The sequence below is a fragment of the Streptomyces sp. AA4 genome (genome assembly GCF_000158875.1).
GTDB lineage: Bacteria > Actinomycetota > Actinomycetes > Mycobacteriales > Pseudonocardiaceae > Amycolatopsis.
This window is the reverse complement of record NZ_GG657746.1, coordinates 8,367,625-8,425,295: the sequence shown is the minus strand read 5'-3', so window position 1 is coordinate 8,425,295 and position 57,671 is coordinate 8,367,625. Positions and strand designations below refer to the sequence as shown.

Genomic DNA, 57,671 nt, shown 5'->3' with positions numbered 1-57,671 from the left:
GAAGGTCAGTCCTCGTCCAGCCCGTGCTCGATCGCGTACCGGGCCAGCTCGACCCGGTTGTGCAGCTGGAGTTTGCGCAACGTCGACTGCACGTGGTTCTCCACGGTCCGGTGCGACAGCACGAGCCGCTCCGCGATCTGCCGCGCGGTCAGGCCCTTCGCGACCAGCCGGAGCACGTCGGTCTCCCGGTCGGTGAGCCGCGGCGGTTCCGGCGCGCCGTCCGGGGCGTCGGCCATCCGCCGGTACTCGCCGAGCACCAGGCCCGCCAGCCCGGCGGTGAACACCGGATCGCCGTCGGCCGTCCGGCGCACCGCGTCCACCAGCTCCGCCGCGGACGCCGATTTCACCAGGTAGCCCGACGCGCCCGCCTTCACCGCTTCCAGCACGTCGCTGTGCTCGCCGCTGGCCGAGAGCACCAGCACGCGCGTGTCCGGCGCCGCCGTGGTGATCTCGCGGGTCGCCTCGACGCCGGACGTGCCGCCGAGGTTCAGGTCCATCAGCACGACGTCCGGCCGCACCGCGCGCGCGATCCGGACCGCCGCCGGGGCGTCCGGGGCGGTCGCGGCGACCTCGAACCCGTTCTCGGACAGGTCGCGGGCCACGCCGTCGCGCCACATCGGGTGGTCGTCGACCACCATCACGGAAATCGTCCGTTCCGTCATCGCCCGTCCCTCATCGTCGCCGGCACCCGCACTTCCCACTCCGTGCCCCGGCCGGGAGCGCTGTCCAGCACCGCGGTCCCGCCGAGGTCTTCCACCCGGCCGCGAATCGACTTCACTACTCCGAGACGGCCCTCGGCCGCCGCTCGTTCCAGCCTGCCGCTCTCGATCCCCGGCCCGTCGTCGCGGATGCTCACCACGACCTCGCCGCCGAGGTCCTCCAGCAGCACCCAGGCGTGCGCGTCCGGACCAGCGTGTTTCTCCACGTTAGCCAGTGCTTCGCGGGTGACCGCGACGAGTTCCTCGGTCACGTGCGCGGGCAGGGCCACCGTTCCGGCCGGCGTCGACACCTGCACGGACGTGGTCGCCAGCAGCTGCAACGCCGAACGGAGGTCCGCGGTGTCGCCGGACCGCGTCGGCTCGCTGCTCACCAACGCGCGCAACGCGATCTCCTGCTCCCCCGCGAGCCGTGCCAGCTCCGCTGCTTCCCCGCCTACTTCCAGACCGCGCCGCCGTACGCGTGCGAGAACCTGAAGCACGCTGTCGTGAATCGAGCGCGCGAGGCGTTCACGCTCGGCCGTCGCCGCTTCGGTGCGAAGGGCGCGCGCGAGCGCTTCGGCGGACGTACGCGCGAGCGTTGCCGCCATACCGACAAGGAGACCGCTCGCGCACAACAGCACTCCGTCACGGACCACGTCGAGGTCGATCTTCTCGCGCGCGATCCCCGTCCCCACTGCGACGACAAGGCCCGCCACTACGCCGCCGCGCGCGCCGAAGCGGGTCGCGGCGGCGAGCGGGGCGACCGCTGCCCACACTGTGGTGATCAACGGCGAAGCTGCTTCGTACTGCGCGTCCGAAAGAATCCACGGCGACGTGAGCATGAGCGCCGTGGTGAGCGCGACGTCGGAGATCACCAGCCAGCGGTGCCGTCCGCTCTCGCGCACGTACGCGACGCTCGATCCGGCAGACCACGCGCCCATCACCCCGACGACGAGCCACGCCAGCCACGGCCGTTGAAAGTTCGAGTGGTGCGCGATCACTACCGCCAGCGCGAACAGCCACGTGACGACGCGCAGCACGACGACGCCGCGCCACAGCGGCGTCGCCGGATCTCGGGTGGGACGAACGCTCACTTCTTGTCTTCTGTGCTCTCTTCGGAGTCGGCTGTCTTGTCGTCCGAGCCCTCTTCGGGATCGTCGTTGGGATTGGCGGCTTGGCTGTGCAGCGCGTCGACGGTCGCCGGATCCGGATCGTGTTCGTGCAGCAGCGACCGGACCCCGGCGTTGAGCACGGCCAGCAGCGGCACGGCGAGCAGCGCGCCCGCGATGCCCGCGGCGACCAGGCCGATGGCGATCGCCAGCACCACCGCGAGCGGGTGCAGCCGCACCGCGCGGCCGAGCAGCAACGGCTGCAGCACATGGCTTTCCAGCTGCATCACGCCGACCACGATGGCCAGCACGACCACCGCGCCGATGATGCCCTTCGACACGAGCGCGATCAGCACCGCGACGCCGCCGGTGATCAGCGCGCCGATGATCGGGATGAACGCGCCGAGGAACACCAGCGTCGCCAGCGGGATCACCAGCGGCACGCCGACGATCCACAGCCCGATGCCGATGCCGACCGCGTCGACCACGGCCACCGCCGCCGTCGCGCGGATGTAGCTGACCAGCGAGGCGAACCCGCGCCGTCCGGCCACGTTCACGCGGTTGCGCACCCGCTGCGGCACGCCGCGCACCAGGAACGTCCAGATGCCGTCGCCGCCGGCGAGGAAGAAGATCGTGACGAAGAGGGTCAGCACGAAGCCGGTGAGGATCTCGCCGACGGTGCCCGCGGTGGTCAGCGCGGTGGTGGTGAGCGACGCCTGGTTGTTCTGCAGGAAGCCGATCGCCTGGTTGATGAAGTCCTGGATCTGCTCCTGGCGCAGGTGCAGCGGACCGTTGATCAGCCAGTCCTTGATCTGGTTGAGGCTCGTGGTCAGCTGTTGCTGCAGTTCGGGAAGCCCGCTGGAGAACTGGGTGATCACGAACGTCAGCAGCCCGCCGAGCACCGCGAGCCCGGCCACGAGCACGATCGCCGTGGCGAGCCCGCGCGGGAAGCGGATCTGCACGAGCCGCGACACCGCGGGGGCGAGCAGCGCGGAAAGCAGCAGCGCGATCGACACCGGCACCACGACCGAGGCGAGATAGCCCAGCAGCCACACCACCGCGTACAGCGCGGCGATCACGACGATGAACCGCCACGACAGCGCGGCGGATACGCGCAGGCCGCGCGGGATGAAGCCGGTGACGTCGGCGACTGGTTCGGAAAGGGACCGTTGTTCGCGGTGTCCGCGCCCTGGCTGGCTCACGGGGACAACCGTATCGGCCCCGTCGACCGAAACCGGGCGGATCGCCCCACCGGCAGGCGTGAATCACCGCTTCGCCCGGATTCGCGAACCGACTCCGGAGTAACCGCCTGTCTTCACCGGGGATGACCCATCGTGAGACCCGGCCACACTCTGTGTTGTTCACACGATGGTGGCATCAAGTCGTGTCAAGGATGCGCGGCGGACCACAAATTTGGTTGTCTCGGTTTCGCACCACCACGGAACTGTGCCGTTCCGTCGAAAAACCGAAATCATTTTTACCCGAGGAGAAATCACCTGTGACGAACGACGCTGTGCACGAGAGGCGGGGCGCGACGCGCTTCGGCCGTCTCGCGTCGCGTGCGTTGTTCGTCGTCGGCGGCGCGCTCGCGGCCACCGCGGCCGCGTGGGCCGTCTCCTCCTCCGTCGCTTCGGCGGACACGGTCGACGCGAGCGTCACGCCGGTCACCGACGCGACGGCCGCCGGAATCGGCGACGTCACCGACGGCGTGGCCCGGTTCGCGGGCGACGTCACCGGTGCGGTGCAAGGGCTTTCGTCGTGCGGCCAGGGAGCCACCACGTGGTCTGAACCAGGCACGACGCGGCCCACCTGCTCGCTCGACCAGGTCGGCAGCGCGCACCGCGAGGACCTCGCCGGAAGCCAGGAGGCCGCCGGGAAGGTCAACGACGCGGTGAGCGACCTCGGCCGGAACGCGGTCGTCAAGCCGGTCGAGCGCACGCTCGGCTCGCTCGAGCACATCGCGCGCAAGCCGGAGGACGCCCGCCAGGTGATCGCCGACGCGACCACCCCGCCGCCCGCCGCACAGGACTTCGGCCGGAAACTGTGGGATCTGCTCGACCCGAGCGCTCCCTCCGACCTGGTCGACCTGCCCAAACTGCCCTCGGCCCCGGCTCCTGGAGCCGAGCAGCTTCCCGCGCCCGGCATTCCCGAGCAGCCCGCCGAGGCGGAGCAGAATCTCGGTGCCGCAGCGATGACCACGTCCGACGCATTGCAGTCGGTCTTCCCGGCGATGGACGCGCAGTCCGTCGTTCCGGTGCAGGGCACGGAACTGCCGCAGCGCCACCACGGCGACCGCGGTCTGCCCGGCGCCCCGTTCTCCCCGGCGCAGCTTCCCGCCGCGCCGCTCTCCATCCCGAACTCCCCGGCCGGTGGCAGCACCGCGCCCGGCGGACACCTCGACGGCTTGCACTTCGGCGTTCCCTCCTGGGTCGTCGCCGCCGTCGACAACGCCGTGGCGGGTTCGACCCGCACCGGCCTCGCGCACACGCCGCGCACCCCGGGCGAGCAGCCCGGCGTCACTCCTGACTGATCCACTTCACCCGCGGGGTCTTTGACGCACCCACGGCCGCCTTCGTGTGCCGTCGCCGTCATCGACAGATATCCCGCGGGTTTTTCGCGCGCTGCGCAATTTCCGCGCACGCATTCCCCCGGTGCATTCTCGGACATCCGGGCGCACCGCCACAAACCCGCAAGGGACCCCGATATGAAGGAGAAAAATCCCATGCAGACCTGGGCAAAGCGCGGACTCCAGACCGCGTTGGTCACGGGTGGGTTGCTGATGCTGGGCACCGGCATCGCCTCGGCCGACGAGAACGTGAACCCGGACACCCCGGCCTCCCCGCTTGATCTCAACGTCACCGTCCCGATCGACGAAGCCAACAACGCGATCGGCACCCCGCTCGGGCAGGTCGACCTCCCGGCGCACCACAACGAGATCAGCACCAAGCCCGTCACCTCCGCCGTCAAGGGAGCGCTCGCCTCGGCGAAGACGCCCGGCGGCTCCGCGGGCAGCCTGACCGACAGCCTCCCGAAGGCGGACGCGCCCCGGCAGCTCACGCCGACCCACGACGCGTTCAAGGGCAACAAGGTCAACGGCGACGTCGTCGTCCCGATCCAGATCGTGGACAACGCGGTCGGCGTCATCGGCGACGCCCACGTGCAGGGCGGCGACCACACGCAGACGTACAACCACAACCAGGACGTCGCGACCAACGGCCAGTACTCCGGCATCGCGGGCAACGTCGTGGCGCTCGAATGGGCGCTCCCGGTGCAGGTCGCGGGCAACGGCGTCGGCCTGGCCGGCGGCAGCGGCGCGGTGCACGGCGGCTCGGCGCACCAGAGCACCAGCGAGACCGGCAACGTCGACACCACCGGCGAGGGCTCCGGCCTGTCCGGCAACGTCGTCGGCGGCCAGTTCGCGACCCCGGTCCAGGTGACCGGCAACGCCGCGTCCTGGATCCTCGGCAACGCCTACAGCGGCGGCTACAACGCCGACACCACCGCCACCTCCGGCGGTTCGATGAAGTCCAACGGCAAGGGCGCCGCGGGCAGCGGCAACGTGGTCGGCGCTCCGATCGCGCTGCCGGTCAAGTTCAACGGCAACGCCGGCGGCGCGTGGGGCTCGGACGCGGACTCCACCTCGAGCTCCTCGGCCGACGCGAAGGCGGGCGACACCCGTCCGGGCAGCCTGCACGGCATCCCGACCTACATCGAGACCGATGGGGACAAGTCGTTCGCGTCCGGCAACGCCGCCGCCGCGCAGGCGAGCCCGGTCGCGAACGTCGCGTCCGTCGCCGGTTCGTGGATCGGCAACGCCACCACCGGCCAGGCGCTCGAGCGCCAGGCGTCCTCCGCCACCCACGAGACCACCGCTGCCTCCGGCGGCTTCGTGAAGACGAACGGCAACGACGCCGCCGGTTCGGCCAACGTGGTCGACCCGGCAGTGGCGCTCCCGGTCGAGGCCTGCGGCGTGGGCGGCACCTACATCGGCCGCGCGGTCGCCAACTGCGACAACACCACCACCGCCACCTCCGGCGACGGCAGCTACACCACCGGCAACGGCTCGACGCTGACCGGCAACATCGTCAACTCCCAGGTGGCGGGCGCCCCCGAGGTGCACGGCATCGGCGGCAGCCACATCGGCAACGCCTCGGGCACCTCGACCGAGACCAAGACCGTCACCGCCGGCAACTACGACGGCAGCCAGGGCAACGACTCGTCCGGTTCGGGCAACATCGTGCAGGTCCCGGTGGCCGCGCCGGCCGAGGTGTTCGGCACCGGCGGTTCGTTCGTCGGGCAGGGCTCGGGCGACGGCTCCGAGACCAAGACCGTGAAGGCAGGCGGCGGCGGGAACACCGCTGACGACAACGGCTTCCTCAGCTCGAACCTCGCCACCGCGCCGCTGTCGACTCCGGTTCAGGTGTTCGGCACCGGTGCCTCGCTCGTCGGCCAGGGCCACGGCAAGTCCAGCAACGACACCACCTCCACCGCGGGCGGCGACGTGCACGCGACCGGCGCGGAGGGCGCGGGTGCGGGCAACCTCATCGAGGCTCCGCTCTCGCTGCCGGCCCAGGGCCACGGCGTCGGCGGTTCGGTCGCCGGCATCGGCACCGGCACGTCGGACAACCTGACCGACTCGAAGGCGGGCGGCGACGCTACGGCCGACGGCAAGGACGGCGCGCTCGCCGGCAACATCGTCAAGGCCCCGACCGGCGGTGCGGGCACCATCTTCGGCGACGGGGTCGCCGGGGGCGCGATCGGTCACGGCACCGCCACCAACGACGTCACCTCGACCTCGGGCGGTACGGCCGCCACCAACGGTGACAACGGCGCGGGTGCGGGCAACATCGTCGGTGCGGACCTCGCTCCGGTGCCGCAGGCATACGGCGACGCGGTTTCCGCAGCGGGCAATTCCTCGAGCAACAGCACGAACAACACCGCCGTCACCGACGCTGGCAAGAACAACACCTCGGGTGTCGAGGGCTCGATGTCAGGCAACATCCTCGACCTGCCGGCCCCGGCTCCCGCACAGGCCGGCACCAACGGTGCCGCTGTGGGCGGCCAGGCGCACGCGGTCGGTGACAGCCTCACCACCGTGAAGGTCGGCGATGACGCCACCACGACCGACGGTGCGGGCGACGCGGTCTCCGGCTACGACTTCTACCACCCGGTCGGTGTGCAGGGGAACATCCACAATGTGCCGGTGGAGGTGCTCGGCGCTGCTACCGCGATCGGGGCCAACTCGACTGAGGTCGATCCCCAGCCGACCATTGTGGTGCCGATCAGCGGGGAGATGGGCGCTGACCAGCTCCCCGCGCTGCCCGCCGTGCCGGGTCTGCCGGGCGGTTCCTCGGCCGCTCCGTCGCTGCCGGCGGCTCCGGCCCTGCCGGGTCTCTCGAGCCTGCCCACCGCGACCACGCTGCCCGCTCCGGCGCTGCCGGGTGCACAGCGGGCCGACGTGCCGCAGGTCAGCGGCCTGTCCGCGCTGGGTCAGCTGAACCAGCTCAAGGGTGCTTCGGTGCTGCCGTCGGTGTCCGGGCTGCAGAACGGCATCCACCTGCCGTCGGCCCCGTCCGTTCCGGCTCTGCCGGGCGTTCCGGCCCTGCCGGGTGCGGGCGCCGAGCGGGCCGACGTGCCGGCCGTTCCGGCTCAGCTGCCGGTGAAGACGTCGCTGCCGACGCTGAACCAGCTGCCCGCCGTCACCGCGCTGCCCGCCGTGCCGGGTGTGCCGACGACCCTGCCGACCACGATGCCGACCGCTCCGGCCGTGCCGGCGATCGGTGACGCGACCGGCCCGCTGGGTGCGTTCCAGAAGCTGGCCGCGAAGGTGACCAGCCTCTTCAAGAAGTGAACCGCTTCGCCTGAAGCGAGCCGGGGATAACCCGGACGGGCCCGGAAGCCACTGGCTTCCGGGCCCGTTTTTTGTCCTGGGTCAGGAAAATTCGAGCGACCGCTTCGCCAGGCCGTGCCAGAAACCGTCGATCACCGTGCGGCCCTCGCCTTCGGCCGAGCTGGCGCCGAGCGACACGAACAGCGGCGCGAAGTGTTCGATCCGCGGGTGCGCCATCGCGGCGGCCGGGGCCTTGTGCTGGAAGTCGAGCAACGCGTCGAGGTCGCGGGCGCGCAGCGCTTCGTCGCCCCAGTGGTCGAATTCCGCGGACCAGCCCGGCGGGGTTCCGTTGGTGCCGTTCACTTCCCGCATCGCGCGGAGGTTGTGGGTGAAGAATCCGCTGCCGATGATCAGCACGCCCTCGTCGCGCAGCGGCGCGAGCTTGCGGCCGAGGTCGTAGAGCGCCCGCGGGTCGAGCGAGGGCATGGAAATCTGCAGTACCGGGACGTCGGCCTCGGGAAACATCTCGACGAGGGGGACGTAGGCGCCGTGGTCGAGGCCGCGTTCCGGGGCGTCGTGCACCTGGGTTTCGGTCGAATGCAGCAGTTTGCGCACCTTCGCGGCCAGTTCCGGAGCGCCCGGTGCGGCGTATTTGACCTCGTAGTAGCGCTCGGGGAAGCCCCAGAAGTCGTAGACGAGCGGGACCGTCGTGGTCGCCCCGAGCGTCAGCGGCGCCTCCTCCCAGTGCGCCGAAACGACCAGGATCGCACGAGGTTTCGCCAGGTCAGCGGACCAGTCCGCGAGCTGCCGGGTCCAGGTGGCGTCGTCGGCGAGCGGCGGCGCACCGTGGCTCAGATACAGGACCGGCGTGCGGGTCGCCATGGCTGCCTCCAAGTGTTTGAAACTTCAACTACTACGGTACGCCTGGTTCGCGGACTTGGCGAATTCGTCCTCGGCGGCGGTCTCCGTGCGGCAGACTCGCCTGGTGAAGTTCTTCTGCTACCACCGGGACCGCCCGGGTTCCGCCGTGCTGCGCGACGAGCTGCTCGAAGCGCACTGGTCCTATATGGACGGTTTCGCCGCCGAACTGATCGCCCGCGGACCGACCCTGGACGGCGACGTCCCGACCGGCAGCGTGCACGTCGTCGACCTCCCGGACGCCGCCGCGGCCCGCGAATTCGCTTTCGCGGAACCGAATTACCAGGCCGGCGTCTACCGGGACGTCCTGATCCGCCGCTGGGACAACGCCCTCGGCCGCACCATGTGGGAATTCCCCGGCGATCCGGAGGCGGACCACCTGTATTTGGTGCTGGGCTTGGGTTTCGGTCCCGCCGTGGACCTCGAACCGTCCGCGCCGGAGTCCTTGATCGCCTACGGTCCGCTGTGGTCCGACGACGGCACCGCCTGGCTCGGCACCGCAGCCTTGGTGCAAGCCGCCGATCCTGAGGCGGCTCGCGGGCTCCTCACCGCGGAGCACTACGCCGCGATCGAGGTGCACGACTGGGCGCCGGGCGGCCGTTCCTGAGCTGCCGCCATACGATTCCGGCGGCGGTCAGCGCGGCGACTGCGAGAACCACGGCGAAAACCGTTGCTCCAGTAGCGATTCCGAGGGCGTCACTGAGATATCCGCTGCCGACGGGCAGGAGCGCGGCCGGAAGGTAGCCGCCGAAGTTGAGCAGAGCGTTGGCCTCCGCGCGCCGCCGCTCGGGCACGTGGGTGCTGATCAGGGTGAGCCCGCCGAGTTGCCCGAGCCCCTGCGCCGCTCCCGCGAGCACCGCGGTCACGACGATCGCCGCGATCCACTGCGCGTGGACGGCGATCAGCAACGCCGCCATGCACGCGACCCCCGCTGCCGCCCCGGCGAGCAGGATGGCGCGGACCTCGAATCGCTTCGCCGCGAACTGGACCGCGGTCGCCGCACCGAACATGACGAACGCCGTCACCCCGGCGAGCAGGCGGTTGCCGGTACCGAGCACATTGGCGAGCAGGGCCGGTCCGAGGGAAAGCACGAACGAGGTCGACGTGATCCCCGGCGCGAAAACCGCGATCCCGAGCGCGACGTACCTGCGCTGCGCCCGCGGCACGGCGGGAATCCGCACCCAACCGCCCTGGCCAGGGTCGACCGGACGCCGAAGCGGCAGCCGAACAACCACGACCACCGCGTTGAGCAGCAGCACCGCCGAAACCACGAAGATCGTCACGGTCGGCCCCGGCAGGGTCTCCGACAACGCCCCGGCCAGCAACGGCCCAAGCCCGGCCCCGAACACCATCGCGGTAGACGCCGCGAGGGTCGAGGTCCTCGCCCGTGCCTCCCCGCCGACGTCAACCACGGCGGCCATCCCCGCCGACACCGTGATGCCGACCGCGATCCCGGCCAGCAGCCGAGCGACCGCCAACGCGAGCACCGACGTCGCGACCGCGAACAACCCGCAAGCGATCAACGCGAGCAAAACCCCAGGCAGCACAACGGGTTTACGCCCGAGCCGATCCGAGGCCCGCCCCGCGACGAGCAGCGCGGCCAGCAAGCCGGCGATGTAGGCCGCGAAGATCACGGTGAGCGTGCCGGCGGAGAACCCGAGCCGGTGCTGCCACAGCACGTACAGCGGCGTCGGCGCGTTCGAAAGCACGAACACCGCGGTGACGGGCCACGCGGCGAGCCAGGGACTACCGACCCGCGAGGGCGCGACGACGGCCATGGATCCTCCAGTACGAGATTGTTCGAACTAGTACGAGTGAACACGAACCTAGCAGTAGTTCGACTAATCTCGTACTGGAGTGGTTGAATGAGGGCATGCGCTCGTCCTCGGTGCCCGATCCGGATGCCCCGCCCGCCGAACTTCCGCCGCCCCTGCCCGAACCCGCGCGGGAAGACCTGCGGCTGGAAACCGTCCTGGCCGCCCTGAGCGACCCGCTGCGGCTGACGATCGTGCGAAAACTGCTGCTGGAACGCGAGGCCTACGACCATCCGTGCGGCTGGTTCGGCTTCGACCGTCCGAAGTCGTCGCTGACCCACCACTTCAAGGCCCTGCGGGAGGCGGGCGTGCTGCGGCAGCGGCAATACGGACTGGAACGCCGCAGCCGGGTCCGCACGGAGGACCTCGATATACGCTTTCCCGGGCTGCTGGATCTGGTCGCGGACTGGCAGCCCGCTTCTTAACTCAACCTGGGGGCTAGATGAGAACGCAACCGCACACCGAGGCACACCGCAGGCGCTGACCACCAGGTGACGACAGCCCGTCACGCCCGGACCGGCTATTTCTCCGGCCCGCTCCGCTGATCAGTCGTGGGCCAGGTCGGCGAACCGGCTGTAGTGCAGCTGGTGCGCGACCACGATCGTGCTCGTCGGACCGGCACGGTGCTTCGCCAGGATCAGGTCGGCCTCGCCGGCGCGCGGGTCGTCGCGTTCCCAGGCGTCCGGGCGGTTGATCAGGATGACGATGTCCGCGTCCTGCTCCAGCGAACCGGATTCACGCAGGTCCGACAGCATCGGCTTCTTGTCGGTGCGCTGTTCCGGACCACGGTTCAGCTGGGAGATCGCGATCACCGGCACCTCGATCTCCTTGGCCAGCAGCTTCAGCTGACGGGAGAACTCCGAGACTTCCTGCTGCCGCGATTCGACGCGCTTGCCGGACGTCATCAGCTGCAGATAGTCGACGACCACGAGCCGCAGGTCGTGCCGCTGCTTGAGCCGGCGGGCCTTCGCGCGGATCTCCATCATCGTCATGTTCGGCGAGTCGTCGACGAACAGGGGGGCCTCCGACACCTCGCTCATCCGCCGGGCCAGCCGCGTCCAGTCGTCGTCGGACATCTTGCCGCCGCGCATGTCGGCGAGGCGGATTTTCGCCTCGGCCGACAGCATGCGCATCACGATCTCGGTCCGGCTCATTTCCAGCGAGAAGATGACGCTGGTCAGGCCGTGCTTGATGGACGCCGACCGGACGAAGTCCAGGCCAAGAGTCGACTTGCCGACACCGGGACGGGCCGCGACGATGATCATCTGGCCGGGGTGCAGGCCGTTGGTCAGCTCGTCGAAGTCGGCGAATCCGGTCGGGATGCCCTGAGACTGGCCGCCGCGCGAGGCGATCGCGTCGATCTCGTCCATGGTCGGCTGGAGCAGGTCCTCCAGCGCGACGTAGTCCTCGCTCGTGCGGCGCTCGGTGACGTCGTAGATCGCGGCCTGCGCGCGGTCGACGACCTCGTCGATGTTCGCGCCGTCGGCCGCGGCCGCGCCGTAGCCGTACTGCACGATGCGGGTGCCCGCTTCCACGAGGCGGCGCAGCACCGCCTTCTCGGACACGATCTCCGCGTAGTAGCCCGCGTTGGCCGCGGTGGGCACGGTCGCGATGAGCGTGTGCAGGTACGGCGCGCCGCCGACGCGGCCGAGCTCGCCGCGCCGCTCCAGTTCGGCGGCCACGGTGATCGGGTCGGCCGGTTCGCCGCGGCCGTAGAGGTCGAGGATGCAGTCGTAGACGGCCTGGTGCGCGGGCCGGTAGAAGTCGCCGGGGCCGAGCGCCTCGATGACGTCGGCGACCGCGTCCTTCGACAGCAGCATGCCGCCGAGCACCGACTGCTCCGCCGCGATGTCCTGCGGCGGCTGGCGGTCGAACCCGCCAGGGCCGGGGTCGCTCGGACCCGGATCGGACTCCGCGTACGCCGGACCGCGGTCATCGGTCACCGCCACTGCCCGGACACCTCCCCTCGCCCCGCCGTCGCTCCGGCCGGCCCCGTCGTCTCGCGTGCGCCTGTCCTGTGCCGAACCGCGCCCGCCCGCCGCCTCGCGAAGAGGCCAGTCCAGGCGAACACCTGTTCGAGTATGCCGGAGTCGGCCCGGCTTTCCCACCCGCCCGTCCGGTCCTCTTCGATGATGGACCGGACGGTTCCCCGCGCCGGTGACCGCCACGCGGAGCCACCGGGAGTACTGGGCGCGAACGCACGCTAGATCCCCCGGAAGGACGAGCGCAATTCCGGGTGTTGACCGTGTTGTGGACAACCTGTGGATGACTGGGGGCAACGAATCACAGGTGTCCGCGAGCCTGTGGACAAAGTGGGGACAGTGCAGACCTGCTTCACTGAATCCGCAGGTCAAGGCCTGTGCAAAGACTGTGGAGAACTTCGCGAAAACTCGTCCGGCGTGTCGTGCCGAACTCGTTCTTCGGCGTGTCGCGCCCGCGTCCGTCCACCGCCCTGTGGATGGTTGCTACGCACGGTAGATCACCGACCCGATGGGCTGAACGAAGGAGAATTCCCCACGCGGCCCATCCGGTGGCTGCGCACAGTGAGCGATCAGGCAAAAGCGCAGGTTAACCGCGTGCAAACGAAAAACCGGGTGAGGTTCACCGCCGGACACCTCGCGGTGCCGTGCCGGGAACCCCACCCGGAGTAACGCTCGGGTGCTCAGCCCAAGGCGCTTTGCGCCTGGCGGAGCCGTTCGGAGATCGCCTGCGGAGTGCCCGGGGTGAAGACGATGAGCGACTCCTTCCCAGGCCGCTCCTCCATCAGCCACCGGCCTTCACTGGTGTCGATGAAGTTGACCGGCTTGGGTACCCGTCGGCGACGCCCCCCGTTCGGGCGAGTCGCGACGTACAGCGCGCCGCTTCCGGTACGCGGCAGTTTCAGGATCCGCTGGATCTCCTTGAGCGGTGCCACGTCGTCCGTCCGCTGACCGCCGCTCCGCATGATGGATCCCTGCGGGACTTCGTCCGAACCGGCGGCCCGGCCGCTCTCGTACTCGGCCCGGCTGGTGATGAGCGGCTGCCCGTTCGCTGCCTTGCCCGCCGGGATGAGATCGAGGAACGTCGGCAGCAGAAGGTCCGGTCGCTGGCGGGTGACCGTCACGACCTGCTCGCCTTGGACCCGGATCAGGCCGAAGCCACCGCCGTTACCGCTCCCGACCAGCGCGCCGTAGTTCGACGGACTGTCGTCCTCGAACGTCCCGTCGAACCAGCCGTAGTACTCGAGCTGCGGGTGCGAGATGGACTCGATCAGCGCGAGCAGGTCGCGGTCCATCCCCCTGGGGCCCATAAGCCCTGCCTCAGTCAGCACGGCGTTGACGTCTTGGTCGATGCGCCGTTCAGCTGTGGGGTCGTAGAACGTCGCCGCGTCGGCGATGACCTGGTGTGGTTCCCCGCCGCGGCGCTTGATCAGGTTGCACAAGGTGAGGAGGGTGAAGCGGGTCGGCGTGTCGAGAGTGATCACTGTGCCTGTCCTCATTCGCCGATGACCGGCGGAACAGTCAGCTGATCAGACCCGAAGAGCTCGTTGGCGTCCTCTTCCACCAGGTACTTAGTCTGGTGTTCCTCGTCCTCCTGGCCCTTTTGGCCGCCGCGGCCGCCGCCCATGCCGCCCATGCCCGAGGCGCCGGCTTTGCCCGCCGCGCCCGCGCCCGCACCGCGAAGGGCGCCCGCGCCACCGGCTCCGGCTCCCACGCCGCCTGCCGCCGCACCCGAACCGGCGCCGCCGGGACCGAAGCCCGCGCCGCCGAACGCGCCGGGCCCGAAAGCCGCGCCGCTGCCCGCGCCCCCGCCGCCGGGACCGAACTGGCCCGACCCACCACCCGTCGGCCCGAACGCACTGGGGTTGAACTTCGCCGGGTCCGTCGTGGGAGGCGTCCAGCCCGAGGTCGTCGTCCCGTCGCCCGGACCGGTGTAGCTGCCCGGCCCGCCCGGGGTGAACTTGCCCGGACCGTTCGGGTCGGTGAAGTGGCCCGGTCCGCCCGGTCCGCCTGGCACGTTCGAGTGCGATCCGGGCCCGTTCGGATCGAACCTGGGCGTGTCCATCTTGGGCGGCGAGAAGCTGCCGCCGCCAGCGCCGATGCCGCCGGTTCCGCCCGGCACGTGGCTGCCGGGGCCGCCGCCGAACTTGCCGGGGTCGCCGCCGTCGGAGAGGTTGTTGCCCTGCCATGCGTTGTACTGCGGCAACTGGCCCGCGTTCTGCCCGCTGGCGTTGAAGTAGTTCGTGTACGCCTGGACGTTGGCCTTGCTGTTGTCGTTGTACTGATTGATCTCGTCGTCTTTGTCGCTCAACGGGTTGATCCCGTCGAGGAACCCGGCCGACGGCGGATCCTTGGGCAGCTGCTGCACCTTGCCCTTGACCGTGTGGAAGCAGTCGGCCTGCGTGTTGAGATAGGTGTGGCTCTTGTTCAGGTTCGAGACGGAGTCCTCGAGCCAGGTCTTGAGCGGGTGCGCGCCCGCCTGCGCCGCAGTGGCACCGCCGCCCTGCCAGGCCTCGTCCATTTTCTTGTTCAGATTGTCGATCTCGGTCGCCCGCTTGCTGTGGGCTTCCCCGAGGCTTTTGGCCGACGCGACCCCCGTGTCGAGCGAGGTCGTGTCGCCCGCGTGGATCTTCTCGTAGATCGTGTACGCGTCGATCGAGCGACCGCCGAGGTCCGCCGACATTTGCTGGGCCTCGGGACCGCCGCTGAACAGACCGACCAGACCGCCGACGACGGCACCGACACCCGCGCCTACCGCGGTTCCGACGCCGGGTACGACTGACCCGATGAGGGCCCCGGCCCCGGCCCCGGCGGCCATGCCTTTCAGCTCTTTGCCTACGGTATTGGCATCATTCCCCATGATGAGCCATTCCTTCCGTGCTGGGCAGAGGTCGAGTGACGATCACGACGCCCCCTGGAGATGTCCGATCATCGCGGTGGCGAACTTCTTCGCGATGCTGCAGGGGTCCTTTTTGTTCGAACCCATGCTGATGTTCGGGAGGACCGAGACGGCGAGCTGGTCGGTGACGCCGACCCAGAGGGTGCAGATGCCGTTCGAGCGGCTGTCCTCGGTACCGGCGAAGACGGCCGGGTAGCCGTTGACCGTGGTGGGTTCGAAGTAGGCCTGCTTGGCCTTCTGGTCGTAGATGTCGCTGATCCCGCGCTTGTTCTGCTCGATCGGCGTGTTGTTGACGAAGTTCAGGTTGCTCCCGGAGGAAGTCCAGCGGCAACCGTTCAGCACGCCGGTGCTCTTCTCGCCGGGATACTTGAGACCGACCTGTTCTGCCTCCGAGGCGTTGAGCACGCTGCACGGATTGGCGAGCAAGTCCTTGGTAGGCAAAGGGGCCGGAACCTTTGGCCCTGAGCCGCCGCTGTCGGCCGGGCTGCTCGCAGGCGGCTGGGGAGTTCCTCCGGTCCCGCCGCTCTCACCGCTGCATGCGGAGGCGGCGAGCAAGCCGATCGTGGCGACGGCAGCGGTGGCGAGTCGGACGGTGCGGTGCGGCATCTGGTGCTCAGACTCCCTTTGCCTGCTGGTTCAACGTGTCGCGGTTATGTTGCTCCGAGACGGAGATCTTGTTCTTGGCGGCCCGCAGCGCGGTGATGAAGTTGGCGACGTAGTCGCGCATGCGTTCGTGCTGCTTGAGCAGAGTCTCGCCGGATGGGTTCGCGCCCTTGTTGACGAAGTCCTCGCTGGCGAACTCCTGAGCGGGCGGCCGCACGTTCTTGATGTTGTTCGCATCGGCGAGATCGTCGTTCAGGTGGGCGAGCAGGTCTTCCCACTGCTTGATCACCGAGTCGATCTCGTCCTCGCTGAACTTGTATCCGCCGGCCGTTCCGTAGCTGCCGACCATGATCGGAGCGGGTGGTGGCACATCGGACATCCGGTTGACCCCCTTTGGCAACTTCTCGCTCCCCAAACGGCGAGATCAGCACCTTGGATGGTAACGCACGGCACTTGGTTCCCGCGCCGTGTTCGCGAATCTGCGAAGGTGCCTCCGAGCTGCGGACTTAGGCCGTATCGCAGATCTCGAAAAGGTCGCGAACCGCCACCGGGAGCCGCCGAAACGAAACCGCCCCCGGGAGAATCTCCCAGGGGCGGTTCACGGAAAAGATCCGTCAGTTCGCGGCCACGGCCTTGACCTCGAGACGGAGGTCCACCTTCACGTTCGGGTGCAGGCGGGCGTTGACCGAGTGCTTGCCGACCGTCTTGATGTGGTCGCGCAGGTCCAGGACGCGCTTGTCGAGCAGCGGGCCGCCCTGTGCCTTGATCGCGTCGACAATCTCGCCGGCGGTGATCGAGCCGAAGAGCTTCTTCGAGCCAGCCGCGGCCTTGCCGGTCAGCTGGATCGCGCCGAGGCCCTCGAGGGTCGCCTTGATCTCCTTGGCGTGGTCGAGGTCGCGGATGCGGCGGGATTCCTGCGCGCGCTGGATCGTGCGCACGTTCTTCTCCGCGCCCTTGCTCGCCACGATCGCGTAGCCGCGCGGCAGCAGGTAGTTGCGGGCGTAGCCGTCCTTGACCTCGACGATGTCGCCGGGGCCGCCGAGGTTCGCCACGTCGGTGGTGAGAATGATCTTCGCCATGACTAGTGCTCCCCTCAGCGCGCGGTGGACGTGTAGGGCAGCAGAGCCATCTCGCGCGAGTTCTTCACCGCGATGGCGATGTCGCGCTGGTGCTGGCTGCAGTTGCCGGTGACGCGACGGGCACGGATCTTGCCGCGGTCGGAAATGTACTTCCGCAGCAGGTTCGTGTCCTTGTAGTCGATCGTTTCCGGGCGGCCCTTCTTCTCGGCCTTGCAGAACACGCAGACCTTCTTCTTGGGCTTGCGAATGGGTGGCTTGGCCACTGGTGTACTCCTGGAATTCTAGAAAGAGATGAGATCAGAACGGGGGTTCGTCGGAGAAGCCTCCGCCGCCACCGCCCGCGGGCGGGGCCGAGCCCCACGGGTCGTCGGCGGGCGCGCTGTTGCCGCCGCCGCCGCGATTGCCGCCGCCTCCGTTGAAGCCGCCTCCGCCGCCGAAGTCACCACCGCCGCCGCCACCGCGGCTGACCTTGTTGACCTTCGCCGTCGCATAGCGCAGCGAGGGGCCGATCTCGTCGACCTCAAGCTCGACGACGGTGCGCTTCTCGCCTTCCTTGGTCTCGAAAGACCGCTGCTTCAGCCGCCCCTGCACCACCACGCGGGCACCCCGCGTGAGCGATTCGGCGACGTTCTCCGCCGCCTGCCGCCAGATGTTGCAGCGAAGGAACAGCGCCTCGCCGTCCTTCCACTCGCCGCTCTGACGGTCGAGCGTGCGCGGGGTGGACGCGACGGTGAAGTTCGCGACCGCCGCACCGGACGGGGTGAAGCGCAGCTCCGGGTCGGACGTCAGGTTCCCGACCACGGTGATGACGGTGTCTCCAGCCACGGATGGCGTCCCTTCGGCTCGGGCTCGGATCAGGCCTTGGCGGGCGCGGGCTTGGCCGCGGCCTTGACCTCGCGGCGCATGACCTTGGTGCGCAGCACGGTTTCCTGCAGCGACAGCTGGCGGTCCAGTTCCTTGACGGCCTCGGCCGTCGAGTTCAGGTCCAGCAGCGCGTAGATGCCCTCGGCGTTCTTCTTGATCTCGTACGCCAAGCGACGGCGGCCCCAGACGTCGACCTTCTCGACGCTTCCGCCCGAAGTGCGGATCACGTTGAGGAAGTTGTCCAGCGTGGGCGCGACCGTACGCTCGTCGAGCGTCGGGTCCAGGATGACCATTACCTCGTAATGGCGTGACATAACCACTCACCTCCTATGGGCTCGCGGTCACGGCGGTTCCGTGACAGGAGGGTTTGTCCAGGTAAGCGTACCCGGCGGGTCCGACAGTCCGGTGCGGCGGGTCAGCTGACGCGGCGCAGCACCCAGGTGCGGACGAGCCCGGCGGTGACGCCGGCCAGCACGATCACCGCGAGCAGCATCGGCAGCTGGACGTCCGAGGCGCCGCCCTGGCTCGCCAGCGCCTCGGCGTTGCCCGCGTTGCGGATGTCCGGACCCTGCTGACCCTGCGGGTCCTGTCCGGCCGACGGCTGCTGCGGCAGAGCGCCGGAGCCGGGCAGCGTGCCGTACCGCGCGCCGGGCGCGATCGCGGTGCCCAGCACGCCCGGATTGCCCGGGGTCGCGGCCGGGATGTTGCCGTAGTCGCGCGGCGGGGCGATGCCGGTCGAGCCCGGCTGGTAGTTGCCGAGCGGGTTGCCGCCGCCGTTCTGCGCGGGCGCGTTCCCGTTCCCGTTCGACGGGGCCCCGCCGTTCGACGGGGAGCTCGGGGACGACGGCGCCTGGTAGTTGTTCGCCACCGTGGTGAGCCCGCACGCGGCCGCGACCCCGCTGCGGATCCCGTTCAGCACCTTGGTTTTGGTGTCCGGCAGAACGCCGAGCCCCCACTCGTCCTTCAGCGCGTTCGCCACGACCTGGCCGATCGCGTCGCCGCCGATCGTGCCGCCCGCGGCGTTCGGGATCGCGCCGACCTGCAGGTTGCCCTTGTTCGCGATGGCGTTCGCCAGCGAATCCGGCCACACGGTCAGCAGCCGCCAGAAGTTGACCTGGTCCTTGGCCGACTGGCGGACGATCTCCTTGACCGCCGAACCCGGCACGGCGACCGAATCGCCCATGCCGCCGGTGACCGAGCCCGTGCACTGGTTCGCGAGCGTGGTCGCCGCGGACGCGGGACCGGCGCCCAGGAACGTGCCGCCGGAGAACAGGGCGGCGAGAGCGGTGACGGTGAGTGCTCGACGGGTTCGCTTCCAGGTGGGGATTTTCCGCACGAGCACTATCCTCCGGGGTCCGCGGGCATGGTTCGTCGCATCAGGAACAACGAATGGACTCCGGCAAAGATACTGGTGAGTTGGCCTAACCTACAGCGGCCATTCGGCGGAGCACCCAGGTGCGGACCAGGCCCGCGCTGACTCCGGAGAGTGCCAAAACTGCCACCAGAACCGGCCAGTCCAACCCGTTCGTGTGGTTGCCGCCGGTGCCCGGCAGTGCTTCGGCGTTACCGGCGTTCTGGATCGTGCGGTCGCCGCCCGGCGAACCGTCCGGGTTCTCGACGCCGTACTGCGGCGCGTAACCCGGGATCTGGCTGCCGTACCGCAGCGAGGGCGACGGGCTGAACAGTCCGGCCATCGCCATCGGGATGCCGCTGTAATCGCGCATAGGCGCGTATCCGGTGTTGTAGCCGTACGACAGATCGCTGAAGTTCGGCAGGAAGGCCGAGAACGGCGCGCCCCCGCCGCCCGCCCCGCCGAAGTCGCCGAGCACCGGGCTGGTCGAGCCCGGCATCTGGGACTGCTGCTGGCCGCCGGGCGAGCCGCCCTGCTGCGGGCTGCCGCCGTTGCCACCGGACGGCGGTTGCTGCGGGTTCGGGCCCGGGTTCTGCTTGCCCGGCTGGCTGCCGGTGAAGCCCTGGCCGACGGCGGCGACGCCCTGCTGCGCCGCGCTGGTGCCGCCCGCGACCGCGCCGTTGACCGCGCTCGCGACGGGCGCGCCGACCACCGGGACCGGCGCGACGACCGTGTTGACCACGTTCACCGTGACCTTGCAGACCGTGCCGAGGACCGCGTTGATGGTCCCGGTGAGCACGCCGGACGCCTGACCGACGATGCCGAGGTCGATCGGGAGGCCGAGCAGCGGAGTGGTCGCCTGGACGTGGTCGCCCGGATGAGCAGTGATGGTGGAACCGCAGGTCGCGGTCAGCGTGTCCGCCGACGCGGTGCCCGGTGCGGCGAGCGCGGCCGAGCCGGCCAGGACGAATGCGGCGGCGCCCACCGCGGTGGCCCTCCGTGCCCGGTGCTGCTGCATGGCCGTCGACCCTTTCGTCGCGTCCCGTTGTACCTGCCTCGCTGTGGACAACGACGGTAACGAAGACGAGTAACGCCCGCCTCCCCTCCGAGGTCAGGCATTCGGGTGGAAGCGAGCGCTACTCAGGGTGAGAGTCAGGCGGGAGTGCGGCGCAGCCACGCGCGCACCAGCGCGGCGGCCACCAGGGCGAGCGCCAGCACGGCGATCAGCAGCGGCAGCCGCGCGGGCGGGTTGGCCGCGGGCAGCGCCTCGGCGGTGCCGGACCTCTTCGCGTCGACCGTCGGCACCTGGTCCTGCGGCAGCTGGCCGGGCACGACCTGGGTGACGAGCGGGGCCTGCACGAAACTCGCCGGGAGCATCGCCGCTCCGGAGAAGATGCCGGACACCGCGTCGAGGCCGGACAGGCCGCCGACCGAGATCACCGGGCCGAGGGTGTCGCCGCCGGGGACGGGCTGGTCCGGGCCGCCGGGGCCGGGAGCCGGGGACGGCGGGCGGGGCGTGGGGTTCGGCGGCCCGGGAGTCGGCTGCGGGCTGGGGGTCGGAGTTCCCGGCAGACCGCCGACCAGCTTCTGGGTCGCGTTGCCGACACCGTTCGCCGCGGCCTGCACCATCGGGCAGGTGTCCTTCGCGGCCGTGTCGCCCACCGCCGGGACCTCGCCGACGCCCAGCGTGCGGACGGTGTCGCCGACCGGGAGCGTGAACAGCGTGTCGTTGCCGTCGGTCTGCTTGGCCTTCGAATCGAGGCCGACGGTGAGCCGGTTCGGCGCGTTGAGCGGAGCGCCCGCGTCGAGCGCGAGGCCGGTGCCTTTCTTGCCGTTCTGCAGCGTGGATTCGCAGTCGCCGCTCACCGTGGGGCTGGGATCGGCGGAAGCGACGGCGGGAAAGGCGAGAGCCGCGGACAGCAGCGGCGCCGCGAGCGCGACTCCGAGCGAAATCGTCCGTCCAGCGCGTTTCCGCATGCCTTTCCTCCCCCGACTGGATCACGGAACGCGCTCACGGTACTCCACGAGCGTCACCAACTCGGGCCGAAGGGGGAGATTCGCCCGGTAGTAGCGTCAGGGCATGCAGATTGGCGCCCATGTCCGAGACGACGATCCGCTGGCCGCCGTCGCCGAGCGAGAAGCCGACGTCGTCCAGTTCTTCCTCTCCGACCCGCAGGGGTGGAAGGCACCGAAACCGCATCCGCACGGCGAGGAGATCAAGGCCTCCCCGGTCGAGGTGTTCATCCACGCGCCGTACCTGATCAACGTCGCGTCCAAGAACAACCGGATCCGCATCCCGTCCCGCAAGAACGTCACGCAGCACGCCGACGGGGCCGCCGCGATCGGCGCGAAGGGCCTGATCGTGCACGGCGGGCACGTCGGCGCGGGCGACGACGTCGAGGAGGGCTTGGTCAACTGGCGCAAGCTTTTCGAGCGCGAGGCGGAAAAGGGCGGCTTCGCGGTGCCGATCCTGATCGAGAACACCGCGGGCGGCGACAACGCGATGACCCGCGAACTCGACGTGATCGCCCGGCTGTGGGACAAGGTCGGCGAGTTCGGCGCGGGCTTCTGCCTCGACACCTGCCACGCCTACGCGGCGGGCTGGGATCTCGAGACCGCGGTGGAGAAGGTCAAGGCCATCACCGGCCGGATCGACCTCGTGCACTGCAACAACTCGCGCGACGAACACGGTTCCAACCGCGACCGGCACGCCTCGGTGGTCGACGGCGACGGCACGATCGAACCGGAATTGCTCGCCGAGGTCGTGCGCCAGGCGGGCGCGCCGGTGGTCGTCGAGACGCCGGGCAAGGGCCAGGCCGCCGACATCGCCTACCTGCGCAAGCAGCTCGCCTGAAGTCCGGGAAGGACTCCTTGAGGGAATCAAGGAGTCCTTCCCGGCTCACGAGACCGGTTGCTCGGTGCGGGAGCGGCGGAAGGCGGCGAAGGTGACTTTGTCGCGCGCCCGCTCCAGCACGCCGCCCGCCGGGTCGTCGTCGCCGGAGAGCCGGACCAGGTCGGTGCGCGGACGGTAGATCTCGCGGATGACCAGCACGCACAGCCCGACGACGGCGAGGTCGCGGATGACGACCCCGCCGAGGAACCAGCCCGCGGGCAGTCCTTTGTGGTCGACGCCGAGGTAATAGAACATCCGGGGGCGCCCACACCGCCGCGTCGATGACCATCCAGCCGAGCAGGAGTCGCCAGCGCGGGATCGCCAGCACCGCCAGCGGGACGAGCCACAGCGAGTACTGCGGGCTCCATACCTTGTTCGTCAGCAGGAACGCCGCCACGACCAGGAACGCCAGCTGCCCGAACCGCGGCCGCCGCGGCGCGGTGAGCGCGACGTAGGCGATTCCCGCGCAGCAGGCCAGGAACAGCACTGCCACGACGATGTTCAGCACGGTCGGCGTCTGTCCTTTTTGGAGCACGCCGTCGAAACCCGCCCAGCCGGTGGCGTAGGAGACCACGTTGTAGAGCGAATCCGGGTCCATCGGGCGCAACGTGTTGAGCCGGAAGAACTCCCACCAGCCGCGCGGCGCGGCCACGATGAACGGGACGTTCACCACGAGCCAGGCCAGCACGGCGAACACCGCGGTGCGGCTCCACGCGCGCAGTTTCCCGGCGCGCAGGCACAGCAGGAACAGCACGCCGAGCAACAGCAGCGGGTACAGCTTGGTCGCGACGCCGAGTCCGAACAGGACTCCGGCGACCTCCGGCCGTTTTCGCGACCACGCGAGGATCCCGGCGGCGGTGGCCGCGGTGGCGAGCGCGTCGAAGTTCGTAAAGGTATGGACCAGTACGAGCGGCGAGATGGCGACGAGCACCGCGTCCCACGGCCGGCGTTTCGTCGTCCGCCCGGTGGCCCACACGGTGACCAGCCAGGCGAGCGCGAGCCAGAACGCGGAGATGTTGAAGTAGATCGCCACCGGCAGCGCGCCGGGCAGCCAGCCCGCGTTCGCGACGGACGTCCAGCCCGCCGCGAGTTTCGCGTTGATCCACTGGAACAGCCCGGTGACCACCGGGTACTCCATGTACCGGGTCTGGTTCTCGGCGGTCTGCGAATCCTCCTGCCACGACGTGACGTAGGGGAAGGTCTTCGCGTCGTCGAGCTTTTCCGAGCTGTAGAGCGGGACGATGTCGGAGTAGCACATCGCGACGAACGGACGGCCGGATCGCCAGTCGAGCTGGTGCACGCCATTGGAGTCGCTGTACTGCTGGATGCACGACGCCTTGCCGAACCAGCACAGCACCAGCGCGAGCACGGCCATCGCGAGCCCGACGCGCTGCGGCGACCAGAACCACTGCCTGCCGACCGCCGCGTGCGCGCCGATCGGACCGCCGATGGGTCTCGTCGCCGCGGCCACCAGCGGGTCGTGCCGGCTGGGGGCGATCCGCTCCGCCGGGGTGAGCGTGCGGGGAGCCGAATCCGGCTCTTCGGCGGAAGCGGGCTGGGAGACGCGGGACACGTCGGGATGCTATCGGTCCGCGGGTGGGGTGCCGGTCATTTCGGATCTGTCCGCGCCCCGTCCCTGGACCGGCGGCGGGGCTGGCCTAGGTCGGGTACTGGTTGAACCAGTACAAACCGACGAACAGGGCGGCCAGCCCGCCGCCGGCGAGGGCGCTCGCCACGACGGTGACGATCCTGCGGTGAGCGACAAGGATCCAGACCGTGCCGCCGACCGTGACCGCGGACAACACCAGCGGGACGACTGCGAACTTGTCGACCGCGGCCTGGCACTGCGGCGGCACCGCGGGGGCGTTCGCCGACCGCGTGCAGGCCACCGCGGTCAGGAAGAACGGGACGCTCGACATCGCCACCGTGACCACGGCTCCGAGCAGGAACACTCCGAGCGCCATGCCCAGGCTTCGCTTGCTGAGCATCGTCCGGTCCGTTCTTCCCGACCACGTCTTCAGGATCGCAACGCGTCTTGCAGCGCGTTGGCGTACAACGTAGCGCCGTTCTGGTTTGGATGGAGCGACTGCTGGCGGGCGGTTTCCGGTTATCTTGGATCCTCGTAAAACCCGGCAAGCACCTCGAATGCGGCGCCGAGGGCCACCGCCTCCTCGTCGAGGTCGCTCACTTCGACGTCGATGCGCTGCCAGTACGGCACCGGCAGCAGGTCGCGCAGCTGCTGCGAGACCGTTTCGCGGTAGACCTCGGGCGCGCCGCGGATGGTCCGTCCGAACAGGACGATGCGTTCGAGATCGAGCACCTGCACCAGGTCGGCGAGCCCGATGCCGAGCAGCCGGGCGGCGTCGTGCGGGGTGCCCGCGGCGCGGTGCATGACCTCGACGCAGCCGCGGCGTCCGCAGGCGCAGCGCGGTCCGGCGTAAGCGATGGTGGTGTGGCCGAACTCACCCGCGTTGGTGCGCGGACCTCGGTAAACGCGTCCGTCGATCAGCAGGCCGACCCCGATTCCGGTGCCGACGAGCACCACCGCGGTCGCCGCCGAGGTTTCCTCCGGCCAAGCGTGCGCGAAGGCGGCGGAGTTGGTGTTTTTGTCCAGTGTGACCCGCAGGCCGGTGCGTTCGGCGAGCAGATCGCGCAGCGGGACGTCGTGCCAGCCGGGCATGTTCGTGGCGTCGCGGACGCGGCCCGCGCGGTGGTCGAGCGGTCCCACCGCGCCGACGCCGAGCCCGAGCACCCGGGTCGGATCGACGTCGGAGAGCAGTTTGCGCACGCCGTCGGCGATCGCGGTCACCGCGGTTTCCGGGCTGAAGCCGATCGGCAGCGGGCCTTCGACGATCTCCTCGACCTCGCCGGTCAGGCCGGTGCGCAGGACAAGAAAGCCGTCGCGGTCGAGCTGCGCGCCGAGTGCGCAGCGGGCTTCCGCGCGCAGCCGCAGCATCGTGCGCGGTTTGCCGACGCCGGCCGCGGGTGCGCGTTCGACGTCCAGCAGTCCTTCCGGAAGCAGGTCGGACACGATTTTCGACACGGCCTGCTGGGTCAGCCCGGACCGCTGCGCCAGCTCGACCCGGCTCAGCCCGCCCGCGCGCAGGATGTGCCCGAGCAGCAGCGCGCGGTTGTGGCGTCGCAGCCCGCGCAGGTTGACGCCGGTTTCCGCCATCGGCCGATCATCGCGGACGGGTGGCCTATTACGCAACAGTGTTGTTTAATAGCGGGCATGGCTGATGACGCGCGGGTCGGCATCCTCGGATACGGGATCGGCGGCCGGATTTTCCACGCGCCGCTGGTCGCGGCGACGCCCGGCCTGGTCCCGGCCGTGCTGGTGACCGCGAACCCGGAGCGAGCGGCGCAGGCGCGCGCCGAGCATCCCGGCGCCGAGGTGGTCCCGGACGCGGACGCGCTTTTCGCTCGCGCGGGTGATCTCGACCTGATCGTGGTGACCACGCCGAACCGCACGCACGTGCCGCTCGCCCTGCGCGCGATCGAGGCCGGGATCCCGGTGGTCGTGGACAAGCCGTTCGCGCCGACGGCGGCCGAAGCGCAGCAGGTCGTGGACGCGGCGAAGGCCAAGGGTGTCGGGCTCACGGTCTTTCAGAACCGCCGCTGGGACTCGGATTTCCGCACTGTCGCCAAGGTGCTCGAGTCGGGTCGGCTCGGCAGCGTCTTCCGCTTCGAATCCCGCTACGACCGCTGGGTGCCGAAGATCAAGGACAACTGGCGCGAGTTCGGCGACCCGGCCGAGGCGGGCGGGCTGCTTTACGACCTCGGCGCGCACATCGTCGACCAGGCGCTGCAGCTGTTCGGACCGGTCACCCAGGTCTACGCGGAGGTCGACCGCCGCCGTCCCGGCGTGCAGGTGGACGACGACGTGTTCGTGGCTCTGCACCACGCAAACGGTGTGCGGTCGCACCTGTGGTCGTCCGCGCTCGCCGGCACCCGCAACCCGCGCTTCCGCGTGCTCGGCGACCAGGCGACGTTCACCAAATACGGCCTCGACGTCCAGGAGCCGCAGATCAAGGCCGGTCTCCGCCCCGGCGACGACGGCTGGGGCGTGGAGCCGGAAAGCGATGCCGGTCTGCTCGGAGTGAACGACGACACCGAAGTGGTGCCGACCGAAACCGGTTGCTACGAAGCGTTTTACGCCCAGGTCCGCGACGCGCTGCGCGGCGAGGCCGACTTCCCGGTGGACCCGGCGAGCGCGGTCGAGGCGTTGCGGGTGATCGAGGCCGCGCACCGCTCGGGCGCCGAAGGCCGCGTGCTCACACTCGGCGGCTGAAGCCGCCCTCCGAACGGCCGTGGCCGCGACGGCCTCCCCCCACCGTCGCGGCCACGGCCTTTTTCGTCACTCCTGCGGCGGTTGCTCGCCGGTCGACGGACCGCCGCTCGGCGGGTTGTGCGACGACGGCCTGCCCGACGGCCAATGCGGGAGCCCGCTCGGCCAATGCGGCTGGCTGGGCCCGCCGGTGATCGGCCCGCCGTGGTCGTTCCCGTTGCCGGGGTCGGGTTCGTTGCCGCCGGTCTGCGGCGGCGGCTGCTCGTCGCCCGCGTTCTCGTCCCCTTGCTGCGGCGGCGGGGCTTGCGCGCCGATCAGCGGCACCTGGTCGAACTTCTCCGCCGGCTTGCCCTTGAGGTAGCCCTCGAGGAACTTCTGCCACATCGGACCCGCGATCGTCGAACCGTAGATCGGCGACGTGCCCGAACCGTGCAGCGCCTGGTCGCCGTCCGCGCCGACCCACGCGGCGACCGAGACCGACGGCGTGTAGCCGACCATCCAGGTCTGCGCGTTCGCGTTAGCCGCCCACGCCGGTTCGCCCGGACGCTTCGTGTGCTGCTGGGTACCGGTCTTGCCGGCGCATTCGTGGCCGGACGGGCACTTCAGGTGCGAGAAGTCGATCACCGGACCCAGCGCCATGGTCACGTTGCCGGCGATCTGCTTGCTCTTGTCCGCGCTGCTGTCGAACGCCGGTTTGCCCGCGCTCGTCTGTGCCTCGTAGGCGACCTCGTTCTGCCCGTTGGTCACCTTCTGCACGAAGTGCCGGTCGCGCTGGATGCCGTTGGCCGCGAAGGTCGCGTACGCACTGGCCATGTCCGCGGGCGTGACCTGGGTGTTCCCGCCGCCGAGGGCGATGTTCGCGTCCGCGGTCGAGATCAGCGACTTGCCGCCGTTGTCCTTGGTCTTCACGCCGGCTTCCTGCGCGGCCTGCCCGACCGGGCCCGGATGCGTCTGGTTCAGCACCATGTCGTAGAACACCGTGTTCGCCGACCGTTTCATCGCCTCGGCGACCGTGCACTGCCCGGAGCAGCTGGAACTGGGACCCGCGTTGCGCACGACGCGACCGTCGAAGACCCGGTTGTTGCTGCCGTCGAAGGTCTCATTGATCCCCTTGCCCATCTTGAGGAACGCGGTGAGGTCGAACGCCTTCATCGACGACCCGGGGTTCTGCGGGGTGTTCGCCCAGTCGCGCGCGCCCTGCTTCTTCCCGTTCACGTCGACGGTCGCCGGTCCGCCGTAGTACGCGAGCACGCCGCCGGTCTTCGGATCGACCGCCACCAGCGAATCGAGCAGCCGATCGTCCGACTGGTCCTTCAGCGCGTCGGTCGCCACCTGCGTCGCGACCTCCTGGGCGCGCTTGTCGATGGTGGTCTGGATCGTGTAGCCGCCCGCGTAGTACTTGTCGTCGTCGATGCCGTGCTGCGCCAGCTCGGCCCGCGCCTGGACGGTGATGAATTTGTACGGCGCGTTCGCGTCGTCCTTCGATTCCTCGAGCGGGATCACGGCCGGGAACTTCGCCGATTGCCGCTGCTGCGCGGTGATGTACTTGTTCTCGAGCATCCGGTCGAGCGCGGTGTTCCAGCGGCCTTGGGCCACCTTCGGGTTCTCCGAACGACCCGGCTGCTGGATCAGCCCGGCCAGCAGCGCGGCCTCGGAGTAATCCAGCTTCGAGACGTCCTTGTGGAAGAAGGCCTGCGACGCCGCGCCGACGCCGTACGCCCCGCGCCCGAAGTAAATGATGTTCAGGTACGCGGTGATGATGTCCTGTTTCTCGTACGTTTGGTTCATCTTGAAGGACTTCGCCAGCTCGGTCCATTTGCGGGTGAGCGTCGGGGCGTCGTTGTCGGTCGCCTTCTTGATGTACTGCTGCGAGATCGTGGACCCGCCGCCGGTGCCGCCGGTGAGGTTGTTGAACACCGCGCGGAGCAGGCCGGTGACGTCGAAGCCGGAGTTGGTCTCGAACGTCGCGTCCTCGGTCGCGATCACCGCGTGTTTCACCACGTCCGGGATCTGCTGCGGGGTGAGGATCTGCCGGTTGCCGCCGGAGGGCACGTCCTTGCCCATCGGGCTGCCGTCGGCGTAGAGGTAGGTGACGGCCTGGTTCTGGCCCTGCGCGACGCTCTGCGGCGAGGGCACGTCGACCAGGAAGTAGGTGATCACGAACGCGATCGCCGGGAGCACGATGAAGAGGCCGACGAACGCGTAGGCACAGCGCCGGATGATCTTCCAGCGTCTCTTCTTGCGCTGCGCGGGCGTGCGGCCCTTCTTGTCCACGTCCTCCGGCGGATAGACCTCGTCCGGGTCGAGCGGACCCTCGTCGCGGTACCCGGCGTCCCGGTAGCCGGGGTCGCGGTAGTCGTCCTCGACCATCCGGTGGGTCATCAGCTCCGGCTCGCGCTGCGGCGGCGGCACCGGGCGACGGCCGGGCGGCGGCGGACGGCGGCCCGGCGGCGGAGAACCCGCGGGACCCGCCGGGCCCGTCGGACCGGCGGCCGGACGCTGCGGGCCGCGGGCCCACGGCGGCGGCCCGGGCTGGGACGGGGGTGGTTGACGCCGCGGGTCGGGTTCCCGGTCGGGCCAGGAGCGGCTGCGGTCGTCGTTCACTGCGGATCCTCTTCTCGGACACGGGCAGCCTGCGGACGCAGAAGGCCCTCTGTTGACCAGACGCGGCGACCCCGGTCGAGGTTCACTCTCCTGGCCGATCCCCTTCGCGGGGGAGGAGACCGTCGGTGAACCTACCGCACGCCCAGCCGGGCGGTACCGGCAAAAAGAGGCTCCTCTCCGGCGTGGGAGAGGAGCCTCTTTCAGGGGGTCGGGCGCGGGTCAGCCGGTGCGTCGCGGCGGCTCGCCGTTCACGACGGGACCTCCCCCGCTGCCCGGATTGCCGCCTTCGGTGCCGCCGCCGAAGATGCCGCCCGGTTTGGTCGGGCTGGTCGTCGACGAGGACGTCGGATGCGACGAACTGGTCGGCGGCTCCGACGACGAGGACGTCGTGGACGGCGGAGGCGCTTCCTCGCTCGAGGTCTGGCGCGGCGGCGGGGCCGTCTTGCTCGACGTGACGACCTCGTCCGCGTCCTTGCCGATCGGCTGCACCTTGTCGAACTTCTCGTCCGGCTTGTCCTTCAGGTAGTTCGTCATGAAGTCCTGCCAGGTCGGACCAGCGATCGTCTTGCCGTAGATCGGTTTGTCGTTCTTGTCGTGCAGCGGCTGGGTGCCGTCGCCGCCGATCCAGACGGCGACCGAGATCGACGGCGTGTAACCGACCATCCAGGTCTGCGAGTTGCGGTCCTTGTACGAAGGCGGGTCGGTCTTCTTCGGGTCGTACTGCTGGGTTCCGGTCTTGCCCGCGCACTCGTGTCCGCTCGGGCACTTCAGGTGCGATTCGGCGATGACCGGGATGAGCGCGTCGGTCACGTTTCCGGCGATCTGCTTGCTCTTGTCCGCGTTGTCGTCGAACGCGGGTTTACCCTGCCCATTGGTGTTGTCGAAGATGACCTCGTCCTGCGAATTGGTGAGCTTCGCGACGAAGTGCTGATCGCGCCGGACCCCGCCGGAGGCGAAGGACGAATACCCGGCGGCCATGTCCTCCGGAGTCACCGACGTCTCACCACCGCCGAGAGCGATGTTGGCGTCGTTCGTGCCGAGCTTCGCCACCCCTTGCGGAGCTGTCCGAACGCCCGCTTCCTTGGCGGCTTCCGCGACCCGCGCCGGCTTCGTCCAGTTCAGCACCATGTCGTAGAACACGGTGTTCGCGGACACTTCCATCGCCTTCTTCACCGTGCATTGGGATCCGCAGCTGGCGCTTTCGCCCGCGTTGCGGACGACGCGGCCGCCGAGTTCGCGGTTGTTGGTGCCGTCGAAGGTCTCGCCGAGGCCCTTGCCCATCTTCAGCCAGGCAGTGAGGTCGAAGGCCTTCATCGACGAACCCGGGTTCTGTGGCTTGCTCGCCCAGTCCAGGGCGAGCGTGTCGTTGCCCTTGTCGTCCTTGATTGTGTTGGGCCCGCCGTAGTAGGCGACTACGCCGCCTGTTCTGGGGTCGATGGCGACCAGCGCTCCCAGCAGCTTCGGGTCGGTCTGGCCCTCCATGTTGTCCTGGACGGACTGCACCGCGAGCTTCTGCGCGTTCGGGTCGATCGTGGTGTAGATCTTCGCGCCGGTGGAGTAAAGCTTGTCCTCGTCGTAGCCCTTGTCCCTGAGCTCATCGATGATGCGCTGCCGGACGAAGTAGTCCAGCGTGCCCGCGTCCTGCTTCTTCTGCGCGTCGCGCGGGACCATCGTGGGCAGCTGCGCGGCCTTGCGGTCGGCGGGCGAGAGCCAGTGGTTGGCCACCATCTGGTCCATCACGTAGTTCCACCGCTTCTGGACGTACGCGGTGTCGCGGTCGCGGCTCGGGCCCTGGATCATCCCGGCGAGCAGCGCCGCCTCGGACGCGTTGAGCTGCGAGACGTCCTTGCCGAAGTACGCCTTCGACGCGGCGGCGATGCCGTTGGCGCCGCGCCCGAAGAAGACGATGTTCAGGTAGCCGGTGATGATGTCCGATTTGGACGCTTCGTTGTTCAGCTTGAACGACTTCGCCAGCTCGGTCCACTTACGGGTCAGCGTGGGGGCGTCGTTCTTGGTCGCCTGCTTGATGTACTGCTGCGAGATGGTCGAACCGCCGCCGGTGCCGCCGGTCGCCTGGTTGAAGACCGACCGCAGGATCGCCATCACGTTGAAGCCGGAGTTGGTCTCGAAGGTCGCGTCCTCGGCCGAGTACACGGCGTGCTTGACGACCTCCGGGATCTGGTTGGGCTGCAGCAGTTCGCGGTTGCCGCCCTGCGGGACCACGCGGCCCATCACCGATTTGTCGGCGTAGTAGAAGGTGATCGGCTGGCTCTGCTTCGCGAGCACTTCCTGCGGCGAGGGCACGTCGACCATGAAATAGGTGATCACGAACGCGATCGCGGGCACCACGACGAACAGGCCGAACATCGCGTACAGCACGCGCCGGATGATCTTCCACCGGCGTTTGCGGCGCTGCATCGGCGAAAGCGGGATCTTGGGCTTCTTGCCGTCCTCCTCGCCTTCCGCTTCGTCCTCGAAGTCGGCGTCGTCCGAGTACTGGGCGAGGCGGGTTTCCTCGTCGTACGGGTCGTAGCCGTCGTCGTACCGGTCGTCGTAGGGCGCGTAGCCGTTGTGCGCGGCGTGCGTGATCAGGTCCGGTTCGCGGTCGGTCTCCGGGTAGGACTGCGGAGGCGGCGGGACCGGGCGGCCTTGCGGCGGCCGTCCGTTGGGCGGCGGCTGGCGGAAGCCCTGGGTGGCGTTCCCGTTCGGACCGCCATTCGGACCGCCGTTGGGTCCGGGACGGCCGCCCGGAGGCTGGCGACGCGGCGGGGGCGCGCCCTGTCCGTCGAGGCTCTGGGACGCCCGGGTGCCCGAACCGCGGTCCTGCGGGGGGCCTTGCGGCGGGCGGCCCTGCGGGGCGCGGTTCTGCGGCATCCGCTGCGGACGGCGCGGCTCGTCGGCGGCGGGCCACTGCGGACCGCCCTCGTCGCCGCTCGGCCATTCGGGACCGGCTTCGGCTCTCGGCGCACGCGGCGGGCGCGGACCGCCCGCGGGAGGACGGCGGGGCGGCGCGGGGCGCCGGGGGGCGTCATCGGCTGGCCAGGCGGGACCGGGGTCCTCCTGCGGGCGCCGGGCACGGCGAGGTGCATCTGGCTCCTGGCTGGGCCAGGAGCGGTCGCGGTCGTCGTTCACGAATGGGCCTCCGAAGGCGGCACTGCCTGCACTGCCGCCGCCGTCGTCCGGGACGGACAGCGGCGCGCCGCCCTGCGTTCTGCAGCGGTTGTGGTACTCGTCACTGCCCGGCAGTCCTTCGCGGCCGGGTCGGCTGGGGCTCTCCCGTGCCGAGGACATAGGACAGGACCAGATGGTTCCAGTGGCACGTCCGGCACACCTCTACGTCATAGACGGTGAATTCCCCGAAAACCCCGGACATCCGGGCCAGTTCGGCGGGGGTGCGTGCCGATCCCGAGACGTGCTTGAGCTCGTCGCCGTACACCCAGGAGACGAGGTGCAGCGGCGCCCGGCGGCACATCGGACAGGCCCGGTCCTCGGGTCTGCCGTGGAATTTGGCCGCGCGGAGCAGGTACGGGCTCGCGTCGCAGACCTCGTGGTCTCCGACCCGTCCGGAGCGGACGCCCGCCAGCAGCGCACGGCGCTGCAAGGCGTAATCCACAACCTGCCGCTGGTTTCGCACGAGGACAGAGTACGGGCTCTTTCTGTGTCCGGGGTGCCCCCTGCTTTCCCGCACCCAGCGCGACCGTTCGGACACGCCGAAAGTTAGCTAACGCTCTGGTCACGGATCGCCGGGCGCGTGCTGGTCGCGGGTTACTTCCGCCACTTCGATGTATCGGCGCGATATACTCGCCGAGTAGGTTGGCTGAGCCGGCCCCGGGTGATCAACGAGGCCGGCCGCGGCGTATTCCCGGAATGGGGTGTGGTGTGCTCGAACTCGCGATCCTCGGATTGCTGCACGAGGCGCCCATGCACGGGTACGTGCTGCGCAAACGTTTGCACGAGACGCTCGGGATGTTCCGGACGTTCTCGTACGGCTCGCTGTATCCGACCTTGCGCCGGCTGCTGCGGGCCGGTTACCTCGTCGAGGAGTTCGACGAGGCGGACGACCGGGCGTGGTCCCGGCGCGGCCGCCGCGTCTACAAGCTCACCGCCGAGGGCAAGGAACGCTTCGCCGAACTGCTCGGCGACGCGGGACCGCAGACGTGGGACGACGAGGGATTCGGCGTCCACCTGGCGTTCTTCTCGCGGACACCGGCCGACGTCAGGATGCGCATCCTGGAAGGCCGCCGCCGCCGCGTCGAGGAGCGGCGCGAAGGGTTGCGGGACGCGCTGGCCAGGGCCGAGGAGAAGATCGACCGCTACACCCGCGAGCTGCACCGGCTGGGGCTGGAGTCGAGCGAGCGGGAGGTGCGCTGGCTCAACGAGCTGATCGCGCACGAACAAGCCGAGCAGCGCGGCCCGGAGCAGCCGGGACCGAGTTGAGCGGCGGCCGCAACGGGGCGGCAGACCTGCAGATGCAAGTGAATGAGATTGAAGGAGAAACCGGCATGGGCGAGAACCGCCGCGTTCGGGTGGCCATCGTGGGCGTCGGCAACTGCGCCTCGTCGCTGGTCCAGGGCGTGCAGTACTACCGCGACGCGGATCCCGGCACGCGCGTCCCCGGTTTGATGCACGTCCAGTTCGGCGAGTACCACGTGCGCGACGTCGAGTTCGTCGCCGCGTTCGACGTCGACGCGAAGAAGGTCGGCCACGATCTCTCGGAGGCGATCTCCGCCAGCGAGAACAACACGATCAAGATCGCCGACGTGCCGCCGCTCGGCGTCACCGTCCAGCGCGGGCACACCTACGACGGCCTCGGCCGGTTCTACCGCGAGACCATCGAGGAGTCCGACGAGGCCCCGGTCGACGTGGTCGCCGCGCTGCGCGCCGCACAGGTCGACGTGCTCGTCTCCTACCTTCCCGTCGGGTCCGAAGAGGCCGACAAGTTCTACGCGCAGGCCGCGATCGACGCGGGCGTCGCGTTCGTCAACGCGCTGCCGGTGTTCATCGCGTCCGACCCGGAGTGGGCGAAGAAGTTCGAGGACGCGGGCGTCCCGATCGTCGGCGACGACATCAAGTCCCAGGTCGGCGCCACCATCACGCACCGCGTGCTGGCGAAGCTGTTCGAGGACCGCGGCGTACAGCTCGACCGCACGATGCAGCTCAACGTGGGCGGGAACATGGACTTCCTGAACATGAAGGAGCTGGAGCGGCTCGAGTCGAAGAAGATCTCGAAGACCCAGTCGGTCACGTCGCAGGTCGACCGCGAGCTCGGCAAGGGCAACGTCCACATCGGACCGTCGGACTACGTGCAGTGGCTCGACGACCGCAAGTGGGCCTACGTCCGCCTCGAGGGCCGTGCGTTCGGCGACGTGCCGCTGAACCTGGAGTACAAGCTCGAGGTGTGGGACTCCCCCAACTCGGCGGGCATCATCATCGACGCGGTGCGCGCGGCGAAGATCGCCAAGGACCGCGGCATCGGCGGCCCGATCCTGTCCGCGTCGTCCTACTTCATGAAGTCGCCGCCGGAACAGTACGACGACTCGACCGCCCGCGACGCGGTCGACGCCTTCATCCGCGGCGAAGTGGAGCGCTGAGCCGCCGGTTGACTGTCCGTGAGGGGAATCCCGGGGGATCCGGGGTTCCCCTCACGGCTTTGTCCTGAGCCGCGTCACTCCCTGAGCGCGGCCGGAAGCGCCGCCAAATCAGGCAGCACCCTCGCCTCCCGCAGCACCTCCGGGTCCGGCGGGAAGTGCGGGTTCGGCACCGCGAACACCGTCATGTCGGCCGCGAACGCCGCGCGCAGGCCGTTCGTCGAGTCCTCCACCGCGGCGCAGCGGGAGGCCTCGACGCCCAGCAGCATCGCCGCGCGCAGGTAGACGTCCGGTTCGGGCTTGCCCGCGGCCACTTCCTCGCTCGACACGGCCACCGGGACCAGCGACGTCAGGTCGCACGCGGTCAGGAACGAGTGGATCAGCACCGGCGGCGACGAGCTGGCGATCGCCACCGGCCAGTGCCGGGCGATCTCGCGGACGACCTGGTCCGCGCCGTCGATCACCGGCGGGCGGTCGGCGTAGCGGGCGGCCATTTCGTCGATCACCGTGCGCGCGATCTCGTCCGGCGTGAGCTGCGCGCCCAGCGTTTCCACCAGGTAGCGCGCCCATTCCGGCGTGCTCATCCCCTGTTGCGCGCGGGTCGCCTCGGGCCGCCAGGTCCCGCCGTGTTCGGCGACTACCGCTCGGCGCACCTCGTCCCACGTCGTCTCGGAGTCCACCAGTACGCCGTCGAGGTCGAAGATCACCGCATCCACCGGTCCAGCCTAGGGGTCCTGGACTGGACCACCTTGTGAGCCGAATTACTTCGCTACCCTAACTAATTTTTGTTAGCCTAGCTAAGTGACTTCCTCGACGGGCGATTTGGCGCAGCGGCTGCGGCCGGTGGTCTTCCGGCTGTACTACCTGGTGCGCCGCGAATCCGCGCAGCTGCTGACCCTGACCCAGGGATCGGTGCTGTCGGAGCTGGTCGGCCGCGGGCCGAGCCGGATGAGCCGGCTCTCCCGACTTGAGCGCGTGCGGATGCCGTCGATGACCGACGTCGTGCGCAGGCTCGAACGGCTCGGCATGGTGACCCGCCGACCCGATCCCGACGACGGGCGCGCCGTGCTCGTGGAGGCCACTCCGGAAGGCGAGCGGTTCTACGCCGAGATGATCGCGGGCCGGGAGGCGGAGCTGCGGGCGCGGCTCGGCCGCCTCGACCCGGCCGAGCGCGCCGCCATCGACGCCGCGCTTCCCGCGCTCACCAAGCTGATCGCCGACTTCCACCGCGACGACCCCGCCGCGGAACTCGCCGCAATTTCTGAAGGAGGAACTGATCCGCGATGAGCGCTGAGCACCACTCGAGCCTGCTGGACGCGGTCAAGGGCCAGCCCAAACAGGTGTGGATCACCGCGTTCGCCGCGGTCATCGCGTTCATGGGCATCGGCCTCGTCGACCCGATCCTGCTGTCCATCGCCAAGGGCCTGAACGCTTCGCCGTCCCAGGTCACGCTGCTGTTCACGTCGTATCTCGGCGTGCAGGTGATCGCGATGCTCTTCACCGGCGCGATGTCCGCCCGGTTCGGGGCCAAGCGGACCGTGCTCGTCGGGCTGACCCTGATCGTCGCCGCGACCGCGCTGTGCGCCGCGGCCGGTTCGATCGAACAGCTCGTCGGCCTGCGTGCGGTGTGGGGACTGGGCAACGCCTTCTTCATCGCCACCGCGTTGTCGGTGATCGTCGGCGCGGCGACCGGTGGCCAATCCGGCGCGATCCTGCTTTACGAGGCCGCGCTAGGCGTCGGGCTCGCCGTCGGTCCGCTGCTCGGCGCGCTGCTGGGCACGATCTCGTGGCGCGGCCCGTTCCTCGGCACCGCGGTGCTGATGGTCGCCGCCCTGCTGCTCTGCTCGATCTTCCTGACCAGCGATTCGCGGCAGAAGCGCGATCCGGTCAAACTGCTCGACCCGATCCGCGCGCTCAAGCACCCCGGCCTGCTCCGGACGTCGATCGCCTCGGCGCTCTACACCGCCGCGTTCTTCGCGGTGCTCGCCTGGTCCCCGTTCGTGCTCGGCTGGAACGCCATCGCGGTCGGCCTGATCTTCTGCGGCTGGGGCCTCTGTGTGGCGATCGCCGGCGTGGTGCTCGCGCCGAAGATGGCCGCGAAGTTCGGCGAACGGCACGCCGCCGCGCTGGCGGTGACCGGGTACACGGTGCTGATGCTGGTGCTGGCCATCCCGAGCAAGCCGGTGGTGGTCGTCGGGATCGTCGTGTCCGGGCTGGTTTCCGGACTGCTGAACACGCTCTTCACCGGCACCGCGATGTCGATCAGCGACGCGCCGCGGCCGGTCGCGAGTGCCGGGTACAACTTCTGCCGCTGGTTCGGCGGCGCGGTCGCGGCCACGCTCGTCGGCCACCTCGCCGAGTGGATGGGCTGGGAGCAGGGTCCGTTCCTGATCGCCGCCGTGCTCTGCGTGATCGCCGCCGTGCTGCTCTCGCAGCGCGAGAAGAAGGCCGACCCGCACACCGTGCCGAGGGAGGCCGCGCTCGTCGGCGACGAGGAGTTCTGACCGCTTCGGCCACTCACCGCGATCGCCCCCGGACTGCCTGTTCGGGGGCGATCGTCGTCTTTGGGGGAATACATCCGCTGTTAACCTTTTAGTCCGATTCAGGGGGTTTTCGCCGCATACGGTCGCCGGGTTCCCACCGAGAAGCGACCCTGGAGGCCCCGTGTCCCTGGAGCCTGGACGACTGCTGCCCCTGTTCACCGCGCATTCCGGCGGCCGATCCCCGATCACCTGCGAATACCGCTGCGGCAACGCGTGCGCGCACGAGGCCCCGAACCCGACCGGCAACGAGTACTTCGGCGACATCGCCAAGGGCGTCTCGCGGCGCGGCGTGTTCAAGGCCGGCGCGGTGATGGCCGCGGCCGCGGGCGGGTTCGCCGCGCTGTCCGGCACCGCCGCGGCTGCCCCTCCGGCCCAGGCCCCTGCTCCGCTGGCGAAGGGCCGCGCCGTGCCCGGCACCGACTTCACGCCGGTGCCGCCGAACAAACTCGACGCCGTCAGCATCCCCGACGGGTACGCCCAGCACGTGGTGATCCGCTGGGGCGACCCGGTGGTCCCCGGCGCGCCGAAGTTCGATTTCCGCAAGCAGACCGCGGCCGCGCAGGCCAAGCAGTTCGGCTACAACAACGACTTCGTCGGCCTGATCCCGCAGGATCCGCTCGGCCTGCGCAATCTGCTGGTGGTCAACCACGAGTACACCACCGAGGTGCACCTCTTCCCGGCCGATCAGTACGACCCGGCCAATCCCACCGAGGAACAGGTGAAAATCGCCTGGGCGGCACACGGTTTGTCGGTGCTGCAGACCCTGCGCGACCCGATCGGCGGCGCGCTGCGCACGGTGCCCAGCCCGCTGAACCGGCGGATCACGCTCGACACGATTTTCGAGGTGCGCGGTCCGGCGGCCGGTTCGAAGTACCTCAAGACGTCGGCCGATCCGTCCGGCAAGCGCGTGCGCGGCACGCAGAACAACTGCTCCGGCGGCGTCACGCCGTGGGGCACCGTGCTGTCCGGCGAGGAGAACTTCCACCAGTACTTCGCCCACGCGGACAAGGTTTCCGATCCGACCGAGGCCGCGCGGCTCAAGCGGTACGCGGTCGGCACCGGCGAGAGCACGCGCAAATGGGAGCGCTTCGACAAGCGCTGGGACGTTTCGCGCGAGCCCAACGAGCCCAACCGGTTCGGCTGGGTCGTGGAAATCGATCCGAACGACCCGAATTCCACGCCGGTGAAGCACACCGCCCTCGGCCGGTTCAAGCACGAGGCGGCGAACGTCAAGATCACCGCGGACGGCCGGGTCGCGGTATACTCCGGCGACGACGAGCGGTTCGAGTACATCTACAAATTCGTCTCGAAGGGCAAGTACAAGAAGGGGAACTCCGCGCTCGCCCGGCGGCACAATTCGGCGCTGCTGGACGAGGGAACCCTCTACGTCGCCAAGTTCTCCGGCAACAGCCCGGGCGAGATCGACGGTTCCGGCAAGCTGCCCGCCGACGGCGAGTTCGACGGCACCGGCGAGTGGATTCCCCTTGCCAGCGGCGACAAGTCCTTTGTGGACGGATTCACCGCGGAGGAGGTCTACGTGTTCACCCGGCAGGCCGCCGACCGCGCCGGAGCGACCAAAATGGACCGTCCGGAGGACATCGAGCCGAACCCGGTCAACGGCCGGATCTACGCCGCGCTCACCAACAACTCCGACCGCGGCGCGGCGGGCAAGGCGGCCCCGGACGAGGCGAACCCGCGCACCCGCAACAAAAACGGGCACATCCTCGAATGGGACGAGGACCGCGGCGACGCCGCCTCGACCCGGTTCTCCTGGCGGCTGCTCCTCGTCTGCGGCGACCCGGCCACGGCCGACACCTACTTCGGCGGCTTCCCGAAGGACCAGGTCAGCCCCATCTCGTGCCCGGACAACGTGGCCTTCGACCCGCACGGCAACCTGTGGATCTCCACCGACGGCAACACCCTCGGCGCGAACGACGGCCTCTTCTCGGTTCCGGTCACCGGACCCGAGCGCGGGCACGTGAAGCAGTTCCTGTCCGTGCCGGTCGGCGCCGAGACGTGCGGTCCGGTCGTCACCGAAAACCTCGTGCTGGTCGCGGTGCAGCACCCCGGCGAGGACGCGCCGAGTTCGGCGAACCCGACCTCGCACTGGCCGGACGGCGGCAGCTCCCAGCCGCGGCCGGCGATCGTGTCGGTGTGGAAGAAGGGCGCCTTCGGATTGCCCGGCCGGATCGGCCGCCGGTAACACTTTGGGGTGTTTCTTACCGCCGATCGGGCTTCCTGGGTCTAGCTTCACCGCGTGAGGCGGGCAAGGAAAGTCGCGATCGGACGCACGGCGGGCGCGGCGGCGGGCACTGCGATGCTGGTCGGCGCGCTCGCCGTCGTCACTCCCGGGTCGGCTCCCGCGCAGGGGGCTCCGGAGTGCGGCGGCATCGCGGCCAACCCGAGCGTGGAGGACGCCGGTTCGCCCGGCGGAGCGCCGCGCGGGTACCTGTTCATCCCCGCCGCACCGGTTCCGCGCAGCACCCCGCCGGACCGGGTGCCGAAGCTGCTCACCAGCACCGCGCACGCGGTCGACGGGCGGGTCAACGCCCAGATCCAGACGCCGGACGGCCGTGTCAGCTCGGCTGCCCAGCAGGTGAAAGCGGTGCCCGGCGGGCAATACTCGCTGTCGGTGTGGTCGGCGACGGCGCAATCCGGCCTCGGTGCGCGCGCGAGCGCGACCACCGGGCTGCGCTTCGCCGACCGCGCCGGTCGCGTGCTGGTGGAGAAACCGCTTCCGGTGACGCACGACGTCGCGTCCGACGGCAGGCTCGCGCGGCAGGAACTGCCGCCGTTCACCGCGCCGGACGACACCGCGGCGGTCTCGTTTTTCGCCAGCACCAACCACAACTGGGTGCTGTGGGACTGCGTGCACGTGGCGCTCGCCGCGTTCGCGGTGAAGATGGAGGTGCGGAATCCGGCGGACGGAACGTGGGGCCCGTCGGCTGCCATCCCGGCCGGCGACGCCGCGCACTTCCGCATCTCCGTCTCCAACACCGGCTCCGAGCCGCTCACCGGGGTCCTCGTGAAGGACCCGTGGTGCACCGGGCTCCCCGGCGCGTTCGACCTCGCCGCGAACGCGTCGCGCGAAGTCACCTGCGACCACCCGAACCTCACCGAGGACGACAACGGGCACGTCAACACCGCGAAGGTCACCGGCACCGGTCCGGGCGGGCCGCTCGCCGAGCAGAAGGCGAGCGTGACGGTCACCGTCACGCCGCAGCCCGCGGTCGGCAAGATCGGCGACCGCGCGTGGAAAGACCTGAACCGCAACGGCATGCAGGACGACGACGAACCCGGCTTCCCGGATCTTCCGGTCACGCTCAAGGACGGCGCGGGCGGCACCGTCGCCACCACGCGCACGAACGCCGACGGCAGCTACCTGTTCGACCAGCGCAAGGACGGCACCTACCAGGTGTGCTTCGACATCTCGAAGCTGCCGGACGGCCTCACCGTCACCCAGCGCGGCGCGGGGGCGCCCGGTTTGGACTCGGCGGTCGACCCGGCGACCGGCTGCACCTCGCCGTTCACCCTCGGCGGCAAGGACCGCGAGCGGATGGACCTGGACATCGGCCTCGCCCCGCCCCCGCCGACCGTTCCGCCCGCGCCGAGCGGGCCTCCCGCGCCGACGGCGTCGGCTGCGTCACCTTCGCGGTAGCGGCTCCCCGACCGCCGAGCGTCGCCGTCAGGCGGATGCGAGACTGTGGCGGCACACCATGTCTCGGGGAGGTCTGGACCAATCATGACCGCGGCCGCCGACGCGCTGCCGGACGATCCGCTCCCGTGGCACCGCCGCCCGACGACCTGGACGTGGGCCGCCACCGGGGCGGTCCTCGTGCTGTACGCGGTGCTCGCCTGGCAACGCCGGTGGATGAGCGACGACGGACTGCTCGTGCTGCGCACCGTCCGGCAGATCCTCGCCGGGAACGGCCCGGTGTTCAACGTCGGCGAGCGTGTCGAGGCGAGCACGAGTCCGTTGTGGACCTGGCTGCTGGCCGGGGCCGGCACGATCCCCGGACCGCCGCTCGAATGGATCGCGGTGCTCACCGGCCTGCTGTGCGCGGTCGGCGGCTTGTTCTTCGGTTTGGACGGCGCCCGTCGCCTCTACGCCGGACCAGTGGCTCCCGCCGGGGCACTGGTGGTGTGCGCGCTCCCGCCGTTCCGCGACTTCGCGACCTCCGGCCTGGAAACCGGCCTGGTGCTGCTGTGGCTGGGGCTGAGCTGGTGGCTTCTCGTGCGCGGCACAGCGCCGATCGCCACCGCGATCGTGCTCGGGCTCGGCCCGCTCGTCCGACCGGACCTGGCGTTGTTCAGCGTGGTCGGCTTCGTCGCTCTCGTGCTGCTGCGCCGTCCGCGATGGCTTGCCGCACTGGGCTGGCTCGGCGCGGGAATCGCGATTCCGGTGGCCTACCAGGTGTTTCGGATGGGCTACTACGGACTGCTCACGCCGAACACCGCGCTCGCGAAGGAAGCGGCCAACAGCGACTGGCCGCGCGGCTTCGCGTATCTGACTGATCTCATCAGCCCGTACCTGCTGTGGATCCCGTTGCTGCTGCTCGTCATTGCCGCGGTCCTGGTGCGCCGGTCGCGCCTCTTGTTGCTGACGTCGTTGGTGAGCGGGGTTTTGCTCGCGCTGTACGTCGTGCGCGTCGGCGGCGATTTCATGCACGGCCGGATGCTGCTGCCCGCGTTGTTCGTGCTGCTGCTTCCGGTCATGGCGATCCCGTTGACCCGCAAGACAATCGCGTGCCTCGCGGGAGTCGCCGCCTGGTCCGTGATCGCGAGCGGCTGGCTGCGCGTGCCGTACGAAGGCACGCATCTGGCAGTGAGCGTCACCGACGAACGCGGCTACTGGTCCTGGGCGACCGGGCACGAATACCCAGTGCTGGCAACGGATTACCTCGGCCAGGACGTCATCCGCCACGCCGTCGACGCGGTCCAAGCGACGACGCGACCGGCCGTGCTCGTCTACAGCTACGGCGACGTGAAGCAGTGGTTCCGCTTCCCGACCAACCGGCCGTACGTGACCATGGCGGCCGACAGCATGGGCGCGATCAGCAACATCGTGTCCCTGGACGTCCGCATCCACGACGGTTACGGCCTGGCCAGCGATCTGGCCTCGCACTCGTCGTCCATCGCCGGCGGTCGCCCCGGACACTCGAAGTGGCTGGTCGCGGCCTGGGAGATCGCCGAAGCCGGATACGGCGACTACGCCACCGACGGCGAGATCCGGATGTTCCAGCCCGCCGAGATCGACGCCGCCCGCGCCGCACTGCGCTGTCCGGACGTGCAGAACGTGCTGGCCTCCACCCGCGAACCGCTCACTTGGAGTCGCTTTATCGACAATTTCACCGGCTCGGTGCACCGCACGGAAATCCGCTACCCGCGCGACCCGTGGGCAGCCGCCCAGTGCGCCCCGGCGAAGTGATCGACGACTCCCCGAACTGGCGAATCGGCGCCGGACGCCTACCGTGGCCGGTATGACCGACCTCCCGCTCGCCCTGATCACCGGTGCCTCGCGGGGCATCGGCGCGGCAATCGCGCACCAGCTCTCCCCGACGCACCGTCTCCTCCTGGGCGGCCGCGACACCGACGCACTGGCGAAGGTGGCCGAGGAACTGCCCGGCGCGCGGCCTTGGCCGGTCGACCTCACCGACGCGGCTTCGCTGGAAGCCGCGGCCAGCAAGATCGACCGGCTGGACGTGCTGGTCCACTCCGCGGGGACCGGCAAAATCGGCGCCGTCGCCGACTCCCCGGCCTCCGTGTGGCGCACGAACCTCGAGGTGAACGTCATCGCGGTCGCCGAACTGACCCGCCTGCTGCTGCCCGCGCTGCGCAACGCGAACGGCCACGTCGTCGTGATCAACTCCGGTGCCGGGTATACCGCCCGTCCGGGCTGGGGTCCTTACGCGGCAAGCAAATTCGCCGCCCGCGCCTTCACCGACTCACTGCGCGCCGAGGAACCAGACCTGCGGGTGACCTCGATCTTCCCCGGCCGCACCGACACCGACATGCAGCGCCAGGTCCGCGTCCAGGAAGGCGGCAGCTACGACGTCGACAAGTACCTGCGCCCGGACTCGGTGGCCACGGCCGTCCTCACCGCGGTCACCGCCACCCCGGAAGCCCACTTCACCGAGATCCAGGTCCGTCCTCGCTGAGGTCCGTGAAGGACTCCTTGAGGGAATCAGATTCCCCCAAGGAGTCCTTCACGGACAGCGTCAGGCCCGCAGCCGGGCGGCGGTGTCGGCCACCGTCGCCTGGATCTCGCGGCGGTCGACCCGCGTCGGCTCCGCGTCCGCGACGACCTGCTCGCCCGCGACCCACACGTCCCGCACTCGCCGGGACCCGGCCGCCCACACGAGGTTCGCCAGCAACTGCTCGTCCGGCACGTCCAGGCCGGTCGCGAACGCCGGGTCGTCGAGGTCGACGTGCACGAGGTCAGCCCAGCGGCCCGCCTCCAGGACGCCGAGGTCGTGGCGACCGAGCGCTTCGGCGCCGCCGCGGGTGGCCATCAGGAACACGTCCTTCGCGGTGACCACGGTGGAATCGTCGTTGGCCAGCCGGGCCAGCATCGCCGTCAGCTGCAGCTCTTCCCAGAGGTCGATGTCGTCGTTGGACGCCGGACCGTCGGTGCCGAGCCCGATCGCGACCCCGGCCGCGCGCAAGTCCTTGATCCGCGCGATGCCGGAAGCCAGCTTCGCGTTGGACCCGGGGCAATGCGCCATCCCCACTCCGCGAGCGGCGAAGATCGCGATGTCCTCGTCCGACAAATGCACCGAATGCGCGGCAAGGGTGCGCCCGTTGAACATTCCCAGCGAATCCAGCAGCCGAGGCACGGATCCGTACTCCTTGCGCTGCTCCAGATCCTCGGCGGCGGCCTCCGCGACGTGAATCTGCACCAACGCGCCCCGGGCAGCGGCGGATTCCGCGGTCGCCCGCAGCCCGTCCGGGTTCAGCATGTACGCGGAATGCGGCCCGTATCCCAGCTCGATCCGTTCCCCGGGGCCGAAGCGCAGCCCGTCGGCGTCGATCCACCGGTCGATCGCGGCCAGCGTTTCCCGCCAATCCAGCCCGGGCAGTTCGATCACCGGCGGTGCGACGAGCACCCGGCCGCCGGTCGTGAGCACCGCGTCGACGAGCTGTTCGCCCTCGAAATACATTTCCGCGCTGGTCGTCACGCCGTGCCGGAGCATTTCGACCGACCCGAGCAGCATGCCGGTGCGCACGTCGGCCGGCTTCAGCTTCGCCTCGGTCGGCCAGATGATCTCGCGCAGCCAGCGCAGCAGCGGCAGGTCGCCGCCCATGCCGCGCAGCAGCGTCATCGGACTGTGCGCGTGCGAGTTCACCAAGCCGGGCAACAGGATTCCGGTCAGCCGGGTCTCCTCGCCGGCGAACTCCGGAGCGTCCGAAGCCGGTCCGACGAACGAAATCCGGCCTTCGTCGTCGACGTCCACGACGGCGTCGCGGAGCAGCGAGCAGGACGGGTCGGCGGGCAGGACAACCGGGGCATGGAAGCGACGCGACATAACGAGATAGTACGGGCGTCCCAGTAGCCGTTAATCCACTACGCCGCTACGCCAGGCCCAAGCTGCGATTTCCACTCGGTTACGCGCGCCGACTTTGCCCTGCACGGAAGCCAAATGCGTCTTGACCGTCGACAGCGACAGGAACAGCTCCGCGCCGATCTCGGTGTTGGTGAGTCCGCGGGCGGCGGCCTTCACCACGTCCAGTTCGCGCGCGGTCAACGGCTCCGACGGCGCCGGGGCCTCGCGCTTGGCGGTGTTCCCGCCGTCGAAGTGCTTCAGCAGCCGCACGGTGATCTGCGGCGACACCAGCGCGTCGCCGCGATCGGCCGCGCGCACCGCCTCGATCAGCAGCGCGGGCCCGGCGTCCTTGAGCAGGAAGCCGCTCGCCCCGTTGCGCAGCGCGGTGTGCACGTATTCGTCGAGGTCGAAGGTGGTGACCACGACGACCTTCAGCGGGTCGGCGACGTCCGGACCGGCCAGCTGACGGGTGACCTCCAGCCCGTCCAGGCCCGGCATGCGGATGTCCAGCAGGCAGACGTCCGGGCGCAGTTCGCGCGCCTTCGAGACCGCGGAGATGCCGTCCGGCACGTCCGCGACCACCTCGATGTCATCCTGCGCGTCCAGGATCATGCGGAAGCCCATCCGCACCATTTCCTGGTCGTCCGCGATCAGTACCCGGATCACCCGTCTGTCTCCCCGTTCGCCTCGAGCGGCAGCCACGCCTCGACCCGCCAGCCGCCGTCCGGCTCGCGGCCTGCCGAAAGCCTGCCGTGCAGCAGCGCGACGCGTTCGCGCATGCCGACCAGACCGTATCCGCCCGACCCGCCCGCCGGGCGGTGACTCTGCCCGCTGCCGTTGTCGGTCACCCGCAAGTGCAGTTCGCCGTCGGCGACCTCGGCCACCACGATCGCCTCGGTGGCGTCCGAGGCGTGCTTGCCGACGTTGGTGAGCGACTCCTGGATCAGCCGCAGCGCGGACCGGCCGACCTCGTGCGGCAGGTCCGCCGGCAGGTCGAGCCGCAACTGCGTCGGGATGCCGTGGTTGCCGGCTTCGACGAGCCGGTGCAGGTCAGCGGCCAGATCGGTGGTCGCCTGCTCGTTGAACTCGCCCGAACCGGCCTGTGCGTCGCCGCGCATGCTGCGGACCAGACGGCGCATCGCGGCCAGCGCCTCGACGCCCGCGTTCTCGATCCGGCCCATCGCCTCCAGCGCGAGTTCCGGGTTCTTCTCCCCCATCATCCGCGCGGCCTGCGCCTGCACGACGATGCCGGTCACGTGGTGCGCGACCACGTCGTGCAGCTCCCTGGCCAGCGCCATCCGCTCGGCCGTCTGCGCGTCGGTGACCGCGGATTTCACCACCTGCGCGCGTTCGGAATCGCGCGAGCGCAGGTAGAGGCCGATCGCGATGGCGATGCCGAGCAGCAGGACCGCGACGGTGGCGAGCAGCCCGAGCGTCGCCGGGTCGGTGAGCAGGCGGCCGGTGCGGTACGGGCCGAAGTTCAGGATCGTGCCGATCGCGACCACGCCGGACAGCACCGCGATCCGCGGCCACGCCCGGACCAGCGGCACCGCCCGCACGACGTTCACGACCACGCCGAAGGCGGCCACGATCTGGGTCGGCGGGATGCCGCCGAGCAGCTGGTAGCTGTGGCTGGGATGCAGGAACGGCGTCGCGAGCGCGGACAGCAGGAGGAGCCCGGCCACCACCAGGATCGAATCCCGCGGCCGGCGCGGCGAGAGCGCGGTCACCGCGGCGGCGCCGATCGAACAGGCCAGCAGCGGGAAACCGCGGCTGCCGCTTTCGTAGGTGTAGCCGAATTCGATCAGCACGCCGACGCTGAGCATGCCGATCAACGGCCACTGGCCGCGCACCAATTCGGTGAACCGGTGCATGTTGCGCAAGCGTTCCGCCGTCGCCGGGTCGCGCTCGCGGCGCGGGCGGCCGACCGCGCCGGTGATCACCGTCCCGACGAGGAACAGGAACCCGAACAGCAAGGTCTGCGCGATGCTGCTGCTCGACAGGTCTCGGTAGCCGCCGCGGCCGAAAGCCGCGGTGAGCGCGCCCATCACCAGCGCGCTGATCACCGCGAAGGCGACCCCGGGACGGGCCCGGCGGGCGAGGAAATAGACCATCTCGATCCCGGCGACGAACTCGGTGACGGTCAGGTTCGCCAGCACGCTGGAGTACGTCGGGATGCCGAGATAGCGGATGACGAAGGTGCAGAACATCAGCGTCAACGCGCCGAATACGCCGGCCACCGCCGCGCGTTTGCGGGCCCAGAACGCGCACGCCGCCATCGCGAAAATGCCCGGGAACAGGCCGAGGTCGACGAATCGCGGGCCGAAGTCATCGAGTGCCGCGTCGGTCACGAACACGAGGTCGAACGCCAGCGCGCCGAACAACACGAGCACGGACATGTCGAGGCGGCGGGCGAGTTCGGTCGCCCGCGCGGCAAGCGTTTTCGACGGCGGGGTGTGCGGCACACCGTGACGGTAGATGATTCGCCCCCGCGCGCACCTTGGCCACGTGGTTCGTCGGCATCGGCCGATCGGCCGATGAAGGCCGGCCAGGTACCGGCCGTCTGCCCGAAGTGGACACCCGCTCGAATCCGCGAAGCTGCTTTCCGTCGCAGTCGGGAAACGAATGACGGAGACAGGGAGAGAGCTGGCGGATGACGAATCCACAGTGGAGCGCCGGAGCGGTGTTGTCGGGGCGCGGGCTGGTGAAGCGCTACGGGCAGCAGCACGCGCTGGCCGGAATCGACATCGACGTCCAGCCGGGGGAAGCGATCGCCATCGTCGGCCCGTCCGGCTCCGGCAAAACCTCGCTGCTGCACGTGCTCGCCGGGATCCTGCGCGCGGACAGCGGCGAGATCTGGTTGCAGGGACAGCGGATCGACCAGTTCGGCGAAAAGCGGCGCAGCGAACTGCGGCGCACCGAATTCGGTTTTGTCTTCCAGTCCGGAATGCTCGTGTCCGAGCTGACCGCGGAAGAGAATGTCGCACTTCCCTCGCTGCTGGCCGGCGGAACCCGGGGCGAAGCCATCGCCGCGGCCCGGGAATGGCTCGGCAAACTCGGCCTGTCCGGCAAGGAAGCGCGCCGCCCCGGTGAGCTTTCCGGCGGCGAGGCGCAGCGCGTCGCGATCGCCCGCGCGCTCACCCACCGGCCGAAGGTGATCTTCGCCGACGAGCCGACCGGCGCGCTCGACACCCGCACCGGCCGCGAGACGATGGACGCGCTGCTGGCCGCCGCCCAGGCGTCCGGAGCCGCGGTGCTCGTGGTGACCCACGACCGGGAACTCGCCGAATCGATGCCGCGCACCGTGGCGATCCGCGACGGCCTGATCGCGACGAGGCTCGCGGCATGAACCCGTTCCAGCTCGCCCTGCGGGTGCTGCGCGGCGACCGGCGGACCCGCACCTCGGCGATCCTCACCGCGGTCGGCGTCGCCGTCGCGACCGGGCTCGTCCTGCTGCTGGCGACCCTGCCGTACGCCACTCAGGCGCGCGAGCAGCGGGCGCTGTGGCAAAGCAGCGGCCGCTACGACTCCGGCCAGCAGAACACCATGCTGGTCAACTCCTCCAAGGACTACTTCGCCGGCAAGCAGGTCGCCCGCGTCGACATCGCGGTCACCGGCCCGGCCGATTCGCTGCGCCTGCCGCCGGGCATCCCGCAGCTGCCCGGCCCCGGCGAGACGATCGTGTCGCCCGCGCTCGGGAAACTGCTCAACGCCACCCCGGCCGACCAGCTCGGGAACCGCTTCGGCAAACCGGTCGCCGCGTTCGGCGAAGAGGCGCTGCGGTATCCGGAGCAGCTCGTCGCGCTCGTCGGGCACAGCCCGCAGGAGATGCGCCCGTACGGGCACAAGGACCAGCCCGGCCAGGACGCCTTCCCGGCCGCGGCGTTCCCCGCCGGACAGGGGCATCCGGACGGCCTGCTGACGGTGTTGTCCTGGGTCGGCATCATCGTGCTGCTCGTGCCGAGCCTCGTGCTCGTCGCGTCGTCGGCCCGGCTCACCGCCGCCCGCCGCGAACAACGGCTCGCCGCGATCCGGCTGGCCGGTGCGACGCCGGGCCAGGTGACCGCGATGGTCGCCGCCGAAACCGGCTTGTCGGCGGGGGTCGGGGCGCTGGTCGGCCTGCTGCTGAGCCCGGCGCTGCGCGGACTGGCCACGTTCGTGCCGTGGGACGGCGGGACCTGGCTGGCCTCGGACTTCGCGCTGCCGGTGGGGCTGACCGTGCTCGCCGTGCTGCTGGTCCCGCTGCTCGTGGTGCTCGCCGGGGTGCTCGGCCTGCGCCGGGTGGTGAGCACGCCGCTGTTCGCGACTGGCGGGCACACCGTGAAGCCGTTGCGCTGGTGGCGGCTGCTCGCGCTGCCCGCGGCGGGATTGTTCTTCCTCTACAGCGTTGTCGGCGCGCGCAGCGGCGGCAACGGCAACCTGGTGCTGTTCGGCCTGCTGCTGGTGGTCGCCTCGGCGATGGTGGTCGGACCGTGGGTGACCTCCGCGGTCGGCGGCACGTTCGTGCGGATCTGGCGGCGGCCGTCGTCGCTGCTGGCCGGACGTCGGCTGCGCAACGACCCGAAGGGTTCCTACCGGGCCTCGGCCGGGATCGTGCTCGCGGTGTTCACCGGCTCGATGGCGCTCACGCTGCTGCCGTCGTTCGAATCCCTCGCCGGCGGCGGACGCCAGTACGTGGACTCGGCGCTGTACGTCGACGTCACCGCGGACCGCGCTCCCGAAGCGACCGAGCGGACGAACGCCACGCTCGCGAAGGCCGGACTGTCCGAACGCGTCGTCCCGGTGGCCAGCGTCTACGTGATGCAGGGCGAGGGGAACTACCGGTCGATGCAGCGGGCGTACGTGATGACCTGCGCTGACGCCGCCAAGCTGACCCGGCTCGGGATCACCCAGCAGGACTGCAAGCCCGGTGTCGGGCTGTACACGCCGTACCAGCTGGACACGAACAATCTGCGGGTCGCGCGGTACGGCGGCGAGGACAGCACGGGCACGCCGCTCGGCGCGGTCACGGTGGGGACGTATCACCCGGAGCGGAAGAACAACTTCGGCGAGTACGTGATCGACCCGTCCGCGGTGCCGGCTGGGGTGAAACCGACCCAGGTCACCCTGGTCGTGCCGACCGCCGAGGCCAACCGCGAGATCGTGCGGACCGCGCTGGTGCCCAACGCGGTCGGGAACGAGATCGGCAGCCGCGAGCAGTACCTCTATGGACAGCAAGTGCAGCTCAGCGACCTGCGCCGAGTCACGGTGATCGGCCTCGTCGCGGCAGGCATCCTCGCCGGCTGCAGCGCGGCGGTCGCGACCGCGGGTTCGGTGATGGACCGGCGCCGGACGTTCGGCGCCCTGATGGCGGCGGGCACTCCGGTGCGGGTGCTGTCCCGGGCGTTGCGGATGGAGGCCGCGCTGCCTGCGTTGGTCGCGACGATCGGCGCGGGCGTGATGGGAGTCGCGGTCGGACTGGGGCTGTTCATGGCCACGATGGAACGGGGGTCGGTGGTGTTCAGCCCGTGGATCGTCGCGCCGGTGGTGCTGGGGGTCGGGGTCGCCCTTCTCGGCGCGTCGGTTTGCACGCCCGCGTTGAAGCGGGTGCAGGCGGAGCCATTGGCGGACGAATAGCTGGCGCCCGCCCCTCGTCGGGGGAGGGGCGGGACCGGGGGTGAAGGGAGCGGAGGGCCGTTGCCGGGGGTGGGAACCTGGGGGCGGCCCTTCGTGTTTCTGTTTTGGGCGGCTCGTCGCCCTGGCGGGCGACATTGCCGGTTCGTGGTTGGGCGGGCACCCCGATTTTTTAGTGTGACTACGGCGCTGGGGTGCTTGTCATGCCGGGACAGATGCCTTGACAAGCACCCCAGCGCCGTGTTTTTGGCTTCGTATCGGGGGTGGGGGAGGTGTGGGCGCCCCGCGTTGGGTGCATCGGCTGCGGTGTGTGTGGGCGGGGGCTTGCGCCCCAATGTGGCATTGGGTGCGTCTGGTGCACCCAATGTGGCGTTCGGTGCGTGGGATGCACCCAATGCCACATTGGGGCGCTTCAACCGCAGTCGGCTCCAGGTCGCGGTCGGCTGAAGGGGCCGGTCCTCGGCGTGTGAGGCTGACTTGGGATCAGTGCTTTTCGAAGATCAAATCGTGCGAGACCCGGCCTTCTCGGTCCGCTCGCTGTTCGAACTTCGTCACCGGCCGCCACTCGGGGCGCGGGGCCCAGCCGCCCGGTTCGTCGGCGTAGCGGTTGCGCAGTGCGGGTTCTGCCGAGCACACCTCGAGCATCTGCTCGGCGTAGTGCTCCCAGTCGGTCGCCATGTGGAACGTCCCGCCGGGGGCGAGCCGCGAGGCGATCAGTGCCACGAATTCCGGCTGCACGATCCGGCGTTTGTGGTGGCGCTTCTTCGGCCACGGGTCCGGGAAGAACAGCCGCACGCCGGACAGCGAACCGGGCTCGACGTGTGACGTCAGCAGGACCACCGCGTCGCCGTGCATCAGGCGCAGGTTCGTTACCCCGAGCTTCTCCGCGCGCAGCATCAGCTGTCCTAGCCCGGGGTCGTACACCTCGACGGCCACGTAGTTCAGCTCCGGCGCGGCGGCGGCCAGCTGCGACGTCGTCTCGCCCATGCCGGAGCCGATCTCCAGCATCACCGGCGCTTCGCGGCCGAACCACTCCGTGAAGTCGACCGGTCCGGCAGGCAGTTCCGACACCGTCCGGCCGAGCCGCGGCCAGTGTTCTTCCCAGGCTCGCTGCTGGCCGACGGTCATCCGTCCGCCGCGTTTGACGTAACTGACCACGCTGCGCAGCCGTGGCTGGTCCTCGTTTTCCACCCGGACAACATACGGGCGCGTCAGCGGACCGCTTCGAACTCCCCGAGCCGGGAGCGCAGTCCGGCGAGCCCGGCGACCGCCACCGGCTCCGGGGCCTGGGCGGAATGCGCGGGCAGCACGTCGATCCAGCCGTCGTGCCGGTCGGTGTTCAGCACGGTCGTCGGGATGGAATGGCCGGACTTGCCGCGTTCGGACGGCATGAACTCCCAGTACCCGGATTCGCCGTCGGCCGCCCACGGGACGAACTCCCAGCCCATCCGCTTGCCGAGCAGTTGCGCCACCCGGTCCTCGATGCGGAAGCCGAGTTCGCGCGATTCGAGCCGCCCGCTCGCGACCGCGCGCAGCCACCACGGCGCGGGCAGCGTGTCGTCGGACCCGCTCGCCCGGCGATACAGCCCGAGCACCGCGTCCTCGGGGGCGCGATGCACCCACGCCTGGCGCAGTTCGGCGGGCCGGGTCGCGGGCAGCGCGAACCGGGGCAGTTCGATCGCCTGGGACCATTCGAGGTCCAGCATCGGCTCGAGCCGGGGGGTCGGTACCGCCGCGTCGCGGGAAACGAGTATCTGATCAACGTCCACCGTCACGGTTCACCTCCGGAGAGCTGAGACGGGGCACTTCGAATATCCGTCGGTTTCCGACAGTATGTCCGCTCGCTGTGAGAGAAGCCACACCGGTTTACGTGAATTTAATCCGAATGCTTCCCGCGCAATCGGGAATGTGCACGTGCAGGTCAGGCGTCGCGCCGATTCGCGGTGGCCACGCCCGCCGCGAACAACACCGCGCTGATCGCCGCGAAATACGCGAGATAACCCCACGGCCCGAAAGGCGGCGACAGTTTCAGCGTCGTCCTGGTGAAATCGCCACCGGCGAACTGCGACGCCGCGTAGAACGGCATCCACTGGTAGAGATCGCTGCCGATCTTGGGAATCAGCAGCACCAGGCCCTCGACCAGCTGGGTCCACACGAGCACGATCGCCAGCGTCAGCGCGGAACTGCGCAGCAGCAGGCCGACGCCGACGCCGAGCAGCCCGGCCAGCGCGAAGGTCAGGGTCTGGCCGAACACGGTGCGCCAGTCCGCCCCGGAGTGCAGACCGAGGTCGGCGTCCGGCCGCACGAGATGCGCCATGCCCCACGAGCCGACGCCGGCGAGCAGACCGAGCACCGCGCACACCGCGCACACCACGGCGCCCTTGGCGAGCAGCACCGGCGTCCGCGTCGGCACCGCCTGGAAGGTGAGCCGGAGCGTGCCCCAGTTGAAGTCGGCCGTCGCGGCGAGCACCGCGAGCACCAGCGCGACCGTGCGGCCGGTGCCGGTGGCAAGCTGAGTATTGCTCACGTCCGCGGTGATTTCGGCCCCGGAAAGCCCGAGGAACAACGCGGTGAACCCGATCGGCGCGGCCACCGCGATGAGCGCGCACCACCACGGCGCGCGCGTGCTGAAAAGCTTGATCCGTTCCGCCCGCAGCAGATTCACCGCGCACCTCCACTGGTGAATTCGCCTGCCTGACCTGTCAATTCGAGGTAGGCGTGCTCGAGCGAACCGGCCAGCGGGCTCAGCTCGTGCAGCGTGGCGCGCGCGGCGAAAGCGAGTTCGCCGATCGCGTCACTGTCCATTTCGGACACCAGGAACGCACCGGAATCCTCGGTGAAAACCGCGCGCGCTTCGGTGAGCGCGGTGCGCAGCGCGTCGGCGTGCGGCGTGCGCACCCGGACCCCGCGCGATCCGGCGCGGGCCACGAAATCGGCCATCGTGCCCTGGTAGATGAGCTGGCCGCGGCCGATCACCACGAGGTCCTGCGCGGTCTGCTCCATCTCCGGCAGCAGATGGCTCGACACGAACACCGTGCGGCCTTCCGCGGCGAGCCCGTGCAGCAGCTGGCGCACCCAGTGCACGCCCTCCGGGTCGAGGCCGTTCACCGGTTCGTCGAACAGCAGCACGCGCGGGTCGCCGAGCAGCGCGCTCGCGATGCCGAGCCGCTGCAGCATGCCGAGCGAGAACGTGCCCGCGCGCTTGCGGGCCACCGCGGAGAGCCCGACGAGCTCCAGCACCTCGTCGGCCCGCCGGTCCGGCAGCCCGTTCGTCGCGGCGAGGAACCGCAGGTGCTGGCGGGCGGAGCGGCCCGGATGCCGCCACGTCGCGTCGAGCAGCGCGCCGACCGTGCGCAGCGGATCGGTCAGCTGCCGGTACGGCTTGCCCTCGATGTGCGCGGTGCCCGCGGTGGGCGCGTCGAGCCCGAGCAGCAACCGCATCGTGGTGGATTTGCCCGCCCCGTTCGGGCCGAGGAACCCGGTGACGCGACCGGCTCGCGCGGTGAATGTCAGGTCTCGCACCGCGACGGTGTCGCCGTAGGACTTGGTGAGTCCAGTCGCTTCGAGCACGCCGTCCCCCTTCTCGTGGACCCGAACTCTACCGAAACGGAAAGATCCGGGCCGCCCCCCGAATGGCGACCCGGATCTTGTTCCCCTTTTCCCCTTTTTCCCCTTGTTCGGCTCCGCCGGCCCCCGCCTGACTCGTCCGAACGTTCCCTGTGGGTCTTTACGCGTCGCGCTTCTTCGCGACGCCGATCGCGATGGCCAGCAGCACCACGGCCACCCCGGCGAAGTAGGCCAGCGAGCCCCACTGCGACAGTGCCGCCTCCGGCGCGCCCGGCACCTGACGGACGCCGCCGAGGAAGCGCTCCGCGACGGTGAACGGCATCCACTCGTGGATCTTCTGGCCGACCGTCGGGATCAGCTGCACGAGGTTTTCCACTGCCAGCACGTAGATCAGCAGCAGCGAGAGCGCGCCCGCGCTGTGCCGGATCAGCGTGCCGACCGCGACCGCGATGACCGCGGCGAAGGCGAACACCACGCCGACACCGGCGACGTTGATCCAGTCCGCGGAGGTCTTCAGCGCGACCGAGTCGGAGGGGCGGATGGCGTAGCCGAGGCCCCACGAGGCGAAGGCGCCGATCTCGCCGATCACGAACGACAGCAGCGCGACGACGGTGGCTTTCGCGACGAGCACGCTGCCGCGGTGCGGAACCGCCTGGAACGTGGTGCGGATCGTGCCGAACCGGTATTCGGTGGTCACCGCCAGCGCCGCCAGCACCATGATCACCGCGATGCCGAACTGGTGCCCGGCCTGGGTGTTGGCGACCGAGATCGTCTCCCCGCTGGGGAGCGAGCCCGCCATGAGGCCGGCGAATCCGATGGTGAGCGCGAGCGCGATGAGGGCGCACCACCACGGCGACCGGGTGGTGAAGAGCTTGATGCGTTCGACCGCGAGCAAAGTCATGAGTTTTCTCTTCCCAACGAGAGTGTGGTCAGCGGATGGCCGCGGCCTGCTGCGCCTCTGCCTCGAGCCCGGTGTGGTACTCGACGGAGTCGCCGGTGATCTGCATGAAGGCTTGTTCGAGCGAACCGGTCTGCGGGCTCAGCTCGTGCAGCACGACGTTCGCCGAGGCGGCGATCTCGCCGATCTTCGCACTGTCCATTCCGGACACGATGAGCGCGTCGCCGGAGTCGGTGACCTGTGCGCTGGCGGAGATCAGCTGCTGACGCAGCGCCGGAAGCTGCGGCGAACGCACCTTCACGGTGTTTTCCGCGGCCCGCGCCACGAATTCCTCAGTGGTGGACTGGGCGATCAGCTGGCCCTTGCCGATGACCACGAGGTCGGTCGCGGTGAGCGCCATTTCCGAAAGCAGGTGGCTTGACACGAACACGGTCCGGCCCTCGGCGGCGAGGCGCTGCATGAACTTGCGGATCCAGAGGATGCCCTCCGGGTCGAGGCCGTTCACCGGCTCGTCGAACAGCAGCACCTCCGGGTCGCCGAGCAGCGCGCCGGCGATGCCCAGCCGCTGCGACATGCCGAGCGAGAACCCGCCCGCCCGCTTTCCCGCGACGCTGGTGAGCCCGACGGTGTCGAGCACCTCGTCCACCCGCGCGGCCGGGATCCGGTTGGACCGGGCCATCCACTGCAGGTGCGATCGCGCCGAGCGGTTGGGGTGCACCCATTTCGCGTCGAGCAGCGCGCCGACCGCGCGCAGCGGCTCCTTCAGTTCGTGGTAGAGCTTCCCCCCGATCCGGACCTGGCCCGCGGTCGGGTTGTCCAGGCCGAGGATCATGCGCATGGTCGTGGACTTGCCGGCGCCGTTCGGGCCGAGGAATCCGGTGACTTTCCCCGCTGCCACGCTGAACGACAGGTTGTTCACCGCGAGCGTGCTCCCGTAACGCTTGGTGAGACCTGTTGCCTCGATCATCCCCTGCTCCCTCTACGGCGGTGCTGACGGAATTCATCCTGTCGCAGCGCCGCCGTTTTCGCGTCATCCTGTGGATCGAACCGGCTACCCGACCTGAGTAGTACTCAATCGTGTCGAGGGGTGGAGCGCGATGGGGGATGCCCCTGAGCCGACCCTGAATTTTGCCCGATTCGCCAAGGACCCCGCCGCGGAATCCGCGGCGGGGTCCGGTGTGGACAGTGTCCGAATCGGACGCTTCAGCCGATCCCCGGCCGGGCGAGCCCGGTTTCGTACGCGAGGACGACCGCCTGTACGCGGTCGCGCAGGTCGAGTTTCGACAGGATCCGCCCGACGTGCGTTTTCACCGTCGCCTCGGAAAGGAACAACGTCTCGGCGATCTCGACGTTCGACATGCCTTTCGCGATCAGCACGAGCACTTCGCGTTCGCGGTCGGTCAGCACGTCGAGTTCGGCCGGATCGCGCATTTCCGAACCGCCGGAGCCGACGAACCGGTCGAGCAGCCTGCGCGTGACCGAGGGCGACATCACCGCGTCGCCGTCGGCGACCGAACGCAGCGCGGACACCAGGTAGTCGGGCTGGGTGTCCTTGAGCAGGAAGCCGGACGCCCCGCCCTGCAGCGCCGCGTAGACGTACTCGTCGAGGTCGAAGGTGGTCATCACGAGCACCCGCGCGGTGCCCGCCGCGACGATCTGCTTGGTCGCCTCGACCCCGTCGAGCACCGGCATCCGGACGTCCATCAGCACGACGTCGGGCCGCAGTTCGGCGGCCATCCGCACGGCTTGCGCGCCGTCGCCCGCCTCCCCGACCACGTCGATGTCGGCCTGCGCGCCCAGCACCATCCGGAACCCGACGCGCATCAGTTCCTGGTCGTCGACGACCACCACTCGGATCACGAGTTCAACCTAACCGGCAGCACCGCTCGCACCTGCCAGCCACCGCCCGCGGCGGGGCCCACCTCCAGTGTCCCGCCGTACACGTGCGCCCGCTCGCGCATCCCGATCAGGCCGTTTCCTCCCGCGACCGACAGCCGCGGCGCCGGTTGCCGAGCTGTCGCGGCCGACCCCGCCATCGCCGTCGCTCCGTTCGCGCCGACCTGTTCGAGCCGCCGGGCCCGGCCCGCGCCGTCGTCGCGCACGAGCACCTCGACCTGGTCGCCGGTCCGCTCCACCCGCACCGCGGCGCTCGCCCCGGCCCCGGCGTGCTTGAGCGTGTTGGTGAGCGATTCCTGGACGATCCGGTAGATCCCGAGCGACACCCCGGCGGGCAGTTCGTCGAGCCCGTCGCCGAGGGCGAGGTCGACCGGAACGCCCGCGGCGCGCATCCGCTCGGCGAGGTCGCCCAGCGCGGTCGCGTCCGGCTGCGGCACCCGCGGTTCGTCGTCGCCGCGGTCGTTGCGCAGCACGTCCAGCAGCCGGCGCAGTTCGCCGAGCGCGCCGCGGCCGGTCTCGGAGATCGTCCCCAGCGCGCGCCCGGCCAGCTCCGGATTGGATTTCAGGGCGAGCGCCGCGCCGTCGGCCTGCACGACCATCACGCTCACCGAATGCGCCACGACGTCGTGCAGTTCCCTGGCGATCCGGCCGCGCTCCTCGGCCACCGCGATGCGCGCGGCCTGGTCGCGTTCGGTTTCCAGCAGATGCAACCGGGCCTCCAGTTCGCGCTGGTAGGCGCGGCGGGCGTACATGAACTCGCCGAGCAGCCAGCAGAAGGCGATGGTGAAGGCGCTGAACAGCAGCTGCGCGGCCATCGACGGCTCGGGTTTGACGATCGCGGTGACGGCCATGGCCACGACGAACGCGCCGCCGTAAAGCAGTCCCTGCTTGCGTCCGACGTAGACCTGGACCGAGTAGAGGCTGATCGCGAGCGCGGCCAGCCCGGAAACTCCGAGGTCCAGCGCGCTGTGCGCGAACGAAATGACGTACACGACGTACGCGGCGAGCACCGGTCGTTTGCGCCGGAACACGAGCGGCGCGACCACGGCGAGGTCGATCGGAACGGCGACGTACCACTCCGGACCGGGCACTT

General features: G+C 69.9%; 51 protein-coding genes and 1 pseudogene (2 of these 52 only partly in view). 17 read left to right on the top strand and 35 right to left on the bottom strand.

The annotated features are described in order from the left end of the window. Positions 1 to 2: a 2-nt sliver of a hypothetical protein gene (locus tag SSMG_RS38575; RefSeq protein ID WP_037718690.1), read on the top strand. The gene continues 961 nt to the left of window position 1, outside the view; a 2-nt sliver of its 963-nt coding sequence is all that appears in the window; the start codon falls outside the window, past its left edge; its stop codon straddles the left edge of the window (only 2 of its three bases are visible, at positions 1 to 2). Positions 3 to 5: 3 nt separating this feature from the next. Here SSMG_RS38575 and SSMG_RS38570 read toward each other — a convergent pair whose 3' ends face one another. The 3 genes from SSMG_RS38570 to SSMG_RS38560 are packed head-to-tail and all read right to left on the bottom strand — an operon-like array spanning position 6 to position 3,009. After that, on the bottom strand, positions 6 to 662 hold the full coding sequence (locus tag SSMG_RS38570) for a response regulator transcription factor (RefSeq protein ID WP_009085271.1): 657 nt from the start codon (positions 660 to 662) through the stop codon (positions 6 to 8). Continuing rightward, entirely contained in the window at positions 659 to 1,792 is a 1,134-nt protein-coding gene (gene macS, locus SSMG_RS38565) for a MacS family sensor histidine kinase (protein ID WP_009085268.1), read from the bottom strand. Before macS ends, SSMG_RS38570 begins: the two co-directional genes overlap by 4 nt. After that, positions 1,789 to 3,009, bottom strand: coding sequence for an AI-2E family transporter (locus SSMG_RS38560; protein WP_009085266.1), 1,221 nt, complete (start codon positions 3,007 to 3,009; stop codon positions 1,789 to 1,791). The genes macS and SSMG_RS38560 overlap by 4 nt, the downstream gene beginning before the upstream one ends. A 296-nt stretch (positions 3,010 to 3,305) precedes the next feature. Here SSMG_RS38560 and SSMG_RS38555 point away from each other — a divergent pair, with 296 nt between their 5' ends. Then, on the top strand, positions 3,306 to 4,337 hold the full coding sequence (locus tag SSMG_RS38555) for a hypothetical protein (protein WP_037716295.1): 1,032 nt from the start codon (positions 3,306 to 3,308) through the stop codon (positions 4,335 to 4,337). A gap of 192 nt (positions 4,338 to 4,529) precedes the next feature. After that, the gene (locus SSMG_RS38550; protein ID WP_199786113.1) at positions 4,530 to 7,658 is read left to right on the top strand and encodes a PE-PGRS family protein; all 3,129 of its coding nucleotides are present in this window, start codon (positions 4,530 to 4,532) and stop codon (positions 7,656 to 7,658) included. 81 nt (positions 7,659 to 7,739) lie between these two features. Here SSMG_RS38550 and SSMG_RS38545 read toward each other — a convergent pair whose 3' ends face one another. Further along, positions 7,740 to 8,519, bottom strand: coding sequence for a dioxygenase (locus tag SSMG_RS38545; protein ID WP_037716292.1), 780 nt, complete (start codon positions 8,517 to 8,519; stop codon positions 7,740 to 7,742). 103 nt (positions 8,520 to 8,622) lie between these two features. Here SSMG_RS38545 and SSMG_RS38540 point away from each other — a divergent pair, with 103 nt between their 5' ends. After that, positions 8,623 to 9,162 (top strand): YciI family protein, encoded by a 540-nt coding sequence (locus SSMG_RS38540; RefSeq protein ID WP_037718685.1) that lies wholly within the window; start codon positions 8,623 to 8,625, stop codon positions 9,160 to 9,162. On the opposite strand, the gene SSMG_RS38535 is transcribed toward SSMG_RS38540, so the two are convergent. After that, complete coding sequence (locus SSMG_RS38535) at positions 9,101 to 10,333, bottom strand: MFS transporter (RefSeq protein ID WP_009085257.1); 1,233 nt, start codon at positions 10,331 to 10,333, stop codon at positions 9,101 to 9,103. The genes SSMG_RS38540 and SSMG_RS38535 overlap by 62 nt on opposite strands. A 95-nt stretch (positions 10,334 to 10,428) precedes the next feature. On the opposite strand from SSMG_RS38535, the gene SSMG_RS38530 reads away from it, so the two are divergent. Then, positions 10,429 to 10,794, top strand: a complete 366-nt coding sequence (locus tag SSMG_RS38530; RefSeq protein WP_009085255.1) for a helix-turn-helix transcriptional regulator — start codon at positions 10,429 to 10,431, stop codon at positions 10,792 to 10,794. A 120-nt stretch (positions 10,795 to 10,914) separates the two neighbouring features. On the opposite strand, the gene dnaB is transcribed toward SSMG_RS38530, so the two are convergent. From dnaB to SSMG_RS38470, 12 genes are all read right to left on the bottom strand, one after another. Next, the gene (dnaB, locus tag SSMG_RS38525; protein ID WP_286157095.1) at positions 10,915 to 12,432 is read right to left on the bottom strand and encodes a replicative DNA helicase; all 1,518 of its coding nucleotides are present in this window, start codon (positions 12,430 to 12,432) and stop codon (positions 10,915 to 10,917) included. Positions 12,433 to 13,031: 599 nt separating this feature from the next. Further along, complete coding sequence (locus tag SSMG_RS38520) at positions 13,032 to 13,832, bottom strand: ESX secretion-associated protein EspG (RefSeq protein WP_199786112.1); 801 nt, start codon at positions 13,830 to 13,832, stop codon at positions 13,032 to 13,034. Between the two features lie 11 nt (positions 13,833 to 13,843). Then, positions 13,844 to 15,208 carry a hypothetical protein gene (locus SSMG_RS38515; RefSeq protein WP_009085250.1) on the bottom strand — a complete coding sequence of 455 codons (1,365 nt, stop codon included), beginning with the start codon at positions 15,206 to 15,208 and terminating at the stop codon, positions 13,844 to 13,846. Between the two features lie 42 nt (positions 15,209 to 15,250). Then, positions 15,251 to 15,853 carry a DUF3558 domain-containing protein gene (locus SSMG_RS38510; protein ID WP_009085248.1) on the bottom strand — a complete coding sequence of 201 codons (603 nt, stop codon included), beginning with the start codon at positions 15,851 to 15,853 and terminating at the stop codon, positions 15,251 to 15,253. Between the two features lie 7 nt (positions 15,854 to 15,860). Beyond that, entirely contained in the window at positions 15,861 to 16,229 is a 369-nt protein-coding gene (locus SSMG_RS38505) for a hypothetical protein (RefSeq protein ID WP_199786111.1), read from the bottom strand. 235 nt (positions 16,230 to 16,464) lie between these two features. After that, positions 16,465 to 16,929, bottom strand: a complete 465-nt coding sequence (gene rplI / locus SSMG_RS38500; RefSeq protein WP_009085244.1) for a 50S ribosomal protein L9 — start codon at positions 16,927 to 16,929, stop codon at positions 16,465 to 16,467. Between the two features lie 14 nt (positions 16,930 to 16,943). Further along, on the bottom strand, positions 16,944 to 17,192 hold the full coding sequence (gene rpsR, locus SSMG_RS38495; protein ID WP_009085242.1) for a 30S ribosomal protein S18: 249 nt from the start codon (positions 17,190 to 17,192) through the stop codon (positions 16,944 to 16,946). A 34-nt stretch (positions 17,193 to 17,226) separates the two neighbouring features. Continuing rightward, positions 17,227 to 17,754 carry a single-stranded DNA-binding protein gene (locus tag SSMG_RS38490; RefSeq protein WP_009085240.1) on the bottom strand — a complete coding sequence of 176 codons (528 nt, stop codon included), beginning with the start codon at positions 17,752 to 17,754 and terminating at the stop codon, positions 17,227 to 17,229. A 29-nt stretch (positions 17,755 to 17,783) separates the two neighbouring features. Continuing rightward, positions 17,784 to 18,107: a 30S ribosomal protein S6 gene (gene rpsF, locus SSMG_RS38485; protein WP_093572314.1), complete on the bottom strand. Its 324-nt coding sequence runs from the start codon at positions 18,105 to 18,107 to the stop codon at positions 17,784 to 17,786. Between the two features lie 101 nt (positions 18,108 to 18,208). Beyond that, the gene (locus SSMG_RS38480; RefSeq protein ID WP_199786110.1) at positions 18,209 to 19,129 is read right to left on the bottom strand and encodes a hypothetical protein; all 921 of its coding nucleotides are present in this window, start codon (positions 19,127 to 19,129) and stop codon (positions 18,209 to 18,211) included. Positions 19,130 to 19,214: 85 nt separating this feature from the next. After that, positions 19,215 to 20,129 (bottom strand): hypothetical protein, encoded by a 915-nt coding sequence (locus SSMG_RS38475; protein WP_037716286.1) that lies wholly within the window; start codon positions 20,127 to 20,129, stop codon positions 19,215 to 19,217. A gap of 167 nt (positions 20,130 to 20,296) precedes the next feature. Continuing rightward, a complete protein-coding gene (locus SSMG_RS38470; RefSeq protein WP_009085234.1) occupies positions 20,297 to 21,121 on the bottom strand; it encodes a hypothetical protein in 825 nt (274 codons plus the stop codon). A gap of 103 nt (positions 21,122 to 21,224) precedes the next feature. Here SSMG_RS38470 and SSMG_RS38465 point away from each other — a divergent pair, with 103 nt between their 5' ends. Beyond that, a complete protein-coding gene (locus tag SSMG_RS38465; protein ID WP_009085231.1) occupies positions 21,225 to 21,998 on the top strand; it encodes a deoxyribonuclease IV in 774 nt (257 codons plus the stop codon). A gap of 433 nt (positions 21,999 to 22,431) precedes the next feature. Here the strand turns inward: SSMG_RS38465 and SSMG_RS47445 are convergent. The 3 genes and pseudogenes from SSMG_RS47445 to SSMG_RS38450 form a co-directional block, all read right to left on the bottom strand. Further along, positions 22,432 to 23,175, bottom strand: a pseudogene (locus tag SSMG_RS47445) (glycosyltransferase 87 family protein); the annotation flags it as partial. Positions 23,176 to 23,695: 520 nt separating this feature from the next. Further along, positions 23,696 to 24,025 (bottom strand): hypothetical protein, encoded by a 330-nt coding sequence (locus SSMG_RS38455; protein ID WP_009085228.1) that lies wholly within the window; start codon positions 24,023 to 24,025, stop codon positions 23,696 to 23,698. Positions 24,026 to 24,144: 119 nt separating this feature from the next. Further along, the gene (locus SSMG_RS38450) at positions 24,145 to 25,212 is read right to left on the bottom strand and encodes an ROK family transcriptional regulator (RefSeq protein ID WP_009085226.1); all 1,068 of its coding nucleotides are present in this window, start codon (positions 25,210 to 25,212) and stop codon (positions 24,145 to 24,147) included. A gap of 57 nt (positions 25,213 to 25,269) precedes the next feature. Between SSMG_RS38450 and SSMG_RS38445 the strand changes: the two genes are divergently transcribed. Further along, the gene (locus tag SSMG_RS38445; protein ID WP_009085225.1) at positions 25,270 to 26,328 is read left to right on the top strand and encodes a Gfo/Idh/MocA family oxidoreductase; all 1,059 of its coding nucleotides are present in this window, start codon (positions 25,270 to 25,272) and stop codon (positions 26,326 to 26,328) included. A 66-nt stretch (positions 26,329 to 26,394) separates the two neighbouring features. Here the strand turns inward: SSMG_RS38445 and SSMG_RS38440 are convergent, their stop codons facing one another. The 3 genes from SSMG_RS38440 to SSMG_RS38430 form a co-directional block, all read right to left on the bottom strand. Further along, complete coding sequence (locus tag SSMG_RS38440) at positions 26,395 to 28,929, bottom strand: transglycosylase domain-containing protein (RefSeq protein WP_199786109.1); 2,535 nt, start codon at positions 28,927 to 28,929, stop codon at positions 26,395 to 26,397. Between the two features lie 219 nt (positions 28,930 to 29,148). Further along, positions 29,149 to 31,803 (bottom strand): transglycosylase domain-containing protein, encoded by a 2,655-nt coding sequence (locus SSMG_RS38435; protein WP_009085222.1) that lies wholly within the window; start codon positions 31,801 to 31,803, stop codon positions 29,149 to 29,151. A 358-nt stretch (positions 31,804 to 32,161) separates the two neighbouring features. Next, entirely contained in the window at positions 32,162 to 32,563 is a 402-nt protein-coding gene (locus tag SSMG_RS38430) for a DUF5318 domain-containing protein (protein ID WP_037716281.1), read from the bottom strand. Between the two features lie 245 nt (positions 32,564 to 32,808). On the opposite strand from SSMG_RS38430, the gene SSMG_RS38425 reads away from it, so the two are divergent. Both SSMG_RS38425 and SSMG_RS38420 read left to right on the top strand, forming a co-directional pair. Further along, positions 32,809 to 33,366 (top strand): PadR family transcriptional regulator, encoded by a 558-nt coding sequence (locus SSMG_RS38425; protein ID WP_037716279.1) that lies wholly within the window; start codon positions 32,809 to 32,811, stop codon positions 33,364 to 33,366. A 65-nt stretch (positions 33,367 to 33,431) separates the two neighbouring features. Beyond that, positions 33,432 to 34,520: an inositol-3-phosphate synthase gene (locus SSMG_RS38420; protein ID WP_009085217.1), complete on the top strand. Its 1,089-nt coding sequence runs from the start codon at positions 33,432 to 33,434 to the stop codon at positions 34,518 to 34,520. A 74-nt stretch (positions 34,521 to 34,594) separates the two neighbouring features. On the opposite strand, the gene SSMG_RS38415 is transcribed toward SSMG_RS38420, so the two are convergent. Further along, entirely contained in the window at positions 34,595 to 35,233 is a 639-nt protein-coding gene (locus SSMG_RS38415; protein WP_009085215.1) for an HAD family phosphatase, read from the bottom strand. Between the two features lie 85 nt (positions 35,234 to 35,318). Here SSMG_RS38415 and SSMG_RS38410 point away from each other — a divergent pair, with 85 nt between their 5' ends. The 6 genes from SSMG_RS38410 to SSMG_RS38385 all read left to right on the top strand — a co-directional run bounded on the left by SSMG_RS38410 (position 35,319) and on the right by SSMG_RS38385 (position 43,218). Beyond that, positions 35,319 to 35,804 carry a MarR family winged helix-turn-helix transcriptional regulator gene (locus SSMG_RS38410; protein WP_009085214.1) on the top strand — a complete coding sequence of 162 codons (486 nt, stop codon included), beginning with the start codon at positions 35,319 to 35,321 and terminating at the stop codon, positions 35,802 to 35,804. Next, on the top strand, positions 35,801 to 37,021 hold the full coding sequence (locus tag SSMG_RS38405) for an MFS transporter (protein ID WP_009085212.1): 1,221 nt from the start codon (positions 35,801 to 35,803) through the stop codon (positions 37,019 to 37,021). The genes SSMG_RS38410 and SSMG_RS38405 overlap by 4 nt, the downstream gene beginning before the upstream one ends. 160 nt (positions 37,022 to 37,181) lie before the next feature. After that, on the top strand, positions 37,182 to 39,263 hold the full coding sequence (locus tag SSMG_RS38400) for a PhoX family phosphatase (RefSeq protein ID WP_037716276.1): 2,082 nt from the start codon (positions 37,182 to 37,184) through the stop codon (positions 39,261 to 39,263). 54 nt (positions 39,264 to 39,317) lie between these two features. Next, a complete protein-coding gene (locus SSMG_RS38395; RefSeq protein WP_009085209.1) occupies positions 39,318 to 40,718 on the top strand; it encodes an SdrD B-like domain-containing protein in 1,401 nt (466 codons plus the stop codon). An 84-nt stretch (positions 40,719 to 40,802) separates the two neighbouring features. After that, positions 40,803 to 42,488 carry a hypothetical protein gene (locus tag SSMG_RS38390; RefSeq protein WP_037716274.1) on the top strand — a complete coding sequence of 562 codons (1,686 nt, stop codon included), beginning with the start codon at positions 40,803 to 40,805 and terminating at the stop codon, positions 42,486 to 42,488. A gap of 52 nt (positions 42,489 to 42,540) precedes the next feature. Then, positions 42,541 to 43,218: an SDR family oxidoreductase gene (locus SSMG_RS38385; protein ID WP_009085205.1), complete on the top strand. Its 678-nt coding sequence runs from the start codon at positions 42,541 to 42,543 to the stop codon at positions 43,216 to 43,218. A 60-nt stretch (positions 43,219 to 43,278) separates the two neighbouring features. Here the strand turns inward: SSMG_RS38385 and SSMG_RS38380 are convergent, their stop codons facing one another. Genes SSMG_RS38380 through SSMG_RS38370 form a run of 3 tightly spaced genes read right to left on the bottom strand, consistent with a single transcriptional unit; the run spans position 43,279 to position 47,069 of the window. Then, positions 43,279 to 44,586 carry an amidohydrolase family protein gene (locus tag SSMG_RS38380; protein ID WP_009085202.1) on the bottom strand — a complete coding sequence of 436 codons (1,308 nt, stop codon included), beginning with the start codon at positions 44,584 to 44,586 and terminating at the stop codon, positions 43,279 to 43,281. Between the two features lie 30 nt (positions 44,587 to 44,616). Further along, complete coding sequence (locus tag SSMG_RS38375; RefSeq protein ID WP_037716271.1) at positions 44,617 to 45,270, bottom strand: response regulator transcription factor; 654 nt, start codon at positions 45,268 to 45,270, stop codon at positions 44,617 to 44,619. Then, on the bottom strand, positions 45,267 to 47,069 hold the full coding sequence (locus tag SSMG_RS38370; protein ID WP_009085199.1) for a sensor histidine kinase: 1,803 nt from the start codon (positions 47,067 to 47,069) through the stop codon (positions 45,267 to 45,269). The genes SSMG_RS38375 and SSMG_RS38370 overlap by 4 nt, the downstream gene beginning before the upstream one ends. A 188-nt stretch (positions 47,070 to 47,257) precedes the next feature. On the opposite strand from SSMG_RS38370, the gene SSMG_RS38365 reads away from it, so the two are divergent. Next, on the top strand, positions 47,258 to 47,953 hold the full coding sequence (locus SSMG_RS38365; protein WP_009085195.1) for an ABC transporter ATP-binding protein: 696 nt from the start codon (positions 47,258 to 47,260) through the stop codon (positions 47,951 to 47,953). Beyond that, positions 47,950 to 50,220, top strand: a complete 2,271-nt coding sequence (locus SSMG_RS38360; protein ID WP_009085194.1) for an FtsX-like permease family protein — start codon at positions 47,950 to 47,952, stop codon at positions 50,218 to 50,220. Before SSMG_RS38365 ends, SSMG_RS38360 begins: the two co-directional genes overlap by 4 nt. A 480-nt stretch (positions 50,221 to 50,700) precedes the next feature. Here SSMG_RS38360 and trmB read toward each other — a convergent pair whose 3' ends face one another. The 8 genes from trmB to SSMG_RS38320 form a co-directional block, all read right to left on the bottom strand. Further along, positions 50,701 to 51,408 (bottom strand): tRNA (guanosine(46)-N7)-methyltransferase TrmB, encoded by a 708-nt coding sequence (gene trmB, locus SSMG_RS38355; protein WP_009085192.1) that lies wholly within the window; start codon positions 51,406 to 51,408, stop codon positions 50,701 to 50,703. 20 nt (positions 51,409 to 51,428) lie between these two features. After that, entirely contained in the window at positions 51,429 to 51,992 is a 564-nt protein-coding gene (locus SSMG_RS38350; RefSeq protein ID WP_050788371.1) for a hypothetical protein, read from the bottom strand. 146 nt (positions 51,993 to 52,138) lie between these two features. Continuing rightward, positions 52,139 to 52,882, bottom strand: coding sequence for an ABC transporter permease (locus SSMG_RS38345; RefSeq protein WP_009085187.1), 744 nt, complete (start codon positions 52,880 to 52,882; stop codon positions 52,139 to 52,141). Next, on the bottom strand, positions 52,879 to 53,787 hold the full coding sequence (locus tag SSMG_RS38340; protein ID WP_009085185.1) for an ABC transporter ATP-binding protein: 909 nt from the start codon (positions 53,785 to 53,787) through the stop codon (positions 52,879 to 52,881). Before SSMG_RS38340 ends, SSMG_RS38345 begins: the two co-directional genes overlap by 4 nt. Before the next feature lie 157 nt (positions 53,788 to 53,944). After that, positions 53,945 to 54,685 (bottom strand): ABC transporter permease, encoded by a 741-nt coding sequence (locus SSMG_RS38335; protein ID WP_009085183.1) that lies wholly within the window; start codon positions 54,683 to 54,685, stop codon positions 53,945 to 53,947. Between the two features lie 28 nt (positions 54,686 to 54,713). After that, entirely contained in the window at positions 54,714 to 55,649 is a 936-nt protein-coding gene (locus SSMG_RS38330) for an ABC transporter ATP-binding protein (protein WP_009085180.1), read from the bottom strand. A 236-nt stretch (positions 55,650 to 55,885) separates the two neighbouring features. Further along, a complete protein-coding gene (locus SSMG_RS38325; protein ID WP_009085178.1) occupies positions 55,886 to 56,542 on the bottom strand; it encodes a response regulator transcription factor in 657 nt (218 codons plus the stop codon). Next, positions 56,539 to 57,671 carry the 3' portion of a sensor histidine kinase gene (locus SSMG_RS38320; protein WP_009085176.1) on the bottom strand. The gene runs 115 nt beyond the window's last position, so 1,133 of the gene's 1,248 nt are visible here — the last part of the coding sequence; the start codon falls outside the window, past its right edge; its stop codon occupies positions 56,539 to 56,541. The genes SSMG_RS38325 and SSMG_RS38320 overlap by 4 nt, the downstream gene beginning before the upstream one ends.

What these genes read in the sequence shown, in the direction of transcription:
- SSMG_RS38570 (WP_009085271.1), bottom strand. Translation starts at nt 662, where the DNA reads ATGACGGAACGGACGATTTCCGTGATGGTGGTCGACGACCACCCGATG.
- SSMG_RS38550 (WP_199786113.1), top strand. Translation starts at nt 4,530, where the DNA reads ATGCAGACCTGGGCAAAGCGCGGACTCCAGACCGCGTTGGTCACGGGT.
- SSMG_RS38545 (WP_037716292.1), bottom strand. Translation starts at nt 8,519, where the DNA reads ATGGCGACCCGCACGCCGGTCCTGTATCTGAGCCACGGTGCGCCGCCG.
- SSMG_RS38535 (WP_009085257.1), bottom strand. Translation starts at nt 10,333, where the DNA reads ATGGCCGTCGTCGCGCCCTCGCGGGTCGGTAGTCCCTGGCTCGCCGCG.
- SSMG_RS38530 (WP_009085255.1), top strand. Translation starts at nt 10,429, where the DNA reads ATGCGCTCGTCCTCGGTGCCCGATCCGGATGCCCCGCCCGCCGAACTT.
- SSMG_RS38515 (WP_009085250.1), bottom strand. Translation starts at nt 15,208, where the DNA reads ATGGGGAATGATGCCAATACCGTAGGCAAAGAGCTGAAAGGCATGGCC.
- SSMG_RS38510 (WP_009085248.1), bottom strand. Translation starts at nt 15,853, where the DNA reads ATGCCGCACCGCACCGTCCGACTCGCCACCGCTGCCGTCGCCACGATC.
- SSMG_RS38505 (WP_199786111.1), bottom strand. Translation starts at nt 16,229, where the DNA reads ATGTCCGATGTGCCACCACCCGCTCCGATCATGGTCGGCAGCTACGGA.
- rplI (WP_009085244.1), bottom strand. Translation starts at nt 16,929, where the DNA reads ATGGCGAAGATCATTCTCACCACCGACGTGGCGAACCTCGGCGGCCCC.
- rpsF (WP_093572314.1), bottom strand. Translation starts at nt 18,107, where the DNA reads ATGTCACGCCATTACGAGGTAATGGTCATCCTGGACCCGACGCTCGAC.
- SSMG_RS38470 (WP_009085234.1), bottom strand. Translation starts at nt 21,121, where the DNA reads ATGCGGAAACGCGCTGGACGGACGATTTCGCTCGGAGTCGCGCTCGCG.
- SSMG_RS38465 (WP_009085231.1), top strand. Translation starts at nt 21,225, where the DNA reads ATGCAGATTGGCGCCCATGTCCGAGACGACGATCCGCTGGCCGCCGTC.
- SSMG_RS38455 (WP_009085228.1), bottom strand. Translation starts at nt 24,025, where the DNA reads ATGCTCAGCAAGCGAAGCCTGGGCATGGCGCTCGGAGTGTTCCTGCTC.
- SSMG_RS38450 (WP_009085226.1), bottom strand. Translation starts at nt 25,212, where the DNA reads ATGGCGGAAACCGGCGTCAACCTGCGCGGGCTGCGACGCCACAACCGC.
- SSMG_RS38445 (WP_009085225.1), top strand. Translation starts at nt 25,270, where the DNA reads ATGGCTGATGACGCGCGGGTCGGCATCCTCGGATACGGGATCGGCGGC.
- SSMG_RS38435 (WP_009085222.1), bottom strand. Translation starts at nt 31,803, where the DNA reads ATGCCGCAGAACCGCGCCCCGCAGGGCCGCCCGCCGCAAGGCCCCCCG.
- SSMG_RS38420 (WP_009085217.1), top strand. Translation starts at nt 33,432, where the DNA reads ATGGGCGAGAACCGCCGCGTTCGGGTGGCCATCGTGGGCGTCGGCAAC.
- SSMG_RS38405 (WP_009085212.1), top strand. Translation starts at nt 35,801, where the DNA reads ATGAGCGCTGAGCACCACTCGAGCCTGCTGGACGCGGTCAAGGGCCAG.
- SSMG_RS38390 (WP_037716274.1), top strand. Translation starts at nt 40,803, where the DNA reads ATGACCGCGGCCGCCGACGCGCTGCCGGACGATCCGCTCCCGTGGCAC.
- SSMG_RS38385 (WP_009085205.1), top strand. Translation starts at nt 42,541, where the DNA reads ATGACCGACCTCCCGCTCGCCCTGATCACCGGTGCCTCGCGGGGCATC.
- SSMG_RS38380 (WP_009085202.1), bottom strand. Translation starts at nt 44,586, where the DNA reads ATGTCGCGTCGCTTCCATGCCCCGGTTGTCCTGCCCGCCGACCCGTCC.
- SSMG_RS38365 (WP_009085195.1), top strand. Translation starts at nt 47,258, where the DNA reads ATGACGAATCCACAGTGGAGCGCCGGAGCGGTGTTGTCGGGGCGCGGG.
- SSMG_RS38360 (WP_009085194.1), top strand. Translation starts at nt 47,950, where the DNA reads ATGAACCCGTTCCAGCTCGCCCTGCGGGTGCTGCGCGGCGACCGGCGG.
- SSMG_RS38335 (WP_009085183.1), bottom strand. Translation starts at nt 54,685, where the DNA reads ATGACTTTGCTCGCGGTCGAACGCATCAAGCTCTTCACCACCCGGTCG.
- SSMG_RS38330 (WP_009085180.1), bottom strand. Translation starts at nt 55,649, where the DNA reads ATGATCGAGGCAACAGGTCTCACCAAGCGTTACGGGAGCACGCTCGCG.